The sequence below is a fragment of the Saccharopolyspora montiporae genome (assembly GCF_015209505.1).
In the GTDB taxonomy this organism is placed as follows: domain Bacteria; phylum Actinomycetota; class Actinomycetes; order Mycobacteriales; family Pseudonocardiaceae; genus Saccharopolyspora; species Saccharopolyspora montiporae.
This window is the reverse complement of the sequence record NZ_JADEYC010000001.1, coordinates 1-57439: the sequence shown is the minus strand read 5'-3', so window position 1 is coordinate 57439 and position 57439 is coordinate 1. Positions and strand designations below refer to the sequence as shown.

Genomic DNA, 57439 nt, shown 5'->3' with positions numbered 1-57439 from the left:
ACGGCGTGCTCCAGGAATCCCTGCGGGGCGAGCACGGGCACGCCGGCTTCGAGATCGTCGTCGGTGAGCACGCCGCGCACCCCTCCGAAGTGGTCGGCGTGACTGTGTGTGTAGAGGACGCCGGTGATGGGACGGTCCCCGCGGTGGCTGCGGTAGAGCTGCACCGCTGCGGCAGCGGGTTCGGCCGACAGCAGCGGATCGATGATCAAGATTCCCCGGTCGCCCTCGATGATCGTCATGTTGGACAGGTCGAAGCCGCGGACTTGATAGATCCCCTCGACAACCTCGAACAGCCCGTGTTCGGAGCACAGCCTGCTCTGTCGCCACAGGCTAGGGTTGGCCGTATCGGGGCAGTCGTGGGACAGGAAGCCATAGGCCTGCAAGTCCCAGACGACCGCTCCGTCCTCGTCGCGGATCAACGTCTGCTGAGCCGTGCCCATGAACCCGCGGCGCGCGTCGTCGAGATCGCGAGTGTCGTCGAAGGGGAATCGGTCGCGCACTGCCGCGTTGCCCGCCGCGATTCCGGGTTCGGCGGGGCGGGGTCCGGAACTCTGAGACATCGCGCTCTCCCTCGCGGCACGGCTGGCCGGGCCACTGCTTCGCGCAGTGCGTTCGGTCTCATCCTCGCCGCCTGCGCAGATGCGCACCACCTGAGCTGCGGGAGATCGCCGAGGGAAACGAACGATGCGACGTCGCTTGGTAGTAGCAACGCCTCGGGACCGGCGACCGGTATTGAATTCCCCTAACCTGGGCGCGTTCGCCAGGGTCCGCATTGGGCCTGGGCGCTCGGAAGGGGAGGACGCCCATGGGAGCACGCCGCGACCGCCCGCGGATCAGCTTCGAGCCCACGGGGCCGGCATCCGGAGCGCGCAAGGCGGTCGCCTTCCTCCTCGGCTCGCTGCTGTGGGTGGCGGCTTTCTGGCTGGGTATTGTGCTGTTGGGACATACCCACATCCTGCGCACCCTGTTGGTCGTCACCGTGTTGTCCTGGTTCTTCTTCGGGATCGCCCTGGTGTGCGGCATCGTGATGCGTCGCGGGCAGGAGCGCCATGTACCTCGTTGACCTGCTATTGGTGTTCCTCGCGTTCTACCCCGTCGTGACCGGTGCGGCATGGATGGTTGGGGGAACCCTGTTCCGTGTGCTCGAAGAGCGGACGCGCATCGTCGCACCGCCGGGCGGCTGGCCCGGGGTGACCATCCTGGTCCCGGCCTACAACGAAGAGGCGGTGGTCTCCCGCTGTATCGCAGCGCTGCGCGAGCTCGACTACCCGGGGCTCGAGGTACTGATCCTCAACGACGGATCCCGGGATCAGACCGTGGCGCGGGCCCGAGCAGCTGCGGACGGTGATCCGCGGATTCGCGTGCTCGACGACGGGGTCAACCTCGGCAAAGCCGATCGGCTCAACGACGGCATGCGCCGTGCCCGCCACGATCTGGTGCTGGTCACGGACTCGGACACGCACCTGCATCCACGTGCCGTGCACTACTTGGTGGCCCGGATGCTGCGCTCGCCGCGATACGCGGCTGTCGCCGGCAGTCCGCATGTGACCAATCGAGGTGGACTGATCACCACGATGCAGATCTTGGAGACAGCATCGCTGATCGGGCTGATGCGTCGTACCCACGCGTTGGCCGGGCGAGTCGGCACTGTGGCTGGGGTGCTCGGACTTTTCCGTCGGGACGCGGTTCTGGCCGTCGGTGGGTATGACTCGCGGATGGCGACCGAGGACATCGAGCTCACCTGGCGGCTGCTGGAAGCCGGTTACCTCACCGCCTTCGCGCCCAATGCCCTGGTCGGCATGCAGGTACCGCAGACCGTGCGCGGGATCTGGGCGCAACGCACTCGGTGGGCACGCGGGCAAGGTGAAGTTCTCCGCACCCATGCTCGAACGGTGGTGTCGCCCGGCCGGGCAACCATGTGGCCGGTCGCTTTGGAAGCGTTTCTGTCCTACCTCTGGGTTCTCACTATGCTGATCGCGACGACCTACGGGGTCATCCGCTGGATCTTGTTTCCCGGCGATACGAAGTTCCGGTGGATGTTGGCCTGGGGGATGGGCATCGCGGTGATCGCGATCATCCAGAACATCGTTGCTGCGGCCATCGACCTGCGACTGGATCCGAAGCTTCCGTACGCTTGCCTGCTGCTTCCGCTGTACCCCTTGGCGTATTGGACCATCAACGCGGTGGCAGCGATCCGCTCGCAAACTCCGGGACTCGTGCGTGGGCCGCGTTCCAAGCGGGTGGTCTGGGACCTGCCGCGTAGCTCGTGACCTCCTCGTCGGGATGGCCGAGGCAGTAGCGGTTCCCCGTGTTGATGCCACGACTGGGTGATGTGCAGGCGGGAGATTCGCTGTTCACGAGGGGACGAGTGGTTCTCGTTGGAAATGCGAATGCCGTGCGAAGCCTTACCGTACTTCGTGTCCGGTGCAGGCCCCATCGAGATCGGAGATGTGTGATGGCCACGTTGACGGCTTGGAAGTTCGACAGCGCAACCGGTGCCGAGGAGGCATCCAGCACCGTGCAGGAGCTGGCGAAGGAAGAGCTCATCAAGATCTATGATGCAGCTACCGTGTCCTGGCCGGAATCATCCTCCAAACCGAAAACCCGTCAGCTGCACCATCTTGCCGCTGGCGGTGCGCTGGGTGGGAGTTTCTGGGGTCTGCTGTTCGGTTTGATCTTCTTCGTTCCGCTGCTGGGCGCGGCGATCGGCGCAGCGACCGGCGCACTCGCCGGATCGCTCACCGATGTGGGGATCGACGACGACTTCATCCGCAAGACCCAGGACAAAGTTGTTCCGGGAACCTCGGCGCTGTTCTTGCTGACCTCGGACGCTGTGCTGGACAAGGTGCGTGAACGTGTCGACGGCACCCATTTCGAGCTGATCCACACCAACCTCTCGAATGATCAGGAGGCGGCGCTGCGCAAGGCGTTCGAGGGCAGCGAGGCCGCATGAGGTGAAGTCGAGCGACCGTCGTACCAGGCTCACAGCTGTGCGGCAGGCATCGCGCGGCGCAGAGAACCCGGGGCGGATGCGGGCCCGCTCTTCGATGCTGTTGCAGGGCGGTGGCGCAACGGGACCCCCGGGCGACGTGCCGTGCCATGCTTGTCGTTCGGGGAGCGGTCAGAAGTCGTAGGCGGCTTCGGTGGGCTGTTGTCCGCGCGTCCGGAAGCTCCGCAGATGCAGGCGGCGGGTGAGCCGGATGAGCGGGCGGATCAACATCTCGATGCTGCCCAGGACGAACAGCCATGTTCCAGCGTAGGTCAGGGCCTCGGAGAAGAAGAAAAAGCTGCCGATGACGAACCAGGTGCCGATCAGCAGATCGTTGGCGATGCTGATGACCTCGTAGCGTTGCCGGATCAGCAGTTCGTGGTGCCCGATGTGCAGCACGGCCGTGTTGCTATCGGAGTCCGCCCCGCCACCCGAGTGGGAGCCGGATTTCCTGCTTTTCGCACCCATCGGAGCAGACTCCTCTCGTTGCGGGGTGGGCGGGACGGTCGCCTGTGGTCTCGGCGGTGGGAAAGTGGGTGGTCGCCGAGCGCGTTTCGGTCACGGTGTACCTCCGAGCCCGTACCGGCAAACCGGGGCAGGGCCCGGGTCATCGGGGAAGTCGGGTGTCGTCGCAGCCGGGCAACGGCTCGGGTGCGTGTCCAGCGGCCGTTCGTGGTGCGGATCGCTGGCGCGGGGATGGTGAGCGCGCATGCTGGGCCGCGTGCCCGTCATAGTGGCGAGCGGCCCGCAGCACGGCGCCGACCGGCTCAGTCGTCGCTGGCCGGGGCGGTGGCGTATTCCTCGTCGGTGACGTGCCGGCCCCAGGTGACGGGATTGCCGGATTCATCGTTCTGCTGCATGGCGATGTGGATCATGAACCGGTCCGGAGCCGCGCCGTGCCAATGGTTCTCGTCGGGTTCGAAGAACACGCGGTCGCCGGGGTAGAGGGTCTGGACCGGGCCGCCTGCGCGTTGGCACCGGCCTACGCCTTCGGTGACGAAGATCGTCTGCCCGTGCGGGTGGGTGTGCCAGGCGGTTCGGGCTCCCGGGGTGAAGTGCACCGCGGCGGCGCCGAACGTGGAGCTGCCCGCGGGGACCGCGGCGGTGTCGAGGTAGACGTCGCCGGTGAACCAGTCGGCAGGCCCCTTCTGGGTGGCCGTGCTGGTGCTTCGGGTGATCTGCATGCAGCGCTCGCTTTCATTCGACGAGGGCACTGTGGTCCGGGCGGTGTGGACGGCGATCCTGCATCAGGCGCGGCCGCTACGCTCCCCCGAACACGTTGTACACGGGAAAGCGGTTGTGCTCGCCGTAGTCCTTCTGCTCCAGGGCGCGCAGCGCGGCCATATCCGCTTCCGAGATCGCGAAGTCGAGCTGGGCGTTGCTGCGCATGTGCTCGGGGTTGGCCGTTTTGGGCAGCGGCTGGGTGCCCAGCTGCAGCGCGTACCGGATGCACAGTTGCGGAACGGTCGCGCCATAGCGGGCGGCCATCGCCGCGACGTCCGGGTTTTTCAGGATCTCGCCGTGGGCGATCGGCGAATATGCCTGCACCAGAACGTTCTTGCCCGCGCAGTAGGCCAGCAGCTCGGCCGGGGTGTTGCCCACGTGCACCAGCAGTTGGTTCACGTGTGGCGGGACCGTGCACGTGGCGAGGATGTTGTCCAGGTCCTTCCGCTCGAAGTTGGACACGCCGATGGAGCGGAGTTTTCCCGTCTCGTAGGCGTTCTCCAGGGCACGCCACGCTTCGCGGTTGCCGTCGGCGTAGTCGCCGCCGCGGAAGTCGTTCCACGGCTGCGGGCTGTGGATCAGCATCAGATCAACGGAATCGAGTCCCATAGTCTCCAGCGAGGTGTCGATCGCGGCGGCCGCGGAGTCGTAGTCCTTGATCTCAGCCGCCAGTTTCGTGGAGACGAACAGCTCGTCGCGCACGAGACCACAGGTGCGGATGCCCTCGCCGATGCCGCGTTCGTTGCCGTAGGCCTGTGCGGTGTCGATGTTGCGGTATCCGGTGTCGACGGCATCGTGCACGGCCTGGGCGGCCTTGTCGTCGTCGATGAACCAGGTCCCCAGGCCGAGCCGGGGAATGGTCACGCCGTTGCCCAGTGTGTAGGTCTGCGCAGTCATCCTCGTCTCCCTCGCGCATCGGGTCGCCTCGGCGCTGCCCCGAGTTGGAGATCGTCCGGTGCAGGCTCGGCCACCCGACATCATCGCTCTGGCCCCAGCGGTGAGCAGTTCGGAGACGCCTGCGGGCGTCCGCGCTCCGTCCGCGGATATTCAACGGTCCGCACCAGGCCGGCGCTGCGCGGCTGGACACCGGCGCATGGGGTGGGCTTGACAGGTGGCGGCCAGCGCCGCCAGATGGGCTCTACCATTGAGCCAATCTCGGGGTGCGCGCCGGTGGCGCGGGATTCAGTTCCGCGGGGGGTGCGGATCGCCCGACTCGGCGCCGGTCAGCCACAGCTGGTGCAGGCGGCGCAGGTGGGACTCCATCTCGGCGACCGCGCCGTCCGGGTCCCGCGCGTGCAACCGGTCCATCAACCGGAAGCGCGCCTCGATCAGCCCGAGGTCGCGCAGCGGTCCGACGGCGGCCACGACCTGGCGGATGAGATCCAGGATCGACTGCATGAGGATGCTCAAGATCGGGTTGTCCGTGGCGCGCGCGAGCAACTCGTGGAAGGCCATCAGCGCGTCCGGACACTCCTCCCACAGCCCGTCCTCGGACAGCCGGACCGACTCGTCGACGTTGGCCTGCAGCGCTTCGAGATCTTCGTCGCTCATCCGCTCGCAGGCGACCCGCACCACGAGCGCCTCGATCCACAGCCGGGCCTCGGTGAGGTCGGAGAGCGAGAACTCGGTGAGCGTCATGGCGTCCGAGAGCCGCTGGGCGATGGAGGCGGCATCCGGGCGCGCGATGAAAGCGCCGCCCGTGGCCCCCTTCTTGATCGTGACCAGACCGGAAATCTCGAGCATCCGCACCGCCTCGCGCACGGTGTTGCGGCTGACGTCGAACTGCTCGGCCAGGGCCCGCTCGGACGGCAGTCGATCACCGGTGCTGAGCTCTCCGCTGTGGATCATGGCCCGGATCTGGGCGATGATCTCGTCGAACGCACGGCGCGGCCGAGCAGGCTGGAACCGCACCTCGCTGGTCATTCGGGTCCCCTTTCCCCCGGTGCCGGGCGGGACCCGACCCCACTTCACGCGCCCACCCACCTTACAAGTCGGACACCGGGCGGCCGGCATCCGACGCCGCATGAGGCGCTCGGTGCGCGGCGCGGGCCGCGATGCGGACTGACTCCGCTGCCCACTGGGCGCCGCGCCGCGAGCATCACCTTCTCATTCAATAAAAACCCCGGTTCCGCCTGCTCGGCCCGGACGCCACCGTGCGATGACCGCTACCGGCCCGAGCCGGAGCCGTCCACCACCGCACCTGCCGAGCACGAGGGGCTGCCATGAATCCCGACCGCTTCCGCACCGGACCGACGGGGTAGTGCGATGATCCGACACGTCGTCCTGTTCCGGTGGAAACCGGACTTCGACCCCACCGAGTGGTTCGCCGCGGTCCGGGGGCTGCAGCACAAGATCCCCGAGGTCAAGGAACTCTCCCTGGGGGCGGACGTGCTGCACGCGGATCGATCCTGGGACGCGGCGATCGTCGCCGACTTCGATCGGATCGAGGACGTCGCCGTCTACACCGCGCACCCCGAGCACCAACCCGCTGTCGAGCTGTCCCGAGCGGGGGCCGAGCAGATCATCTCGGTGGACTTCGAGCTGCCCGAGGATGCCCGGTGATCGGCAGCTGGCCGGAAAGATCGCCCTGGTCACCGCTACGAGCGTGCGCACGGCCGAACCGGTGGGGCCTCGCGCAGGTGATCGCCGCGGGGCCCGCGAAGCGCGCTGCCACCAGCCCGGCTCGGCACCAAGCCCGATGCCGCGACGCACGGCGAGCGCGGGAGCCGGGCCAGTTCGGTCCGCACCGCTGCTGCAAGAACAGCAGGACGACCCGTTCGGCAGCCGCCCCACCCCCGGGCGCCCGAGGCGGTCCGCCCACGTCGCGTGCCACTTCGCCTGCGAGCGGGCCAGGTGCACGACGGTCCGAACACGTCGACGGCAGCGGCTCGACGACTGAACCGAGACAAGGAGAACCATGAAGACCATCAACACCGACGTCCTCGTCATCGGCTCCGGTGCCGGCGGCATAGCGACCGCGCTCAAGGCGGCGCTGGACGGCCACAGCGTGCTCGTCATCGACAAGGACCGCCACTTGGGCGGTACGAGCGCGATCTCCGGCGGTTGGGCCTGGGTTCCGGGCAACAAGCAGGGCGTGCAGCAGGGCGACACCCGCGAGGAGATCGAAACCTACATCAAGGCGCTCGCCGGTGACACCTACGACGCCGCCGCGGTCGCCGGATTCCTCGACACCGTCCCGGAGGCGATGCAGTTCTTCGAAGACGACGCCGAGATCGAGTTCTCCTACCCGGAGAAGGCCCCGGACTACCAGATGGACGTCCCGGGCGCGAAGGTCTCCGGTCGGGCGGTCACCGTTCCCGCCACCGACGGCCGGATCCTCGGCCACAACCGACTGCGGGTGCAGCCCTATCTGATGTCCTACACGGTCTTCGGCTACATGCCCGAGATCGGACCGGACATCGCGACGTTCCTCAAGGCCAACCAGAACCTCAAGGCGTTCCGCTACGCGGCGCGCAAGCTGTCCAAGACCTGGATCGAGACGATCCTGCACAAGCGGGCCTACACGCGCACCAACGGCAACGCTCTGATGACCCGGCTGATCACCGCCGCGGATGCGGCCGGAATCCGGATGTGGACCTCGACCCGCGCGGACGAACTGATCCGGGACGCCTCAGGCGTGGTCACCGGCGCCCGCATTTCCGGTGAGCACGCCGGTGTGGTCCACGCGCGCTACGGCGTGGTGATCGCAGCGGGCGGGTTCTCCGGCGACACCGAGCTGCGCAAGAAGCACTTCCCGCACGACCCGCACGGCACCAACCACACCACACCGACCATCGGGCATCACGGCGACTCGGTCGCCTTGGCCGAGCCGTTCGGCGGACACATCGACGCCCGCCCGCACCAGCCCGCCTCGTGGGGGCCGGTCACGGTGTTCCGCGGGCTGCGTGGGCAGAAGCGCTGGTTCCCGCACCTGCGCGCGTTCGGGCTGCCGGGTTTGATCGCCGTCGACCGGGACGGTGTCCGCTTCGCCAACGAGTCGCTGTCCTACCACGACTACGGCGTGGAGATGATCAAGAACGATGAGGGGCGCGAGGGCACCTTCGGCTGGATCATCGCCGACCAGAAGGCCATGCGGCGCTACGGGATCGGCTACGCCAAGCCGTGGCCCTTCCCGCAGACGTATTTCCTGCGCAGCGGATTCCTGCACAAGGCGCGCACCGTTGCCGAGCTCGCCGCGAAGATCGGTGTCCCGGGCGGACGGCTGCAGGCCACCCTCGACGAGTTCAACGCCGGCGCCGCCCGCGGCGAAGACCCGAAGTTCGGCCGCGGATCCAACTGGTTCCACCACTTCAAGGGGGACATGGAGCACAAGCCGAACCCGAACCTCGAAACCCTCGACAAGGGCCCCTTCTACGCCGTCAAGATCGAGATGGGCGATCTCGGCACCTACGCGGGTCTCGCGGTCAACGACCGCAGCGAGGTCCTCGACGCCGACGACCGACCCGTTCCGGGTCTCTACGCCGTGGGCACGGCCGCGGTGAGCGTCTTCGGTGGTGGCTACCCCGGCTACGGCGCGAACATCGGCCCCGCCATGGTCTTCGGCTACCGCACCGGCCGCGATATCGCGGCCATCGCCGCCGAGCGGGAGACCGGCGCATCCACCTGCGGCGCGCAGTCGACCCTCGCGTAGGAGGCCACGGCCGGTCCGGTCCGGGCGCAGGGGTGTCCGGGCAGGGCCGGCGTCGCGGAGTCGCGAACAACCCCCAGCCCGGTCCGGAACCAGCTGCTACCCGCGCAGTCTCGGGAACAGCGCCTCGGAGTTGCCACGGTCGATGGCCGAGCGCAGATCGTCATCGAGCGGGTACTTCTCATACGTGCGGTCGAGGAAGGTGACCGCGGCGGCGGGCGCGGAAGGGTAGTCGCTGCCGTAGGTGATGTGGGCGGGATCGGCGCCCCCCGAGCAGGCTGGGAAGTGCGGCGGGGGAAGAGGACAGGGCGATGTCGTCGTAGAACTGCCGCAGCACGGCGAGTTCCTCGTGCACCTGCCGTTCCTGATTGAGCTGGGCCCATGCCTGCTGTGCCTTGTTCTTCGTGTTGAGGATGGTCAGCAGGATTCGATAGGAGATGTAGGGGACGAATCCGCCCGCATGGGCCACGATGAACTTGATGCTCGGGTACTTCTCCATCGATCCGGACAGGATCAGGCTGATCGCGGTCCGGGGCGTGTCGAGCAGGAAGTCCGCGGTGAAGGTCGGGATGTCCGGGACTCCGGCCGCGGGCAGCCCGCCGGGGTGGATGAACACAACGGCTTCGCGGTGGTGCAGGAATTCCAGCAGCGGGGCGAACTCGGGATCACCGAGGTAGCGGCCACCGCTGTTGGCCAGCACAACGACGCCGTCCGCACCGAGGATATCGAGGGCGTGCTCGGCTTCGGTGAGCGCACCGTCCACATCGGGCAGCGTGAACGTTGATCGCCATCTTGCGACGAAGGAAGTCATGGCCTCGCACCATTCGTAGAGGTGGGCTGCTCGTCCAGCACCGGAGGATGCTTCCGACCGGGCGGAAGTGGTGCAAGAGCGCCGGGGTGTGCTCGACGACCCACTGCACAGGTCGGTTGCCGTCCCGGTCAGTTCGACGGATGTTCAACGCAACATTCCGCGCTGCCGAGCCAGCTTTCGGTGTTCTTGGCGCTCATCACCGAATCGACGACCATCACCTCTGGCCGGCGCGGTCGCCTCCGAGGACCGGGCATCGGTGGAACGGCGTCGAGGAGCGCCCGCGCGGTAGCGCCGCACGATGAGGTCGAGAACGCGCGAATGCGCACCGATGGGTTCAGCCACGGCACGTGCCGGGAGTTCGGTGAGCCGGCGGTGGAACAGCCCGGGCGCCAGCAGGTTGGGCGCGATGAAAGCCACGTTCCCGTTCGCGCACACATCCTCGGTCAGCGGTTGCGCGGTCGTGACGAAACTCGGGAGCACCCGCTGCCCGCACAACCGGCCAAGTTGACGCGCCGCGGTGCGCACGTCGCCGAGCGCGCGTTCGTCGGAGGAACCGGCGGCGGACACCAGCACGTTCTGGCCCGGCCGCCAACCGGATTCGGTGAGCCGGTCGAGCATCGCCCTGGCCAGTTCCGGGTCCGGCCCGAGCGGTGGCGACACCACGACGTCTCGGGTGCGCCCGGCCGCGGCGATCTGCGCGGGCAGGTCGGTGCGCACGTGATAGCCGGACGCGAGGAACGCCGGTAGCGCCACGACGGGACCGTCCAACGCACGCAGCGCGTCAGCCACGGTGGGGCCGATGACGTCGACGTAGGCGACGTGCACCGAGATGTTCGCGCGTTCGGCGACCGCCGCGGCGATGCTCTCGACGACGACAGGCCCTGCGGGGTCGCGAGTGCCGTGCGCGACGAGCAGCAGCGGGGGATCCGGCGTGGTGGTCACGGCAGTGCGCATCGCGGTGCGTCCTTCATCGGTCCGAGCGGGAGCCGGTAGCCGCGTTTGATCACCGTTTGCACGAGGTCCGGAGCACCGAGCGCGGCACGCAACCGCGCCACGGCCTGCTCGACCGCGTGCTCGTCCGCGCCGCGGCCGTTCGAGGCCGCATCGGGGCTGTTGAGCGCGGTCGCCAACTCCGCGCGAGGGATGACCCTGCCCGGCCGGTCCAGCAGGACCCGCAGTAACGCTTTCCCGTTCGGTGACAGCGGTTTGATGTCGCCGTCCACCACGGCCGCGTGCCCGCGCAGTTGCAAGGCGTGCCCGGCGACCGGCAACGTCGGGTGGCGGTCGGGGAGCTGTTGGCACAGCGCCCGGACCATGGCGCCGAGCCGGAAACGGTCGGGTACGACCGCGGGTACGTCGTGCTCGGCCAGCGGCGCGCTGGTGACGGGCCCGACGCAGGCGGCGAGCACCGGCCCGCGCAGCGCGTCCAGCAGCGATTCGCGAATGCCCTGCTCGGCGGCGCGGGCCAGCAGTCCCGCCGCGGCGGGGGCGCTGGTGAACGTCACGGCGTCGACCTCGTGCGCGCACACCGCGTCGACGAGGTTGTCCAGTGGTGTGCTGTCCAGCGGTGTGCTCCACCGGTACACCGGGATCTCGATGACCTCAGCGCCCGCGCAGCGCAACGCCTCCACGAAATCCGGCAACGGCCGTCCGTGCAGTTGCACCGCCACCCGCACGCCGTCCAAGGGGCCGGTGAGCAGGTGGTCCAGCAGTTCCGCGGCCGACTCCGAGTCCGGCGACCACGCGTCCGCCAGCCCGGCCTCGCTCACCGCCCCGCGCGCCTTCGGCCCCCGCGCGAGCAGCCGCGCGTGCCCGAGCGCGCTGAGCAGTTCTCCGCCACGACCCCACCCGTCGGCGGCGGCCACCCAGCCGCGGAACCCGATCCCGGTCGTGGCGATCACCACCGAGGGCGGGTCGGTGATGCACCGTTCGGTAGCAGCGTGCAGCTGCGCGTCGTCGGAGACCGGGACGATGCGCAACGCCGGGCCGTGTTGCACGCGAGCACCGTGGCGCTGTAGCAGCGACCCGAGTTCGTCGGCGCGGCGCGCAGCGGTGATACCGACGGTGAACCCGCCCAGTGAGGCCGGTGCATCGTGGTGCGTGCTGGTGGCGTCCGCGTCCGTCAGCACGGGTGCGCGATCTCCACCATGTCGGCGTGCAGCCGTACCGGGTAGGTGGGCAGCCTCGCCGCCGGATCGTCCAGGCATTCGCCGGTGCGCAGCGAGAAGACCTGCTTGAGCATCGGGGAGGCGACGGTCGGTTCTCCGCCGCGGTCACCGACGATGCCGCGGCTGATCACCCCGGCACCGCAGAACGGGTCGATGTTGCCGACCGCGAACAGCTCGTCCTCGGACGTGCGGAACACCGCGACCGGATCGTCGTCCACCAGCGCCGGCACGCCGCACGCGGGCGGCACCGCGGTCAGCGGGCAGACCGGTTGCCAGGTCGTCATGCGGGGACCTCCTCGGACTCGCCGCGCACGGACGGCATGGGCAGGGTCACCGGCTGGGGCCGGATCTGACCGCGTTCCTCGGTGAAGCTGATCGTCGGGTCCGGCGCGTCGGGAGCGTTGACGAAGGAGACGAAGCGGGACAGCTTCGCCGGGTCGTGCAGCACCCCGGCCCACTCGTCGGTGTAGCCGGCGACGTGCTCGGCCATCGCGGCCTCCAGGTCCTCGGTGATGCCGAGGGAGTCGTCGATCACGACCGCGCGCAGATGCTCGATGCCGCCGTCCATCGCTTCGATCCACGCCGCGGTGCGTTGCAACCTGTCGGCGGTGCGCACGTAGAACATCAAGAACCGGTCGATGAGTCGCACCAGCAGCTCGTCGTCGAGATCGGCGGCGAGCGGTTCGGCGTGCCGCGGGGAGAACCCGCCGTTGCCGCCGACGTAGAGGTTCCAGCCCTTCTCGGTGGCGATGACGCCGAAGTCCTTCGAGCGGGCCTCCGCGCACTCGCGTGCGCAGCCGGACACCCCGGCCTTGACCTTGTGCGGTGAGCGCAGCCCGCGGTAGCGCAGTTCCAGCCGGATCGCCATCGCCACCGAGTCCTGCACGCCGTAGCGGCACCAGTCGTTGCCGACGCAGGACTTCACCGTGCGCAACGCCTTGCCGTAGGCGTGCCCGGACTCGAACCCGGCGTCGACCAGCCGCCGCCAGATCGCCGGGAGCTGTTCGACGTGGGCGCCGAACAGGTCGATCCGCTGTCCACCGGTGATCTTGGTGTAGAGCCCGAACTCGCGGGCCACCTCGCCGAGCACGATGAGCTTGTCCGGGGTGATCTCCCCGCCCGGCACCCGGGGCACCACCGAGTAGGTGCCGTTGCGCTGCATGTTGGCCAGGAACCGGTCGTTGGTGTCCTGCAGCCCGGCCTGCTCGCCGTCGAGGATGTGCCCGTTGCCGAGAGTGGCCAGGATCGAGGCCACCGCGGGTTTGCAGATGTCGCAGCCGTGGCCGCTGCCGTGCTTGCGGATGAGGTCGGTGAAGGTGCCGATGCCGGTAGCGCGCACGATCTCGAACAGCTCCGAGCGGGACTGCCCGAAGTGCTCGCACAGCGCGTTGGAGGTCTCCACGCCGCACTCGCCGAGCAGGTTCTTGAGCATGGGCACGCAGGAACCGCAGCTCGTGCCGGCCTTGGTGCAGCCCTTGACGCCGGCGACGTCGGTCAGCGATTCACCGGTGATGGCGGTGGTGATGTCAGTCTTGGACACGTTGTTGCACGAGCAGATGATCGCGTCACCGGGCAGGGCTGCGGCGTCCACACCGGAGCCCGCGGGCAGCAGCAGGTGCTCCGGCGGCGCGGGCAGTTCCCTGCCCACCAGCGGGCGCAGGGTCGCGTATGCACCGGCGTCGCCGACGAGCACGCCGCCCAGCAGCACCGAGGCATCGTCGCTGAGCACGAGTTTCGCGTAGGTGCCATTCGCGGTGTTGGCGTAGACGACCTCCAGCGCGCCCTCGCTGCTGCCGTGCGCGTCGCCGAAGCTGGCGACGTCCACGCCCAGCAGTTTGAGCTTCGTGGACATGTCGGCGCCGGGGAACGGCTCGTCGCCGATTTCCAGCAGTTGCCGCACGACGACCTCGGCCATGCTGTAGCCCGGGGCGACCAGGCCGTAGCAGCGACCGTCCACCGCAGCGCACTCGCCGACCGCCCAGATCCGCGGATCGCTGGTGCGGCAGCGGTCGTCGACGAGGAACCCGCCGCGTTCGCCGCGGGCCAGCCCGGTCGGCTCGGCGAGTTCGTCGCACGGGCGGACCCCGGCGGAAAACACCACCACGTCGGTTTCCACGGTGGTCCCGTCGCCCAAGGTCACCCCGGCGACCCCGCCGTGCGGCCCGGCATCGATGGACTGGGTGGCCACGCCGCAGTGCACCTGGAGCCCGAGCTCTTCGACGAGCTTGGCCAGCACCTGCCCGCCGCCTTCGTCGACCTGGATCGGCATCAGCCGCGGCGCCATCTCCACCACGTGCGGGCGCATCCCCAGCAGCCGCAGCGCATTCGCCGCTTCCAGGCCGAGCAGCCCGCCGCCGACAACCACCCCGGGTTGGTCCTCGACGGCCTCGCGGCGGATCGCGTCGAGGTCTTCCAGCGTGCGGTAGACGTAGCAGCCCGGCAGGTCATGACCGGGCACCGGAGGCACGAACGGACGGGAACCGGTCGCCAGCACCAGCGCGTCGTACCGGAGCTCGTCACCGTCGGTGGTGGTCACCGCGCGCGCGGTGCGGTCGATGCTCGCCGCGGAGCAGCCCAGTCGCAGCTCCACGGCCGGATCGGTCAGGAACCCCTGCCCGGCCAGGCTCAGGTCCGCGGCGCTCTTGCCGTCCAAATAGGATGAAAGTGCCACGCGGTCGTAGGCGGCGTGCGGCTCCTCGGACAGCACCACCACCCGCCAGGTGCCGGCCGCGTCCCGCTCGCGCAGGTCTTCCACGAGGCGATGACCGACCATTCCGTGGCCGATCACGACGAGGGTCCGGGTCATGCGACTCCCTCCTGTTCGTTCGAGGCGTCGTGCAACGCGCCGCACAGGCGGCGCACGTCGTCACCGCAGCCCCCGCAACCGGTGGTGGCCTTGGTGGCCCGCGCGAGCGCACCCACGTCGCGGGCCCCGTCGCGGAAAGCACGCGTCAGCCGTTGTTTGGTGACGTTGTTGCAGCGGCACATCACCGCGTCATCCGGCAGGTCGTCGGGCGCGGACCACTCGACCGCCGAATGCCCCAGAAGCAGCCCGAGCCGGTCGGACGGCACGGGCAGGCCCCGGTCGTGCAACTGACTGATCGCCGCCGCGGCCTGCGGGAACCCGATCAGCACCGCCCCGGCAACCCGCTCGTGGCGCAGCGCGAGCTTCGCGTACCGCCCGCGGGCTGGATCGGCCATCGTCACCAGCTCCACACCGGGCTCCGAATCGTGCAGGCACGCCGCCGAACCCATCGCCGAGAGGTCGATACCGCGGGCCTTGAGCCGGGTGACATCGCCGACCGGCGCGTAGGAGGCGTGCCCGCCGGTGAGCACCCGTGCCAGCACGTCCGCCTGCTCCCACGCGGGTGCGATCAGCCCCGGTACCCGCTCGTCGTGCTCGGCGCAGTCACCGAGCGCGTGCACGCGCGGGTCGGAGGTGCGCATCCGGTCGTCGACGAGCACTCCCCGCCCGACCGCGAGCCCGGCGGCGCGTGCCAGCTCGGTCTCCGGCTGCACGCCCGCGCACAGAACAAGCGCATCCAGATCCAGCACCCGGCCGTCGTCGAGCACCAGCGCACCCGGCCGGTACTCGGCCGCGCGCCGGCCCAGCTCGGTGGTCACTCCCATGCCCCGCAGGTGCTCGGCCAGCAGGTCACCACCGGCGGGGTCGAGCTGACGGTCCATCGGATACGGCTGCGGGTGCACCAGGGTGACTTCGATGCCACGGCCTTGAAGCCCGCGCGCGGTTTCCACTCCGAGCACACCCCCGCCGAGCACCACCGCGCGCCGCGCCCCGCTCGCTATCCGGTCGCAGTCGGCCAGCGTCCGCAGCGTGGTGACCCCGTCGGCCAGTTCTCCCTCGCCCGTGCGCACACCCGGGATCGGCGGCACGGTCGCCCGCGCTCCGGTGGCCAGCACCAGCTCGTCGTAGCGGTGCACCACACCGTTTCCGGTGCGCACCAGCCGCCGGGCAGGGTCGATGGCGGTCGCGGTCACCCCGAGTCGCACTACGGCGTCGGACTCCGGCAACGTGACCGATCGCGAGCTCAGCGTCCCGTCCATCACCGAGGCCAGCAGCACCCGGTTGTAGGCCGGGTGCTCTTCCTGACCGAGCACCGTGATCGGACCGTCGTGCCCGTGGTGGCGAAGCCGCTCAACCAGCCGGTGGGCGGCGGGACCGTTTCCGATGACCAGCACGTGGCTCACGCCAGCACCTCCTCGGCAGTGCTCGTCCCCGCCGTCGCCCGCGGCGCGTGCGGGGCGATCCGCACGGCGGCGACCTTGAACTCCGGCATCCGGCTGCGCGGGTCCAGCTCCGGGTTGGTGAGCAGGTTGGCCCGGCCGTCGCCGGGGAAGTGGAACGGCAGGAACACGGTGTCGGTGCGCATCGTCTCGGCCAGCCGCACCCGCGCGACCGTGCTGCCGCGCTGCGAAGTCACCACCGCCAGTTCGCCTTCGGCGAGCCCGGCGCGTTCGGCCGTGTCCGGGTGGATCTCGACGAACACTTCCCAAGCGGCCGCGTTGAGGTCGTGGACCCTGCGGGTCTGCGCACCGGATTGGTACTGGGCCAGCACCCGGCCGGTGGTGGCCCGCAGCGGGAACTCCGCGCACACGTCCTCGGCCGGGTCGCGGTAGTCGACCTCGGCGAACCGCGCCTTCCCGTCCTGGTGGGCGAAGCCGTCCAGGAAAAGCCGTGGAGTTCCGGGGTGTTCGTCCCCGCCGGGACCTGCGGCCGGGCACGGCCAGTGCAGAGCGGCACCGGTGTCGAGGCGTTCGTAGCTGATGCCCGAGTAGTCGGCCTTCCCGCCGGCCGAAGCGCGGCGCAACTCGTCGAACACCTCACGCGGCGCAGTGGGGTAGCGGTGGCCCGGTTCGCCCAACCGCCGCGCCAGCCCGTGCAGCACTTCCAAGTCCGACCGCGCGTGCCCGGGCGGGTCCTGCAACCGGCGGCGGCGCAGCACGCGGCCTTCCAAGCTGGTCATGGTGCCGTCTTCTTCGGCCCATTGCGTCACCGGCAGCACCACGTCGGCCATCCGCGCGGTCTCCGACGGCACGAAATCCGCCACCACCAGCAGATCCAAACTGGACAGTCGAGCGGTGATGTGCCCGGCGTGCGGAGCCGACACCGCGGGATTCGAACCGAACACCAGCAGTGCACGAGGCCCGTCCGGCGTGCCGAGGGAATCCAGCAGCTCGTAGGCGCTGCGGCCCGGTCCCGGCAACGTGCCCGGCAGCACACCCCAAACCTCGGAGACGTGGTCGCGCGCGGACTCGTCGGTGATCGACCGGTAGCCGGGTAGCTGGTCGGCCTTCTGCCCGTGCTCGCGGCCACCCTGGCCGTTGCCCTGCCCGGTCAGGCAGCCGTAGCCGCTGCCGTCCCGGCCGGGCCGACCCAGCGCCAGCGCCAGGTTGATGAACCCGGCGACGGTGTCGGTGCCCTTGCTGTGCTGTTCGGCGCCGCGGCCGGTGAGCACGTAAGCCCGCTCGGCCCGCGCCAGCATCCGCACGGCGGCGCGTTGCGCGGTCACCGGAACGCCGGTGACGCGTTCGACCCGCTCCGGCCACCACATCATCGCCCGCTGCCACGTCGCGTCGAACCCGGCGGTGCGATGGCGGATGTAGTCGTCGTCGGCCCAGCCGTCCACCACGGCGATGTGCAGCAAACCCAGCGCCAGCGCCAGATCCGTTCCCGGCGCGGGGCGCAGGTGCAGTGCCGCGCGCTCGGCTGTGGCGGTGCGCCGCGGGTCGATCACGATCAGGTCGGGCCGGGTGAAGTGCTGCATCAGCGGCGGCATCGTTTCCGCCGGGTTCGCCCCGGCGAGCAGCACCACGTTCGCTCCACCGAGGTCGGTCACGGGGAACGGCAGGCCCCGGTCGAGCCCGAATGCGGCAGTTCCGGCCGCGGCGGCCGAGGACATGCAGAACCTGCCGTTGTAGTCGATCTGGCTGGTGCCGAGCGCGACCCGGGCGAACTTGCCGAGCAGGTAGGCCTTCTCGTTGGTCAGCCCGCCACCGCCGAACACACCGACCGCGTCCGCGCCGTGCTCGGTGCGCAGCCGTTGCAGACCGGAAGCGACGGTTTCCAGCGCGGTGTCCCAGTCGGTGGCCACCAGTTTCCCGTCGCGGCGGACCATCGGGTGCCGCAGCCGGTCGGACGTGTCCAACAGGGACGCCGCGGTCCACCCCTTCTGGCACAGTCCGCCCCGGTTCACCGGGAAGTCGGTGGGCGTCACCGTCACACCCGCGCGTTCGCGGGTGAGGCGGGTTCCGCACTGCAACGCGCAGTACGGGCAGTGCGTGGCGACCGTGCGCGGTTCAGGCACTGGTGGCCCCTTGTGCGATCGGTTTCTCCCGAGCCGTGGCCGGGGCGGGAGTCCGGCGCAGGTAAACCGCCCACGTCACGGCCACGCACACCAGGTAGAACACCAGGAACGTCAGCAACGCCGCGTCGCCGTTGGCTTCGGCCCCGTCGAACGAAGCGCGGAAGGTCAGGTTGATGAACACGCCGCCGAGACCGCCGACCGCCCCGGCTACCCCCATCAGCGCGCCGGAAAGCCGGCGGGCGTGGGCGAACGCGGGCGTCGGGTCCGCACCGGAGGCCACCGAGTGATCGGCCCGCCGGGCGAAGATCCCCGGGATCATCTTGAACACGGATCCGTTGCCGATGCCGGCCAGCACGAACAGCACGATGAACGCGGCCAGGTACAGCGGGAACGAACGAAGCCCGGAAGCCACCAGCAGCAGCCCGGTTGCCGCCGCCATCGCCAGGAAGTTCCAGAACGTCACCCGCGCGCCGCTCCAGTGATCCGACATCCGCCCGCCGATCGGACGCGCCAGCGATCCGAGCAGCGGCCCCAGGAACGTCCAGGTCGCTGCTTGCAGCGGGGTGAAGCCGAATTCGTTCTGCAGGACGAGGCCGAACGCGAAGCCGTAGCCGATGAACGAGCCGAATGTGCCGATGTAGAGCAGCGAGATCCACCAGGCGTTCCGGTCGCGCACCACTTCCAGCTGCGCACCCGGTTCGGCCACGACCGCGTCGATGTTGTCCATGCGCAGCGCGGCCAGCAGCGTCGCCAGCACGATCAGCGGCAGGTACACCCCGGCTACCAGCGCGGGGGAGGTGCTACCCGCCAGTGCGATCACCAGCAGCCCGACCACCTGGATCACCGCCACGCCGATGTTGCCGCCGCCCGCGTTCAACCCCAGCGCCCAGCCTTGGCTGCGCTGCGGGAAGAACGCGGTGATGTTGGTCATCGACGAGGCGAAGTTGCCGCCACCCACCCCGGTCAGCGCACCCAGCACCAGGAACACCCACAGCTCGGTGCCCGGCTGTTGGACGAAGTAAGCGGTGAGTGCGGTGGGCACCAGCAAGACCGAAGTCGAGATGATCGTCCAGTTGCGGCCGCCGAACCGGGTGACGGCGTAGCTGTAGGGCAGTCGCAGCAGTGAGCCCACCAGCGCCGGGGTCGTGGTCAGCAGGAACTTCTCCGGTGCGGTGAATCCCAGGCCGATGGCCGGGGACATGAACAGCACCATGACTGACCAGATGCTCCACACCGAGAATCCGATGTGCTCGGACAGGATCGACAGCCACAGGTTCCGGCGGGCGACGTGCTTGCCGGTGCGTTCCCAGAACTCCTCGTCCTCGGGGTCCCAGCCGTCGATCCACCGGCCGGGCCTGGTGTGTGGGGTGGCGGTCAACTCGGTTCCTCTCGTCGGGCTGCGCCGACCATATGGAGCCGGTGTTTCACGGTTGCTTGAGGCGCGTTACCAGCAGGCAAAGCTGCCTTCACAGTGCCGATAGGCCCGCCTGTGAGCTGTGGATGTGCTCGACACTTGGAGCCGTCCCGTCGAGGTGAAGGCAGTGCTGATCTCGGGTGGGTCCGCTGCGGAGACGAGAAGGGACTCCAGGTAGATCGAGTGGTGTCTCAGAGACCGACTGGTCGCGGGACTCGACGCCGACAGAGCGATCCGCGGGACGATGCTGCGGGTCACGCAGCCATGTGCGCAGGTGTTCGTAGCCCTTGCCGGCATGCACTTTGGCCGGCCTGCGCCGTCCGAGGGCCGCGGCATGAGCGCACGGCCGGGATGGCGCGCACGAGGGGTTTCACCGCGTTCATGTCATGGGTGTTGGCCCCGGAGACCGCCACGGCCAGCGGGAGCCCGCCCGCCTCGGTCAGGATGTGCAGCTTCGACCCGTTCTTGCCGCGGTCGAGGAGGTTGGGTCCGGTTGCGGTACCCCGTTTTTCGCGCGAACGCTGGCCCCGTCGACGATCGCTCGTTCCCAGTCGAGCTCCCCGACCGAACCGAGTTCATCGAGCACGGCCCGGTGCAGATACCGCCACACCCCGGCCTGGGTCCGCTCCGGAAACCGCCGGTGCGCGGTGGGCACACTGACCCGGAAAGACGGCGGAAGCTGCCGCCAGGAACACCCGCTGGTCAGCACGAACACGATCGCCGTGCGGAGCTGTCGGCGAGAGTCCCATCGGTGACGGTTGAGCACGTTGTTCTGCACGAGGCTGAAAAAGTTCTCCACTGTGACGTCGTTCGCCGACGTGGTGTCACCTGCCCCATCGGTCCGTGCATCCCCATGCCGTGGCAATGCCAAAAGACCCGCGCGGGAAGAGCTCGTGGCGGTCACCAGGGGCACCGCCACGTCGGGCACGGGCACGAGCGTGCGGGTTCAGGTCGTGACGCGGTGCGGTGGGCTGGTCGGGGTGCGGTCGAGGACGGCAAAGCGCATTCCGGCTCCGACGAGCCGCTCCGTCAGCGCGGAACCCATCGCGGTCGCCGGTGTCACCTGACCGCTGACCTCGGGCAAGTCGTCGAAGGCCAGGCTCAGCGCTGACTCGGCGAGCATCGTCGCCGTCTCGTCGTAGCCCGGGTCGCCGCCGCTGACTTCGGTGATGACCGTGCGGTCGCCTTCGCGACCGATGAAGCGGACGGTGAACCAGCTTTGCGCGCGCCGTTCTGCACTGGGCCCCGACCCCGGTTCCAGCCGATTCTGCAGCCATTTTCGAACTGGGGTGATCTGGGCGGCCAGCGCGAGCACGCCCAACCCCGCGACACCCGCGATGGCCACCGGCAGCCGTTTCACCGCCGCGTAGTGCCCGTAGGTGAACTCCGGTCCGTACGCGGTGCTCGCCGCGGCCGATCGGGTCACCACCTGCGGGTCGATCGTCGGCAGCGGCAGGGACCACGCGTGCACCGGGCTGGATAGCTTCGCCCGGCCGGTGTGGGTGCGCACCTTCCTGCCTTGCGGTTTCGGCTCGGCACGGCGCCTTTCCTTGGCGGTCCGGGCCATCGTGGACGCGCGGGAGAAGGCGGTCAGCGCGCTGGCGTAGGTGCCGCCGGAGAACCGGCCGCCCACGCGCACGAAGCCCTCGACCCGCACCGGCTCACGTGCGGGCAGTCGCGAAACCGTGTGCAGGACGCCGAGGTCGTGCGGGATGGAGTCGAAGCCGCAGGCGTGCACGATCCGGGCTCCGGAGGTCGCCGCGCGTTCGTGGTGGCGCAGGTACATCCGGTCCACGAACTCGGGCTCGCCGGCGAGATCCACGTAGTCGGTGCCGTTGTCGGCGCACGCGGCCACCAGCGGATCGCCGTATTGCGTGTAGGGCCCGACGGTGGTGATGACCACCCTGGCGCCCGCCGCGAGCTCCTGCATCGATGCCGGGTCGGTCGTGTCGGCGTGCACCAGCGGCAGGTCGGCGCAGGCCGGGTTGATCTCGGCCAGGGCCGTCCGCACCGCGCGCAGCTTGTCCGCGTTGCGCCCGGCGAGGGCCCAGCGGCACTCCGCGGGGGCGTGCCGTGCGAGGTATTCGGCGGTGAGCTTGCCCGTGAACCCGGTCGCTCCGAACACGACCAGGTCGTGCGCGCGTTCGCCTGCCATGCGCGAGCTCCTGTTCGGCTCGATCGCGGTCATCGTACTGCCGGACATCACTATTACCCGCCAGTAGCCCACGGGGCAAGGAGCATTTACCGGGCCGGCACCACCAGGGCACGTCGCCTGGTCCAGTTCTGCCGTGCTTGGCGTGATGTGCCCCCGGGTCGTCGGAGCGGCAGTACAGGCCGTGGGCGAGCATCCGGGAGGCGGCGGGAAGCAGCCGCCGGTGTTCTGCAGCGGTTCCAGGAAGACCGCGACCACCGTCTCTGGCCCCTCCCGCTCGATGGCGCGGCCGATCTCATCGGCGGCCCAGCGGCCCAGCGGCCCAGCGGCCCAGCGGCCGAGCGGTTTCGACGCGGGGCGGTGGGCCGGGCACCGGCAGTGACAGCGCACGTGGACAGCGCACGTCCGGTTGCGTTCCTAGCGCTGACGGAGGTGTCGGACTCTGGCCGTCACCCCTCGTAGGAACTTCCGGATGCCATGTCGTCGAGCAGCATCGGGGTGAGTCGCTCCTCGTAGACCGCTACCCGGTGCTCGCCCAGGTGTTGGGCGAGCTCGGCATCCCACGAAGCCGGTGAGATGCGCCCGGGATCCGGGCCATCCGGCTTGTCCCCGACTTCGCGCAGATAGTCCGCCGTGGACATCCGCCACGGGTGTGCACCCGTCTTGTCCATCACGTAGGACGCGATGCGGATACCTTCCCCATCGAGATCACCGTGGTAGTGCAGCTCAGCCCCCGAGTCGGCGAGCATGCGAAGTAGGAGAATCCCCGCGCTGTTGGGCCAACCGGACGTGCACACGACCGGTGGGCAAGCCCTACCGAACCGTCGCAACGCCGAAGACAGAACGCTCGAGTTTTCCACGACCCAGACGATCGGGTGGAAAACGGGGAGATCCGTGGAGTCCCGCAACTGTCCGAGGGTCAACGCAGCGGCATGCCCGGAACCGGCGCACGCGCGCAAGATGACTGCGGGCAGGCTGTCACCGTCCGGGTGGATTCCCGCGGCGAGGACCACGCTTGACAGTGCGTCATCCGCTACTCCGACGGACTCCCACACCGCACGGCGGTGTGCGTTGTCCCGACTGCGCCGCGCCTGCTCGCTGGACGACCGGGTGACCTGCTGGGCATGCGCATGGTCCCGGTGCCGATCCAGCCAGGGTTCGGCGAGGTCGCGGAACTGATCCAGAGCACTGCTCAGCCCCTCCAAGGACTCACCTTCGGTGGGCAGCCCGTTGCAGGCGGCACGCTCATTCACCGCGTGCAGCGCGGACCGCACCGCGGCTTCGCGCTGCACGACCATGCGCAGCCAGTCTCGTACGGCGGAATCGTAGGCGGCTTCGGCCGATTCGGCCTGACCGAGCCGATTCCGGCAACCGTCGAGTTCCGCGTGTCCCGGGCGGCCTTCCAGGTCGCGGTTGAGTCGTCGGTCTCGTTTCTGGACGTGTGCCAGCCGCTCATCGAGCGCGCGCAGCGTGCTGTCCAGTTCCTCGACGCGGCGGGCGAGTTCGTCGAAACGCCGTTGCCGAGCTCGTTCCCGGGCTGCAGAGGTTCAATCCAGGCCGTCTCGGCCACGGTACGGGCATCGCCGAGGACCGTGAACGGCCCGCGCACGGATGCCGCGACGGTCGTCGCGATCGTGTCCCGACCGCCCTACTGACCCACGAAGCTCCACATCCGGAAAAGAGACGGGAATGTGACTCACCGCACCGTGCCGCGCACCGGCCGGATCCTCGGATGTGATCGAGATCGTGATCAGACCGCGGCACGTCGAACCGGCCCACTACCCGATGGGTACCGTGATGCCTCGTGACGCGGGGTGTTCGGAAGTCTGCAGCGCGGTTGATCGGCCGGTGGCGCATCGCCGAGATGCGCCACCGGGATCGCGACGCGATCGACCTGGTGAAGGCGGGTTTCATCGAGTTCGCAGCCGGCGGAACCGGTCAGGTCGGTTTCATCGCCGTCCAGGCTGAGCTGGACTACCGCCCGGGTGAACGCGACGGCATGCCCGGTGCGGAGTTCACGTGGGCGGTGTCGACGACGGCGATCTCCCACGTCGAGTGAGTGGATCGGGTCGTGAGCGAGTACCAGTACTACGAGTTCCTGGCCCTCGACCGGCCGTTGGACGATGACGAGCAGGCCGAGGTCCGTTCGCTGTCCACCCGGGCGACGATCACGGCCACCAGTTTCGTCAACGAATACCACTGGGGCGATTTCCAGGGTGCCCCGAGCCGGTTGATGGAGCTCTACTACGACGCGCACTTGTATGTGACCAATTGGGGAACCCACCGGGTGATGTTCCGCCTACCCTGTGCTCTCCTCGATCCCGATGTCGTCGAGGACTACTGCGTCGGCGACCAGGTGATTTCCTGGGTCGTGGACGAGTGCGTCGTGCTCGACTTCACCAGCGAGGATCATCACGGTGAGTTCGATTTCGACTACGACGCCGAGACGTTGCTCTCGGCGATCGTCGGAACTCGCGCCGAACTCATGACCGGCGATCTCCGACCGCTCTACCTCGCCTGGCTGGCCGCCTACGGCGCGTGGGAACGCGACGAAGACGTCTTCGACCGCGACGCCGACAACGATCTCGAACCACCGGTTCCGCCCGGATTGGGCACGCTCACCGCGGCGCAGCAGGCGTTGGCCAGCTTCCTGCGCCTCGACGACGACCTGATCGCGACCGCGGTCGGGGCGTCGACACCGATCGACGAATACGCCGACGATCCCGACGAGCTCGCCGCATGGATAAACCGCATGCCGGTGATCGACAAGGACCGGCTCCTGGTGCGGGTCGCGCAGGGAGAGGCTGTGCGGGTGCAGATGGAACTGCTGCGCCATTCCCGCGGCGACGCCTCCCGGACCATCCCCGGCCCGGACCGCCGGACCGTGGCCGACCTGCTCGACGAGGCAGCGAGACGACGAGCCGAGCGCGAGCGTCGCCGAGCCGAACAACGCGCCGACGAGCAGGCGCGCCGGGAACAGGAGCGTCTGGACGCCCGTGAACGACGACTCGACAAGCTGGCCGACGAAGAACACGCCGCTTGGTCGCGCGTCGGGGCGATGATCGCCACCAGGAAATCGACCGAGTACGACGCGGCCGTCACCCTGCTCACCGATCTCCGAACGCTGGCCGAACGCGAGGACCGTGACGACACGTTCGCGGCGCGGGCCCTTGCGTTGCGAGAAGCACACGCACGCAAACCCGCCCTCATCGAGCGCCTCGACCGAGCGGGAATCTGACCGCCTCAACGGAGTGTGAGACTGGTGCAGTGATGGGTGCACAGCACTCGCGCCCGAGTTCACCGCGTAACGGGTCCGGTTTGGGAACGGGTCCGTCGTGCCAGCACTACCATCCGACGAAGCCCTCGTCGGCTCGGGGACAGGCTGTTGGACAACACTTCCGGAGCGCTGTCGCCGAATTCGGCTAGCAGGGAAGCCATTCTGGCGCGGGTGGGTGGACTTGTCGGCGTCGGTCCACGTGATGCGGGCTTCCTCCGCGTGCCCGGAGGCTTTGCTGTGTCCCGGCTTGGTGAAGTCGGATTCTTGGACTTCATAACACCGTGAGGCTGCTCCGGTCCCAGTCGATCGGCGTGCGCATGTCGAGCTGATTGCGCCGGCGGTCGTACCAGATCTCCGAGGTATTCAAAGAGGGCGCCGGCCGGCTCGGAGACGGGTGCGCCAGCGGTGCCGGTCGAGCTGCTCGGCCGTTCCGCGGGGCAGGCCGGAGCGGCTCGGCGTTGTGGATGGCACGACGGTGCCGTTTCGGCGACCACGTCGTCAACTCTTGGGTATCACGGGCTCGGCGGCTCGGCGGAGTTCTGCGATTCCTGCGCGTGCGCGGTCCGTTTCGGCGAGCGAGTGACACGCCCGAAGCGGCCAGCAGGCGCGGCAGCAACCAGTTCTCGATGCCGGGAACCGGTCCGGCACCAGTGCTAGCTCGCGGCCGGGAGGTGGCGTCGGAACCAGGCGGTCAGGCCGGCGTCCACGTCGCGGGCCAGCGGTTGTTGCGGTGCGGGTTCGATGCCGGGCTCGTCGGCGAGCGGGTGCGCCAAGCCGGGGATCGGCAGCAGCTCGGCGCCGGGTCCGACGGCGTCGACGAGATCGACCGCGTCGGCGCGCAGTGCCGGGTGGTCCAGCTCGCCGCTGACGACCAGCAGTGGTGCGCGCTCGGCGATGCTGCCGGCCTTGGTGACGAAATCCCAGCTGTCGACGACGTTGTCGGACTCGGTGTCGTAGGGGTAGTCACCGTCGAACAGGTCGACGACCGACCGCAGCCGGATGGCGGCGTTCACGACAGCGCCGGCGAAGAGCGGAGTCGCGGTGTCGGCGAGGATCCGCAGCGCCACGGCTGCGCCCAGCGAGCCGCCGAGCACCCCGATCGGGCCGTCGGCGACCGGCAGCTGCGCGCGGATGGAGTCCAGCGCGGCTGGGAACTCCTCGGTGGCTTGCTGGACGAACGGGTGCAGCGCAGACATGAGCACATCGGTGCGGAGCAGTTCCAGACCGGCGTCCATGGTGCCGTTGACCATGCGTGCCCCGCACATGGGCATGCCGAGGTGCACCCGCCACGCGGGTAGGTCGTGCATCGGTAGTGCGGCGGCGAACGCGGGGTCGGACCTGGGTGCGTCCAGCATGTGCCAGGTGACGATCAGCGGTGCGGGGCCGTCGTCGGGAGGTGGCAGAGCGGTGAACGGTACTCCGGCGGCGGTGCCGGTGATCGGTGAGCGCATGCGGCCACGGTAGGCCCGACGGCCGGGGCTCGCGGGGAATCGGGTGCGCGTCCGGTGAGTCGGCGCGGTGAGCCGAGGATGGTGCGGTTGTCCGGTTCGTCGGGTCGATGGGCGGTGTCGCGCCCGCGCGGGCGGGGTCGTCAGCGTGCTCCGCGGGCCGGGTGAGTGCCGAAACGCTCGGCAGCACAAGGATGAAGACTGTCGCTCGTGGCTCGGACGGGAAGGCCGCGACGGCGGCCAGGCGAGAGGACCCTCGCCTGGCCGCGTCTGAGCGGGCTGAGCGCGAGCCCGATCCGCTGCGATGGTTCAGAAGATGCAGTAGATCGAGGTGTAGCCGATCTTGCCGTCGGGCAGCAGGACCGGGCGCCAGTCGGTTCCGGGATTGTCCGTGCCGCAGTAGTGCGGTGGGATGGCTTGGCCCTGCACCACCTCGAAGGTCTGGTAGCTGTTGCCCTCGTGGATCGTGCCGATGAGTGGAGCGCTCAGGTTCGGGGATTCGAACAGCTGGACGGTGAACCTGGCTTGCCCCATCTGCTGGGCCTGCCCGACGCCGGTCAGGCCGACCGCCAGTGCCGCTGCGCAGGTCGCCACGGTCGTTGCACGCGTGAGAGCGCGGACGGTGGAAGGCATGTGTGACCGACTCCTTCGGTGCTCGTCGTTGTCGGGGAACATCGCGCCGCCGGATCTCCGGGGAAGCGCCGCATCCCGTTTCGGAAACTAGCAGAACTGATCAGCCGTGGTGGCGTGTTCGTCGTTGGCGGACAACCACTTCCGAGTCGCGCATCGGATTTTCCGGACTTCCATGGCGGCGGTCCGGGCGGGAGAGGTTGCGGGGAAGACACTGTCAACCTCAAGGCCGGGTATCGCCGAGGCGTGGTCGGGTCAGCCTCGCCCGTCGGTCCGATTCGTCGCGTCGGTGGCGCCTGCGGCGATGCGCCGTACCGCGTCGAGGGTCAGCGCGCGATCGTAGCCGTGGCCGCTGAGCGCGCGGTGCATGGTGAGCCCCTCGATGAGGGCGTCGATCTGGCGGGCGGTGACCGGGTCGAAGTGCCGCTGCAGTTCGTTGCGGCTGTTGTGCATCCACTCGTCGAGCACGTCGCGGAAATCCGGCCGCCGGGCGGTCAGCGCGTAGAACTCCTGGGTCAGCACCAGATCTTCTCGGGTGGCGAACACGTCGACGTGGATGATGTCGACGACGGCCTCGACCGCCTCGGTGAACCCGTGCGCGGCGGCCAGCCTGCGTTCGAACCGCGCCGCGACGGACCGGGTGAACCGCTCGAACGCCTCGCGCAGCAGTTCGTCCATGTTGGCGAAGTGGTAGGTCATGGACCCCAGCGGCACGTCGGCGTGCGCGGCGACCTTGCGGTGGGACACGCCCGCGACCCCGTCGGCGGCGATGAGCCCCAGGGTCGCGTCGATGATCCGGGAGCGCCGCTCGGGATCGAACCGACGAGACCGCCCCATCGCGCGGGCACCTGCCTTTCCGAGGTTGGATCGCGAACCGCGTGCCTGCGTACAGGATCGCATCCGGGTTGTGGCGGTGCGCGTGGCCGGCAGCGGAGGGATGCGTACGGTCGTACATAACGAGTGTACGATCGTCCGCGTGCGTCCGCGCCGAGGTGACGCACGCGCCTTTCCGCACCCGCGTGCGAACGGAGAACCATGACCGACCGCCTCGGTCGCACCGCGCCGCCCACCGAACGCTCGACGCCCACCGCGCGGTGGCGCGCGCTGCTCGTCCTGTTCGCCCTGCCCGGGGTGGCCCTGGCCTCGTGGGTGAGCCGCACCCCGGCCATTCGCGACGCGCTGGAAGCCTCGACCGCCCAGATGGGTCTCGTGCTGTTCGGCCTGTCGATCGGCTCGATGAGCGGCATCCTCTCGTCCACACCCCTGGTGCGGCGGTGGGGCACGCGCACCGTCATCGCGATCAGCATCACGCTCATGGTGACCGGACTGGCGGTGCTCGGCACCGCCTCCACGCTCGGCATCCAGGCCGGCGCGTTCACCGGCCTGCTGCTGTTCGGGCTCGGCATGGGCAGCTCGGAGATCGCGATCAACATCGAGGGCGCCGACGTCGAACGGCTCGCCGGCCGACCGCTCATGCCGCTGCTGCACGGCACCTTCAGCGCCGGCACCGTCGTCGGCTCGCTGCTCGGGCTCGCCTTCGCCCACGCCGAGGTGGCCGTGCTCTGGCACCTGCTCGGGGTCGCCGCGGCCGGTGCCGGCACGGTCGCCCTGGCGATACCGGCGATCCCCGGCGGGTTCGGCCGCGAGCGATCCAGCCGCCGCGGCGGGATCGGCCCCGCCGCGCGCCGCCAGCTGCAGCTGTGGGCGCAACCGCGCATCGCGCTGCTGGGCTGCGTGGTGCTGGGCATGGCCCTGGCCGAGGGGGCGGCCAACGACTGGCTGCCGCTGCTGATGGTCGACGGGCACGGTGTCGACCCGGCCACCGGGTCCCTGCTGTTCGCCCTGTTCGCCGCATCGATGACCACCGGGCGCTTCACCGGATCCTGGTTGGTGACCCGGTTCGGCCGCGCGCAGGTCGTGCGCGCGAGCGCGGTGTGCGCGGGGATCGGGCTCGTGCTGGTCATCGTCGCCGAACACCACGCGCTCGCGGTCGCCGGTGTCGTGCTGTGGGGCTTGGGTGCGGCACTGGGATTCCCGCTGGCGATCTCGGCCGCCGGGGACGGCGACGGCGACACTACGGCCCGGGTCAGCGCGGTGGCCACGGCCGGCTACATCGCCTTCCTCGTCGGCCCGCCGCTGCTGGGCTTCCTCGGAGAGCGCTTCGGGCTGCAGCACGCGATGCTCGCCGTGCTGGCCCTCGTGGCTTGCGCCGCGGTCACCGCCCCGGCCGTCCGCGCACCCGGCGATAGCCGACGATGAGCATGCGGTCCACGAACGCGCCCGATCGACCGCTGGGGTCGCTGCGCCGCACCGCGGTCGTGTGCGGGATCATCGGTGCTCTGGCGGCCGTCCTGGTGCCGTTCCTGCCGGTGGCCCAGGAGATGACCACGCTGCGGTGGCCGACGGCAGAAGGCACCCGCTCGGTGTCGGCTCCGCTGGCGGCCTACCAGCCGACCCGGCTGGACGTCGCCGTGCCGTGCGAAACCGCGCACGACCTCGACGCGCGCAGCCCGCAGCCGGCGGTGCTGGCGAGCACAAACCCGCCGGAGGCGCCCTACGGCGACCTCACCGGCCTACGCCTCGACATCGACGACGGGCAGCTGCGGTTGCTCACCCAGGGCAGGCAGCTGGGCACCGCGGCACTGCCCGCCGGTGACTGCGCCATCAACGTGCACGCCGACGGGCACGGCACCCGTGCCGACGTCGGCGGGGAATCGTTCGCGCACACCGGCGGCGACGCTCGCCCACAGCTGACCGGCATCTACTCCGATGTGGACGGCGCGGTCGACGCGACACGGGGCCTGTCGGTCACCGCCGAGGTCGACGACCGCTACAACAGCCACCCGACACCGCTGAAGCTCGCCGTCATGGCGGTGGCCGTGGTGGCCTGCGCGGCAGCGCTGCTGGCGCTGCACCGCATCGACGCGTACCGGGGCCGCCGCCCGGTGCGCGCGACACGGCGACGGTGGCGACCCACCGGACGTGACGCGGCGGTGACCGCAGTGCTGCTGGCGTGGTGGCTGATCGGGGCGATGACCGCCGACGACGGCTACTTCCTGACGATGGCGCGCGCCCGCGACGACCTGGGCTACGTCAGCGACTTCTACCGCTGGTTCTCCGGCACCGTGGCCCCGATGGGCTGGTTCGTGGAACTGTAGGCCCGATGGGTGGCGTTCTCCACCGCCACGCCCTGGATCCGGCTACCCGCCCTCGGCATGGGACTGGCCGGCTGGCTGCTCATCAGCAGATTCGTGCTGCCCCGGCTCGGCCAGCGGGTGCGCCGCAGCCGCGCGGCCGGATGGGCCGCGGCAGCGGTGTTCCTGGCCTGCTGGCTGCCCTACAACAACGGGCTGCGCCCGGAACCGGTCGTGGTCGTGCTGGCCCTGCTGGCGCTGTGCCTGGTGGAGTACGCGGTGGCCACCCAGCGCCTCGCGCCGGCCGCGTCCGGCCTGATCGTCGCCGCGTTCTCGGTGGCGGTCAACCCGCACGGCATGGTGGCGGTGCTGCCGTTCGTCGCGGCGGCCAAACCGCTCTGGCAGCTGATGCGCCGCCGCGTCGACCAGGTCGGCTCGTCGGCGGTGCTGGCCCCGATCGCCGCGTCCGGGCTGGTGGTGCTGGTCGCGGCGTTCTCCGATCAGACCTGGGCCAGCGTGTCCGACGCGACGTCCGTGCGTTCGCAGATCGGGCCGTCGCAGGGCTGGTACGAGGAGCTGAGCCGCTACACGCTGCTGTTCTCCTCCTCGCCCGACGGGTCGCTGTCGCGCCGGTTCCCGGTGCTGCTCATGCTGCTGTGCTTGGCCGTGTGCGCGGCCGTGCTGCTGCGGCGGGGCCGCATCCGCGGGGCCGCGCTCGGCCCGAGCCGACGGCTGCTGGCCGTGGCGGGGCTGTACTTCGTGGCGCTGGCGCTGACCCCGACCAAGCACACCCACCACTTCGGCGTGTTCGCCGCGGTGGGCGGCGCGGTGGCCGCGCTGACCGCGCTGGCGGCCAGCAGCACCGTGCTGCGGTCCCGCCGCAACCGGGCGGTGTTCGTCGCCGGGCTCATGCTCGTGCTGGCGCTGTCGGCCACCGGCCCCAACGCCTGGTGGTACGTCTCCGGCTGGGGCGTGCCCTGGCACGATAAACCCCCATCCCTCGGTGGGTTCGCGCTCAGCACGGGCCTGCTGCTGGCAGCCGTGATCGCCCTGCTCGTCGCGCTCGTCGAACACCTCAAGGTCGACGAGCGCCAGCCACCCGTGGCCATCGAGGAGAACCGGTCGCGAGCACTGCGGCTGGGGACCGCTCCGCTGTCGATCGCCTGCGCGCTGCTGGTGCTGGCCGAACTCGCCGCGCTGGCCAAGGTCATCCCCGAACGCTGGGACACCTACACCCTCGCCACCGATAACGTCGGGCAACTCGCGGGGCGAAGCTGCGGGTTGTCGGACTCGGTCTACGTCGAGGACGACCCGGCCTCCGGGGTGCTGCCCGCGTCCGACCACCAGCCCGAGCACCCGGTCCCCGATGCGCGGGGCGGCCAGGACGAGTCCCCCCGGCAATACCTCGCGCACACCTCCCGCGGGTTCGCGCGCGGCGGCCTGCCCGACACCCGCGACCCCGCCGAGGGGCAGCCGACCTGGACACCGCCGAACCGCATCGGCCCGGTTTCGGGCAGCTACGGCGCACCCACCCGCACCGGCGAGATCCGCACCCCGTGGAGCGGGTTGCCCGAACGCGCCCGCACCGGCGAGGTTCCCGTCGTCGTCAGCGCGGCCGGCACCACCTCGGGGGCCAACGCGGTGACCGTCGAGTTCGGCCGGGACACCGCCGCCGGTTTCGAGATCCTCGACCGCGTCGCGGTCGGACGCGGCGGCGACCGCAGCTGGAGCGACGAGCGGGTGCCCACACCCGAGGCGGCCACGAAGGTGCGCCTGGTCGCGGAAGACCGGGCGCTGGACGAGAACGGCTGGCTGGCGGTCAGCCCACCGCGCGCCCCGCAGCTGACCCCGATGACCGACGTGGTCGGCGACGACCCGGCGTTCGTCGAGTGGACCGCGGCGATGGTGCACGCCTGCGCGAACATGACCCGCATCCGCAACGGCATCGCCGAACTCCCGCGCTACCGCATCTCCGGCGGGCAGGAGCTGCGCGACATGGGGCAGGGCTGGTCGGCGCCGAACGCGGGCGGACCGTTCGGCTACCTCAACGTGGCCACCAGCATGGCCGAGGTACCCACCTACCTGCGCAACGACGGCGGGACCGACTGGGGATCCCTGTACGAGGTGCACCCCTACGAACCCGATGCGCTGCCCGCCACGGCAGCCGCCGACACCCGGATCGAGCAGCACTGGGGCTGGTGGCGACCGGGCCCGCCATCGACCCCGATCACCCTGCCCGGCGACGCCCCGGCCTCCAACGACCGCAGCGACATCCAGCCCGGCCCACGATGACCCGCGCGGGCTCACATCCGAATCAACCGGGAGGGTTGCGAGGTCACGCCGGCATGTACTCGCCGCCGTTGGTGTCCAGGGTCGCGCCGGTGATCTCGGAGGCGTAGCGCGACAGCAGGAACAGCACCGACCCGGCGCACGCCTCGTCGGTGGGGATCCGGTCCAGCGGGATGCGCCCGGCGATCTCGTCGTAGACCTGCTGTTCGTCGACGCCGCGCTCCTCGGCGGTCATCTGCAGGTAGTACCGCACACCGGGCCCGTCCATCCAGCCCAGTGCGGCCTGGTTGACCCGGATGCCGGATTCGCCGAGCTCCAGGGCCAGCGAGCGGGTCGCCGCCGACATCGCTGCCTTGGCGATCGCGTAACCGGCCTCACCGCGCACGGGCTTGCGCGTGGCCATGGTGCCGACGTTGACGATCGAGCCGCGTCCGGCTTCGCGCATGTGCGGCACGACTTCCCGGGCGAGGTTCAGCGCGCCGAACAGGATGATGTCCATCGACCGCTGCAGCTGCTTGTCCGGTGTGTCCAGCAGGTCCGCGAAACCGGGGTGCCCGTAGGCGGAGTTGACCAGGCCGGTGATCGTGCCGAAGCGCTCGACGGCGGTGCCGACCAGCCTGCTGACGTCCTCGGCGCGGCGGACGTCGCAGGGCACGCCGATGGCTTCGCCGCCGGCCTGCGCGACGTCGCGCTCGACCTGGTCCAGCACGTCGCCGGATCGCGCCGCGGCAACGACTTTCGCTCCTTCGGCCGCCGCCCGCGTGGCCAGCTTGGCGCCGAGACCCGGCCCGACGCCGGAGATGAGCACGACTTCGCCGTCGAGCATCACAGGTATTCCTCCTGGTAGAACGCGAAGTCCGCGTCGAGCTGGTCGGCGGAGAGACCGAATTCCTCCGGTGTGTAGCGGTGCGCGGCGCTGCGCTGCTCGCGGTCGCGCTCCACGTAGGACTCGAACGCGCTGCGATCGTCGGCACCCGGTGTCCGGCCCAGCGACCGCAGCACCCGCAGCGCTTCGGCGACCGGGGTGTCGAGCATCGCGTCGAAGCGGACGTCGACGAAGCGTTCCGGCCGCGCCTCGCGGACCCGGGTGAACGCGCGCAGCGATGCGGCGAACCGCTCGCTCCAATACCGCCCGATCGCCGCGTCGTCGACGGTGTCGCTGTACTGCTTGGTCAGGTTGCTGACCATCGAGGCGTAGGAGGGCACCGCCCGCGCAGGCGAGCGGTGGGTCATGACGATCGAGCAGTCCTCGAACGTGTCCAGCACGGTGTTGACGGCCGTGAGGTGGTGCGGGGACTTGAGGATCCAACGCAGGTCCGAACGCTGCGGCTGTTGCCACTGCAGCACCTGCAGCCACTGGTGCAGCTCCGCGTAAGCCTTGCTCTGGTCGGCGCTGCGCAGCCAATCACCGTAGCTGGGCACCCAGTGGAAGGACTCGAAGCTCATCGAGGTGAACGACCGGTCGACGAGGATCACGTCCTCCTCCGGGGCGTCCCAGGCCACGGTGTGCAGGTCGCCGAAGTCGGGGGAGAGCTCCAGGAACGCCTGCTGGCGCTGCTGCGCCCGGTGCTTGCGCTCGGCGGCGTCGGCGCCTTCGCCGGGGAAGGGCAGCGGATAGGTGGTTTCCCAGGACATCGTCGAGGTCAACTGCGGTGAGCTGGACAGGAGCCGGTGCAGCAGCGTGGACCCGGTCCGGGGCAGGCCGCAGATCTCGGCGGCCACCACGGGCCGCACCTCCTGGATCTCCGGGTGGGCGCGTTGCAGTGCCCGCAGCCGCAACCGGTCGGCCAACAGCGCCGTGAGCCGGCGGTGCATCATCGCGCGGCCCTGCTCGGACAGCTGCGCCTCGTCGTCGAGCGCTGCCACCAGGACTCCGAGCGGTTCGAGGAACCAGTCGTCGCCGAACTCGTCGAGCCCGGTCTTGTCCCGCGCGGCCGAGAGCAGGTCGTCGACGCGCAGTTCGCTGCCTGTGGCCGTCACCGGTCCTCCTCGTCGTGCAGGTCATCCAGGGAATCCAGCGGCACCACTCGGCACGTCGGGATCGGGTGTTGTTCGGCGCCGAGCCAACGCAGCAGCGCGGTCCCGCGGTCGTGCCCGCAGGTGTCGATCCAGTTGCCCACGCCGGGATCGCGGTCGGCCACGACGATCCGCAGCCGCCCGTCCGCGTCCAGGCGCGCGGTGTGCTTGTTGACGGTGATGCGGCGGCGCTGGTCCAGCGATTCCATCCACCAGTTGTCCAGCTGGAAGTTCCAGTAGGGGCATGGCGGCACGTCGGTGTCGATCACCCATGCCTGACCCGGTTCGAGTTGCCAGTAGCCGTGCAGGTAGCAGATTTCCGGGTCGCCGCCGGCGCGCTGGAACATCTCCTGGCCGAAGTCGACGAGTTCGTTGGGGCGTTCGGCGAACATGTCGGTCCAGCCCGCGAACGTCGCCGCGGTGCCGTGCACGGCCAGCGCTGCCCGGCGCAGCGCGCCGAGCAGGAACGTCGGGTCCAGCGGTTCTGCTCGGTCCGGCTCGCCGATCCGCTGGATCTGCCATTTCCCGGGGGTTTCGGTGGTGCGGTCGAGGTAGGTCTGGCGCACCACCAGGCCCGTCGAGTCCGGTGCCAGCGGCAGCCAGTTGCGTCCTTGCCGGGTGGCGCTGGCGATGATCTCGATGCTGCCGTCGGGTTCGGGCACCAGGTCGGCGTCGCTGAGCTCGCCGGTGGAGGCCATGGTGCCGTCCTTGGCGTAGCGGTTGGCCTTGGAGCCGATGCTGAAGTAGCTGATCGTGCCGCGCTCGCCGGTGATCCGGTATTCCCGGTCGCCGCGGATGTTGGCCGAGAGGTAGACGTTGTCCGGGTTGTCGGCGCCGATCTTGACCAGGTCGAGCTCGTGCAGCCGGGGTTGGTCGGGGTCGGCGTTGTCGACGCAGGAGTACAACATTTCCCGCGTCAGGCGGGTGAGGTAGCGGAACCCCTCGGCGCGGTCGAAGGCGGTGTTCGGGGTGTTGTCGGACAGCACCACGTCGCCGGCTTTTTCCAGGGCCCGGCAGAACTCCGACCACGCCTGGCCGGTCCGCACCGCTTCGGCCGCCTCGTCGGAACCGGTCACCGGACCTCCTCGGAAAGAACGTGTTCTAGTTGAGCACTCTAGGTTCATTCCGGACAACGTTCAATATGTTCGGTCGCCCGGGAACACGCCCTGCGCGCGCAGCGCATCGACGACCGCCCCGGCAGCGTGCTCGGGGCTCATCGACGTCGTGTCGATGCGCAGCTCGGGGTGGTTCGGCGGCTCGTAGGGGGAGTCGATGCCGGTGAAGTTCGCCAGCTCGCCGCGCCGCGCCCGCGCGTACAAGCCCTTGGGGTCGCGCTGCTCGGCGACCTCCAGCGGCGCGTCGACGTGCACCTCGCAGAACTCATCCGCGGCCATGCGCGCGCGGATGTCCGCGCGCTCGGCCCGGAACGGGGAGATGAACGAGACGAGCACGATCAACCCGGCATCGGCCATCAGGGCGGCGACTTCGGCGACCCGCCGCACGTTCTCCACCCGGTCGGCGTCGGTGAACCCGAGGTCCTTGTTCAGCCCGTGCCGGACGTTGTCGCCGTCGAGCAGGAACGTGTGCCGGCCCTCGGCGTGCAACGCCCGTTCGGCGAGGTCCGCGATCGTCGACTTGCCCGCGCCGGACAGCCCGGTCAACCACACCACGCACGGGCGGTGCCCGTTGCGCGCCGCGCGCGCCTCGCGGTCCACGGTCAGGTGCTGCCAGGCGAGATCCCTGCCCCGCGGGAGCGACCGTTCGATCATGCCGGCCCCGACGGTGCCGTTGGTGAACCGGTTGAGGAGGAACGATCCGCGCGGTCGAGGAGGTCTGCTGTGCCCGTCACGCGACTCCCTCCGGTTCGCCGAGCACGGCGCCTGCCAGCTCGGGCCGGCAGATCAGCAGGTCCGGCAGCCAAGGATCGGGCTGGTTGTAGACCAGGGGCGCGCCGTCCAGCCGCGAGGTGTGCATGCCCGCCGCGCGGGCGATGGCCACGGGGGCCGCGGAGTCCCACTCGTACTGCCCGCCGGCGTGGGCGTAGGCGTGCACGTCGCCGCGGACCACGGCCATCGCTTTGGCCCCGGCGCTGCCCATCGGGACGAGATCGGCGTCCAGCGCGGTGGCGATCCGGTCGATGTCCTGTGGCGGGCGGGTGCGGCTGACGGCCAGGCGCACCCGCCCGGCCGGCGCGGAGGCCGGGGGAGGGCAACCGGTGGTCTCGGTGCGGCCCAGGGCCGGGAGGGCGACCGCCGCTGCGGTCACCTCGCCGCGTTCGCACAGGGCGACGTGCACGGCCCAGTCGGTGCGGTCGGGTTCGCTGAACTCCCGGGTGCCGTCCAGCGGGTCCACGATCCAGACGCGTTCGGAGGTCAGCCGCCCCGGATCGTCGGTGGCTTCTTCGGACAGCACGGGATCGCGGGGCCGGTGCCGGGCGAGTTGCCGCGCGAGGAAGTCCTGGGCCAGGCGATCGCCCTGCTCGCGCCTGCGGGCGGGGTCGGGCGTGGTTCGCCGGATCCCGAGCAGCAGGTGGCCGGTCTCGGTGGCGAGGTGGTGTGCCAGGGCGGTGTCCGCGGTCATCACGAGCACGCTAGCCAGGGATCGAACAACGTTCAATACTCTTTTTGAACAACGTTCACCCCCGTTGCGGGCGGCATTCGGCCACACCCCGGACGCCGCTCACCGCGCGGTAGGCTCGCGCTGTGGACGCGACGACCGAACCCGGCCGCACCGCCTGGGGTGACGCGGAAGGGCGGCGCCGGGACATCCTGGCCTCGGCCGAGCACCTGCTGCAGGAATCCGGCTACGCGGCGTTGACCATGCGCGGCATCGCCGCCGGCGCGGGCGTCTCGGCAGGCACCGTCTACCAGTACTTCGGCGGCAAGGAAGAAGTCTTCGTCGCGCTCACCGCCCAGCGCCTCGACCACATCGAGCGGGTTCTGGCCGATGTGGACCGCACCATCGGTATCGCCGCGGTGCTTCGCGAGATCCTGCCGCTGATCACCGAGCTGTGGCGCCGACTCGGCCGCTCGGCCTCGCAATGGGAGGCCAAGGTCCTCGCCGAGGGGCGGCGCAGCAAGGACGCGATCGCGTCGATCACCGACTACCGCCGGGTGTTGCACCAGCTCGACCAGACGTTGCGCGAGGCCGCCGCGGAGCGCGGGCAGACCGTGATCGACGATCCCGTGTTGCCGCACTGGGTGTGGGACGCGCTCATCGGCACCGCCGACGATCTGCTGCTCGGCGGCTCCCAGCAAGGACGCATCAAACCCGAGCGCGTGGTGGAATTCGCCACCGAGGCCATCGAGCGCAGCATCCTCGTGCGGTAGCGCACCGACCGTGCCCTCCACTGTGGAGGGTAGCGGGGTGATTACCTCCGCGGGACGCGAGTGATCACCCGCGCTGGAAGGCCAGGCCGGGGTTCCGGTGCCGATGGGACGACGCGGCGGACGGGAATGCTCACGAACCCGGGTCCGCGTCCCGTTCCCTGAGGCGGCGCTCCAGGTGGGTGATGCGCTCGGTGTTCTCGAAGAAGTCGGTGTGCTCGACGACCCGGCCCCACTGGGCACGAATCAGCAACACCGCGCGATTGGCGTAGAGCTGTTCGCCCTGCGGGCCCAGAGCGTGGTCATCGAAGCGGACGATCATCGTCATCCGCCAGGGCGGGCCCGATACGACCAGGTCGTGGACCTCGCCCTGCAGTCCCGCGGCGACGAACTCCTGCAGGAACCGCTCGATGGACTGCTTTCCCCGGTGGTCACCGGCGAAGCGGTGCTCGCCGTCCGGGAAGTGCAGGACCGCGTCATCGGCGTAGTTGGCCAGCAGGGGGTGGTAGTCACCGGCGTTGAGTGCCTGAACGTCTCGCTGCAACCGCAGTCGCAACACACTTCTGATCAGGCGATGAATCCGTCCGGCGAGAAACTGATCGTTTCTCCATGAGGACGTGCGAGAGGCTGTCCATCGGGATACGGCCTGTGAGACAACTGTGGCGGCGGAGATCAACGTGGTTCGGTGGAGTCCTTGAGGCGTTCTGCTATGCCGGTGACGTCGTCCAGCTCGCCTGCAGCTACCGCCATAATCAGCTCGTACGCCTGGTCGTTGGACAGGGTCAGTCGCCGTCCGTTGACACCAAGGAACGCGATCGTCGCGGCCAAGGACAGCCGCTTGTTGCCGTCCACCAGGGCGTGGTTACGGGCCAGCGAATGCAGCAGGGTCGCGGCCTTTTTGTCCAGGCTCACGTAGGCGGCAGCCTCGAACGCCGTGGGTTGCGGCCACCTCAACGCTGACTGGAGCAGCCCGTGCTCGTGGACGGATGGCTCGCCGCCCAGGGTCCGTTCGGCGATGTGCAGCAGCTCTGGCAGTGTCAGGTAGAGCACTGGCCGAGGCGCTCCAGGGCCTCGGCGTAGCGAGGCAGCTCCTCGTCGAGTACCTGGTCGAGCAGTTCGGCGCGGCTGTGGTTCTCGACGTACTCCCGCACCGCCTGCCTGGCGACGTCCTGCATCGAGCGGGACTCGCGGTCGGCACGGTGGCGCAGCGCGTCGGCCTCCTCATCGGAGAGCCGAAGGGTCATAAGCATGCCAAGGTAGTATCACGAATGATACCGAGAATCAGTGTTTGGGGAGTATTGCTGAGCGAAACACACAGGTGAGTCGACCGGACACCGTGGCCGGATCGGCGGTCTCCCACAGTGGTGTGCTCGGCGCCGGAGGAGACCCCGCGGAGATCCCTGCACGATGATCGAACCGGTGTTGCTGTGCACGACCACCGCGGGCTTGCCGGAACCGGGTAGTGCGCCCAGATCTCGGCAACGGCGTCCGCTGGAGCGGTGGTGCGATCGCGGTGGCGGCGGTGAGTTCGGCACTTCCGAGCCGGGAGGCGTCGTCGGCACGCGAGGTGAAATCTCACCCGCGGTTTCGCACCCGCGCCGCCGGCGGAACCGCGTGCTGGGCGGAACCGCGGCGGGGCGGTGCGGGCGCCTCAGGTGCGGAATCGCTGTGCCACGTCCCGCAGGGCGCGACCGAAGCGGTCCACGTCCTCGCGCAAGGTGTACAGCCCCGGGGTGACCCGGACGCACGCGCCCCTGTCGGGCCCGTCCTTGGGCACCACGAAGATCCCGTGCCGGTCGAGCAGGTCGTTCGCGATCGCCTCGTTGGCCTCCTCGGTCGTGTGCCCGGTGATGCGGAAACCCGTGATCCCGCCGTGCATCGCCGGATCGGGCGGCGTCAGGACCTCGACGTTGCCGACATCGGTGACCGCATCGACCCAGCAGTTGCGCAAGTACCGCAGCCGGGCCTCCTTGATCGCGGACCCGCCGAGTTCGTCGTGGTAGTCGAACGCGGCCGGGACCGACAGCATCGACGCCACGTCCCGAGTTCCGGACACCACGCGGGACTTGATGTCGTCCGGAGGGTAGGACTCGTCGTCGAACACGACCTCGATCGAGTCCAGACGTTCCCGGCGAATGTAGAGGAATCCCGTGCCGAGCGGCGCGCCGATCCACTTGTGCAGCGAGCATCCGACGAAGTCCGCCCCGAGGTCCTCGATGCGGAAATCGAGCTGGCCCAACGAGTGAGCGGCGTCGACGATCACGTCGACACCGCGCTCGCGCGCCATGTCGACGATCTCGCGAACCGGTGTCGCCAACCCCGTGATGTTGTTGATGTGGCTCAGCAGCAGCAGTTTCGTCCGCGGGTGGCGGTCGAGCGCCGACTCGTAGGTGTCGAGCACGGCCTGCTTCGTGGCTGGTTCGGGCAGCGTCGTGGTCACGACGTCGACACCGCGGCGACGCCGGAGCCAATCCATGGTGTCCTGCATGTCCGGGTAATCGAGATCGGCGTACATCACGGCGTCACCGGGCCGCAGTTCCCGGTAGCCGCTGATGAGGTTCTGCAGGGCTTCGGTGCCGCCGAGGGTCAACGCGAGTTCGTCCTCGTCGCCGCCCACCGCGGTCGCCACCCGCGCCCGAACTCGATCCGCGTCCGGCTTGTAGGTGGTGCGGAGCAGGTAGGAGTTGAGCTCGTTCAGCCGGTCCACGTTGTCGTGGTAGGTGCGGCGAACCGGATCGGACATGATCCCGTAGTAGCCGTTCTCCAGGTTCACGAAGTCATCGCTGACCCGGTACTGCCGCGAAACGCGTTGCCAGAAGGACTCGTCGCGGGCTACCGCTTCGGGAGCACCGGCCGGTGGACGCGGGGTCGCCTCAGACGAGAACGCGGAGGTGCTTCCCGCGACGGCGGCGGGAGCCAAGGCGCCGAGGCCGGCGACGAGACTGCGGCGGGACAGGGGCATGGAACACCACTCCTCGGGTGGTCGTGGACATCGTCAGATCAGCTCGGGGCGCGACTTCTGCTGCGGTGGTGCCCGGCTCGGGCCCATCGGTGGGAAAGTCACTGCCGAGCAACGGGTTTCGGAGTCAGGGGCTGCGGCGGCCAACTTCGCCTGCCCAGCGCCCACCGTGCTGGTCGACGCGGGCGGACGAGGGCAGGGGGATGGGCATGGTTCGTTCGCGTGGTGGGTCCAGGTCGCCGCTGAAGTGCGGGGCGGCGTGCCCGGGGACCTCCGGCGCGCGGACGGCGCGGGTTTCCCCGCGGGCCGCGTGCAGGGAGCACAGGAACGCGAGCGCGCACGCGACTCCCAGGAGCACGATGGAGCCCTGCGTGGGCAGCACCAGGGCCATGGGGCCGGCCAGCAGGGGACCGGCGGACTGACCGATGAGCAGGAAGCTGTTGGCCGCGCCGACGTACCCGCTCCGCCTTTCCGGCGGTGCGTGCCGGCTGAAGTGGAAGAACAGCGACTGGGCCAAGGCCGCGAAACCGGCCCCCTGCAGGACCCGCAGCACGATCAGGCCCACCACGCCCAGCGGGAGCGCCTGTGCGGCGATGCTGAGCGCGCAGACCCCGCCGGCGATGGCCAACGCCCGCGCGGGGCGCTGGTACCGGTCGTTGTGCCGACCCCACCAGAAGGACGCGATCAGGGTGGCTCCCCAGGTGAGGGACTGGAAGATCCCGACCCAGAGCCCGGCCCGGTCCGGCGGGAAGCCCTGCTGCACGTGATCGGCGAACACGGGGATCAAGCCGTAGACGCCGAGGTAGGCGCCCACCGCGGCCACGGCCAGCGGTACCGCCCCGGGAACCTGCCAGAAACCCGGCCGCCCCTCGGCAACGGCCCCGGCGCGGTCCGGCGCCGATGCGCGGGTGCTCGGGCTCGGATCGCGCAGCCCGAGCGCGCACGCACCGGCGAGCACGACCGCGACCGCGGCGATCACGACCATCAGGCTGCCGAGGTGACCGGCGCCGATCAACGCCCCACCGGCCAGCGGGCCGATCAACGAACCGGCTGCGGTGGCGCTGAACGATTTTCCCAGCGCAGACCCGCGTTTCCCGTCGGAACCGGCGGCACCGGCGAAGGCTTGAGCGGCCTCGACGACCCCGCCGAGACCGCCTTGCAGCAGCCGACCGAGCACGAGTGCGATCGGGTTGCCGGCCACAGCCATGACCAGCATGGAAGCGGCGAGTCCGAGCAGGGCGCGCACCACCATCCAGTGACGCCCCACGCGGTCGCCGAGGCGGCCCCAGAGCGGGGTCGCCACGGTCAGCGCCAGGGCGGGGGCGGCGATGGCCACCCCCGCCCACGTCTGGACCTCGGCCGTGCTGGTCAGTCCCATGCCGCGCACGTAGAACGGCATGATCGGGACCAGCATCATCAACCCGGCGGTGTTGATGAACTGGCTGGCCCACAGCAGTACGAGGTTGCGTCGTTGGCCGCTGTCGGCGGTGCTCACGGGATGTCGGCCAAGTCGGCTCGGGGCACATCCCGCTTGAGCTCCGCGGCCCAAGCGTCGTCGTAGATCGTGTCCAGGTACCGCTCGCCGCGATCGGGAAACCACGTCACCACGCGTGCCGGGCCGCGAAGCCGGCCGAGCAGCTGGTGCAACGCGGTGATCACGGCACCGGACGAACCGCCGGCCAGCAGCCCCTCCGTCTCGACCAGCCGCCGGCAGCCGGCCGTGGAATCGGGGTCGGCGACGTGGATGACCTCGTCGACGTCGTCCTGGTCGAAGATCTCCGGCACACGGCTGGCGCCGAAGCCGGGAATGCGCCGCTCAGCCGGCGGCGCCCCGAAGATCACCGACCCGACCGCGTCGACGGCCACCACGGTCAACCCCGGGTACACCTCACGCAGCCGGCGGGCCGTCCCCTGCAGCGACCCGGTGGTGGAGACCGGAGCGACCAGGTAGTCGATGGGCCCGTCGACCTGCTGCAGGATCTCGGCACCCAGCGTGTCGTAGTAGGCGCGCCAGTTGCGCTCATTCGCGTACTGGTTGACCCACACCACGTTGGGATCACCCGCGGCGTGGGCTTGCGCGCGACGGACGCGGGCCTGCAGGTAGCCACCGGCTTCGTCCTGGTCGGTGACCATGTCGACGTCCGCTCCGAACAGGTCGAGCAGCCGCAGGTTCGCCGGTGAGGTGTTCGGGTCCACGACAGCGGTGAACGACAGCCCGCGGGTCCGTGCCGCCACGGCCAACGCCACGCCGAGGTTGCCGGAGGTGCTTTCCACGATCCGCATCCCGGGCGCCAACGTCCCGTCGTGCAAGCCCTGCTCGACGATGTGGCGGGCGGGGCGGTCCTTCATGCTCCCGCACGGGTTGAGCATCTCCAACTTGGCCAGGACCTCCCACTCGGAGTGGGGGAAGCACCGGCGCAACCGGACGAGTGGGGTTGCGCCGACGCAGTCCAGCACAGATTCGTGTGTCACGAGAAACCTTCCCGGCCGCGTCACCAGGACATGCGAAGGACGCAGCCGTGCTCAGGGAACGGATACCGCCGGTCAGCGCCAGCGGCTCGAAAACGAGAACCATTTCGGCGGGGAGCGCACATGTCCGATGGCGGTGCGCTATCGATAGCCGAAAAGGAGCTGAGAAAAGGAAGGGGTTGCTCTCAGGAATGATTCAGCTGGAATTCAGCTGGATTTCAGCAGAGCACTGCCCGCGCACGTGAATCAGGTTCGTGACACACCGAGCTTGATGAGGAGGGAAAAGCCCGCGACGCGAAGCGGAGGACGTGTCCAACACCGCTGCGCACGAGTGCGTCCGAGGAGTAGCGCGCCACCGGCGAGGACGACCACCACAACGCCGAGCAGCGCTGGCCAGTCGTCGGGATCGGATGCGGACCAACGCTTGGACAGGTCCATGACCTGCGCTTCTGCGTTGTGGCATGCGGGTTCCGGGTGCGAGTCCTGCTCGCAGTCGCCCCCCAGGAAAGAGGTGTCCGGATCGGCTTCCGGAGCGCTCGGTGTTGCAGTGCTGTGCTCGGAGCTGGCCGCAGCCGGCGCTGCTTCACCGCCGCTCGGAGCGGCCGTGGCCACGTGTGAATGATGTGGCAGCGCGAAACAGGCCAGAAGTGCTGAAAGCGCGAACATCACGAAGGCCCTAGCGCCTCCGCGTGTCCGCACGAATGCCTTCAGCATGCGGCCACTCTAACCAATCTCATCGCGATGTTCAGGTGGGGGTGAAACTCATGACCCGGCCGAGTACTTCGCGTTGCCGCTCCTTTCTTCCGTTCGCCAGGCCCGTGCGGGTGAACGCTCCGGACGGTCCTGACACGTCGACGGCTGCACGCCGCGAAAGCATCGGACACCGCGCCGATGCGACGGTCCGCGCCGACGGGCGGCGCGGACTCGCGTGCTGGCGGGATTGATCAGAAGGCGACGACGCCCCGCGGTGTTTCCTGCAGGGCGCCGACCTGAAGGGAACTGATCGCGACCTCCATCGGGATGTCGCCGCCGTTGGTGTCCTGGACCTGGGCGTTGACCTCGCCATGCATGTCCGAGGGGGTCGCTACGGAGCCGGAGGCGACCTGCGCGTCCGGGTCGGCCGGTGAGCTGGTCTCGTACTTCACGCTGGCGAAGGGCGAGGCGCCGGGAGCGACGCCAGGTCCTGGCCCGGCCTGGCCGCCGTCTCGATCGGCTGGCCGGCCATGTCGGTCGGGTGAGGTTCACCCATCCCCGAGGTCGCACTCCTGGTCCGAGGTGTTGGCCACCTCCAGCACGAATGTGCCGCCGCCCGGCCGGGCTTGCAGGGTGCTCTCGAAGTCCTCGGCCGAGCAGTTCGAAGCGGAGATATCACCGGGGCCTGACTGGGCACCGCCCGCGACGTCGGCCCCGTGATCCTGAACCCCTGCTCGCTCATGCCCACCGCGGAGTTGGCCGCGGGGGTGTGCCCGGAGCGAAGAGAATTCACGAACGGCTGCTGAACTGCGGCGGATTCCGGCGCAAGATGCGGTCGCGGTCGGATGGGTGCCGGCGGTGCGGGAACCGCCGGCACCGACCTCATTTCGGATCGAGCACGAACACCGGGATGTGCCGGTCGGTTTTCGCCTGGTAGTCCGCATAGGACGGGTAGGCGGCGACTGCCCGTTCCCACCACTCCGCCCGTTCGGCGCCCTCGACCTCGCGGGCGACGTAATCCTTGGTCTCGGTCCCGTCTTGCAGCCGAAACTCGGGGTACGCCTTGATGTTGTGGTACCAGTTCGGGTGCTGCGGGGCGCCGCCCAGGGACGCGATGACCGCGTACCGGCCGTCGTGCTCGACCCGCATCACGGGTGTGTAGCGCAACTTCCCGGTCTTCGCGCCGCGCAGCGTCAGCAGTACGACCGGCGACCCGAAGATGTCGACGCTGTCGGTAGTCCCGGTCTCCAGGATCTTCTTCGTCTGGTCACGCACCCAACCAGTGGGATTGAACTCCACGCTCTCGTCAGCCATGTCCCGACCAACATTCCTCCCGCGCTGTGCATTCCCGCTCGGCGGGTGTCCGCCCCGCGGAAGCGAACTGCGGCGCACCCGGCCCCGAGTGCCCGCCGTCCGCGTCAGGGGCGGGTGGTGGTGCCACGTGCCAGGACGAGGCGCTGGGCCTGGAGGGCGGTGATGTCGGTGAGCGGCGCGCCGTCGCAGACGAGGATGTCCGCGTCGTAGCCCGCTGCGAGCCGGCCTGCCCGGTCACCGATCCCGAGCGCGGTGGCGCTGTCGGTCGTGGCCATGTCCAGGATCTCGTGCGGCGCCATGCCCAGGTGTCGGTAGAGCTCCAACCCGGCGGGCAGCCCGCCGTGCTCGGACCGGACGACACCGGCATCGGTGCCGGCGATCAGCGGCACCCCGATATCGCGCATCCGCACCATCTTCTCGATGGCCCGCTTGCCCACGTCGGCCCCGAGCGCGTCGAGGAGGGACCGCCAATCCGATGGCCAGGCCGGGCATGCGCAGATGCCGCGCTCGGCCATGCGCTCGGCAACGTCGAGGCGTTCCTCGATCTCCGGGTTGTCACCGATCCGCATCCAGGTGCAGTGCTCGACCGTGCTCACTCCCGCCTCGGCGCAGGCCGCGATCGCTGTGGTGCCGTGCGCGTGGGCCGCTACCGGCAGCTGCAGCTCGGAGCTGATGTCCACGATGCGGCGCAGTTCCTCCGCGGTGAACTGCATTTCCCACGGCTTCCGCGAATCGGGAGTGATGTGTCCTCCGGACACCATGACCTTGATGACGTCGACACCCAGTTCGGTCAGCGAGGTGATCCGGCGGCGGATCTCCTCGGACCCGGCGACCTCGCCGCCGAGGAACCAGCAGTGCCCGCCCGGCGGCGTGAGCGGAGTGCCGGCGGCGAGCACGCGCGGGCCGGACCGATCGCCGCGGGCGATCTCGTCGCGCAGCCGGACCGCCAGACCGCCGCGGTCGCCGAGGTCGCGCATCGTGGTGATCCCCGCCCGCAGCGCCGCGCCGGCACGGTCGGCCATCTCGCGCAGCAGCGTCTCGTCATCGAGGTGCCGGAGGGCCTCGGGCGGATCTTGGGTCGGATCGAACGCCAGGTGGACGTGGCCATCGATCAGGCCGGGCAGGATGGTTCCTCCCGGGAAGTCGAAGCGGGCCACGTTCGCGGTGGCGCGGGCTTCGATGTCCGGACGGGCGCCGACGGCGCTGATGAGGGGCCCGTCGACGAGGACAGCGCCGTCGGTGATCGGCGTCGTTCCTCGACCGGGGTAGACCTCGCCGGCGGTGACGAGCAGTTGCTGCGGCATGCGGTCCTTCCTGCGCACGCGCGCTGCCCCACCTGGCGGGGGAGTGGCCAGGGCAGCAGCACTTCGGTGGAGATCGTCGACGGGAACTGTCCCATCGCGCACGCGCGCTGGTCATGCGGTTGCCCGAGTTTGCTGGGCGGTGGGGCCGGAGCTGGCCGCACAACGGCGCACCCCACGGCAGGCCGGTGACGATGTGACGCGTCACCTGCGTCCCTCGGTGCGGGCAGCAGCGCACCTCAGAGAGCATTGCACGCCTCCAGGGCTCCACCCGGGGCGCGCTCGTGCGATGGGGCGCTGCCCGTCGCGGGCAAGTTATTGACATAGCGACAACAGCACGGTCACTCTGATCGGGCAGCCGCCGACCCGGAGGATCCGCCCCATGCCACGAGTGCTCACCGACGAACGACGCGATCTCGTCGCCGCGATCGAAGACTTCTGCCGCCGGGAGTGCGGCAGCAAGGAAGTCCGCGACAAGCTGACGAGCTCGGGCCAGCACCCGCACAGCCAGGAGATCTACGCGAAGATGGCGGATCTGGGTTGGCTCGGCATCGCCATCGGCGAGGAGTACGGCGGCGCCGGTCTCGGCATGACGGATTTGTGCCTGTTCCTCGAAGAAACCGCCTACTGGCAGGCTCCCATCGGCGGTTTCGCCACGACGATCATCAGCGCGGCTGCGTACGAGAAGTTCGCGACCGAGGAACAGAAGCGGACCGTGCTCGAAGGTGTCGTGGCGGGCAGGGTCGAGGCCATCTCGATGTCGGAACCCGAGGCCGGGTCGGACGTCGGCGGACTCACCTGCCGTGCGGAGCGCCGGGACGGCGGTTACGTCATCAACGGGCAGAAGACGTGGTGCTCCAACGCGCACATCGCCGACCACATCCTGCTCGTCGCCCGCACCTCCAGCGGAGGTTCGAAGCACCACGGCCTCACGCAGTTCATGGTTCCCACGACCACGGACGGCCTCGAAATCCGGGGCATCGACACCATGGGTGGACGCGAGGTGAACGACCTCTACTTCACGGACTGCTTCGTCCCGGAATCCGCCGTGGTGGGCACGGAGGGCGAGGGGTGGAAACAGCTGATGTCCGGGCTGAACCTGGAACGGATGATCCTCGCCGCGCTCATGCTCGGCACCGCGCGCCGCGCGTTCGACGACACGGTCGGTTACGTCCAGCAGCGCGAACAGTTCGGTCAACCGATCGGCTCGTTCCAGGCGATCAAGCACCGCATCGCGGATATGGCCACCGAGCTGGAGTGCGCGCGACTCCTGCTGGATGACGTGGCCGCGGCCATCGACGCCAAGCCGGATGCGATCTTCGCGCGGGAAGCCTCCATGGCCAAGCTCAAGTGCACGGAGCTGGCCAAGCACGTGACCCTGGAAGGGATGCAGATGCTCGGTGGTTACGGCTACGCGACCGAGTACGGCATGGAAGCCCTCCTCCGATCGACGGTGGTGTCCACCGTGTACGGCGGGACGAGCGAGATCCAACGGGACATCATCGGCAAGACCTACGGTCTGTGAGCGAACATTCCATGGTGACGACGCGCTTTTGCGACCTGTTCGGGGTGGAGCACCCCATTGCGCAGGGAGGAATGCAGTGGGTGGGCCGAGCCGAACTCGTAGCGGCAGTGGCCGATGCGGGTGCCCTCGGGTTCCTCACGGCGCTCACGCAGCCCACGCCGGAAGACCTGGCCAAGGAGATCGAACGGTGCCGTGAGCTCACGGATCGCCCGTTCGGCGTCAACTTGACGATCCTCCCGTCGATCAACCCGCCTCCGTACGACGAGTACCGGAGGGTGATCGTGGAATCCGGGATCCCCGTGGTGGAGACCGCGGGATTCAACCCGGAGGAACACCTACCGGAGTTCCGCGAGGCCGGCGTCAAGGTGCTGCACAAGTGCACGAGTGTCCGGCACGCGATCAAGGCGGAGGAGATCGGTGTCGATGCCGTGAGCGTGGATGGTTTCGAGTGTGCCGGCCATCCCGGTGAGGACGACATTCCAGGGCTGGTCCTGATCCCGGCAGCGGCCAGGCGGATCACGATCCCGATGCTGGCGTCGGGCGGTATCGCCGACGCGCGAGGACTCGTGGCGGCATTGGCTCTCGGCGCCGACGGGGTGAACATGGGCACGCGTTTCCTGTGCACCCAGGAGGCACCCGTGCACTCCCGGGTCAAGGAACAGATCGTCGCCGCAACGGAGCGCGACACCGAACTGATCTTCCGCCCGCTGCGCAACACAGCGCGCGTGGCGAGCAATTCGGTGAGTCGAGAGGTCGTGGAGATCCTCGACGGGGGTGGCGTGTTCGACGATGTGCGCGATCTGGTCGCGGGCTCACGCGGCCGGAAGGTGTTCGAACAAGGCGACCCGGAGCTCGGAATCTGGAGTTCCGGGATGGTCCAGGGCCTCATTGACGACATACCGACGGTGGCCGAGGTGATCGAGCGCATGGTCGTCGAGGCCGACGACCTGATCGCGAACCGGTTACCCGGACGGGGAGCGCAGTAGCGAATTCCGCGGCAGCGCGGCGGGTCGCGGAGGAACCTGCCGACGCTGCCCTTCCCTGTCGTTTGTGGAACTCCCTTCACCGGCGCGAACATCGCGGCGAGTGGAGTTCCTCATCGCGAGGTCATGCCGGCTCTTCGTGCTCGCTGAGGGCCGGGTAGACGGTGTGCAGCAGGTGCAGCACAGCTTGGGTGAGCAGGAGGTGCAGATCGACCCTGGTGAGGGTGTCGCGCACGAGCCACTCGCGGGATGCTGCCTTGAGCATGCTGCCGTACGCGCGGATCGCGGCGCGCAGCTTCTCACGCCCTCCCGTGGTGTCGAGCAGGCCCGCTGCCTCCAGCAGCCGGTCCGCCGCGATCTCATCGGATTCGAGCATGATCTGTTCGATGTCGGGATCCTTGCCGACCGGATCCGATCCGATCGCGGCCAGCCACATCTCGCGGTTGCGATCAACGACATCCAGCCATCGGTCGACGTAGATCGCGATGCGTTCGTCGACGGTGGTCTGCGGAAGGTTTTCGGAAACCGAGGCGGGTACGACCATCATCTGGCGCACCACTTCGAGGTAGAGTTCCCGTTTGCTCCCAAAGTAGTGGTTGATCAACGCCCGGGTGACGCCGGTCTCCGCTGCGATGTCTGCCAGGTGCACCGACGAGTAGCTGCGCGAGCCGAAGAGCTTGCGCGCGGACTGCAGGATCTGGGATCTCCGCTGGTCCGGATTCATCCGGTGCCGGCGACCCGGCTGAGACATGCTCATGGGCTCACTGTTCCGTCTTATTGCCATTGTGTCAACAACGTGAGCGCGGAGTACCTGCCGGCCTCGGCCACGCTGTCCTGCGATGGTTCGCCGAACGGATGCGGTACTTCGAAAGCGGCGTGGTCACGGGCAGTGTCACGCGTACATGGCTTCGATCTCGCTGGCGTAGCGCTCGGCGATGACCTTTCGGCGCAAGCTCAACTTGGGGGTGAGTTCGCCCGAATCCGCCGTCCACGCGACACCCAGCACCGTGTGGTTCTTGACCTGCGCGACGCGGGACAACGACTCGTTCGCCGCGGCGACGGCGCGATCGAGCTCATCCACGACGTCGGGGTGTCGCGCGAGCTCGGCGAGGCTCGTGGTCTCGATGCCTCGCCTGCGTGCCCATTCCGGGGCTGCCTCCTCGTCCAGGACCAGTAGCGCGGTGACGTACTTGCGCTGGTCGCCGATCGCCACCGCCTGCCCGAGCAACGGATGTGCGCGCAGCAGGGACTCGATGTGGGTCGGTGCGATGTTCTTGCCGCCCGCGGTGATGAGGATTTCCTTCTTGCGGTCGGTGATGGAGATGACCCCCCGCTCATCGGCGACACCGATATCGCCGGTGGCGAACCAGCCCTGGCCGTCGGTGGCAGGAGCGATGCCGCCGTCAGCTTGGAGGTAACCGAGGAACACGACTTCTCCGCGCACGAAGACTTCGCCGTCGTCGGCGAAAGCGACCTGCACACCGGGCGCGGGCGGCCCGACGCTGCCGATCGCGAACACGTCCGGAGTGCTCACCGTGGCGCACCCGGTCGTCTCGGTCAGGCCCCACACCTCATAGACCGGCAGGCCGAGGCTCGCGAGGAATTCGAGCACCGACACCGGTATCGGCGCGGCACCGCTGAAATTGCGGGCCGACGCGTCGAGACCGATCGAGGCGCGGATCGGGCGGAGGACCTGCTCGTCCAGCTCCCGGTGCTTTTCGGCGAGTTCAGGGGGGAGCTCGCAACGCTGCGCGCGGAGCCGGTATACCTGCAGCGCGACGTCACGGGCCTGCTCGACGGCAGCGGCTTCGCCTGCGGATGCCGTCGCCAGTCTGGCCTGCAGGCCTGCGGCCATCTTCTCCCAGACGCGGGGTACGCCGAAGAATCCGTGCGGCCGCACGGAGGCCAGCGTGGGCAGGAGCTGTGCCTGGTCGGGGCAGATGGTGACGTGCCCGGCGTTGCAGATCGGCATGTAGATGCCGAGCACCCGCTCGGCGATGTGCGCCAGCGGGAGGTAGGAGACCGAACGTGGGTGGTCGGGGACCGGAACGAGGTGGTCCTGCATCAACGATTCGTGGATCACGTTGCGATGGGACAGCACGACGCCTTTCGGATCGCCGGTGGTCCCGGAGGTGTACACCACGGTCAACGGCTGGTCCGGTGTGGTGGCAGCCGCGAGCCGCTCGAAGGTGCCCGCGTACTGCGCGTGCGGTCCGGTACCGCGCAGGTCGGTGTAGCTGACGAAGCGCGGATCGCTGGACGGCATCGCTGCCGGGTCGAGCACGACGACCGCGCGGAGCTCGGGGAGGTCGTCGAGGACGGGACGCCACCGGGACAGCTGGTCGGCGTCTTCGAGAACGACGACCGGCGCTGCGCTGTGCTGCGCGACGTAGCGGATCTCCTCCGTCGACAGGGTGTCGTAGGTCGTGCAGGGGATAGCGCCGAGGTGGATGGCCGCCAGGTCGATGATCCAGTGCTCCGGCCGCTTCGACATCGAGATGAGCATCCGGTCGCCGACGTCGAGTCCCAATGCGGAGAGCCCGTGGGTGAGCGCGGTGACCTCGGTGCGCAGTTGTGACCAGCTCAGCGTGACCGCTTCCGGGCCGATCCCGCTGGTGAGCGCCGACTCGTCCGGGAATTCTCGCGCGTTGCGGGCCAGCAGACCGGTGATCGTCTTGCCCTCGACAGCCTCGTATACCTGATCAGCAGTGGTCACGACCCTCGTTCCCTCCATCGCGAATGACGAGTCATCCCTGAGCTGGCTATACGCTGACCCACTGTTGTCCATACGTCAACAGTCGGTTCGGGCTCGCCCCTCATCGCGCGCATCCGATTCCTCCGGGTGGCGCTGCGGGTCGGACGTACGCTCGCACCTAGCGCTATTAACGCGACGTCAGTAAAGTCCCGGCGAGTTCGGAGCGCCGACGGTCGCGGCACGCGCCGCGAGCGGACGTTCCGCAGGAAGGAAGGCAGGTTGAGCGTGACAGCAGAGGCATTCATCTACGACGCGATCCGCACCCCGCGCGGGAAGGGGAAGAAGACCGGATCGCTGCACCAGATCAAACCGGTATCCCTGGTCGTCGGGCTCCTCGGGGAGTTACGCGCCCGGCATCCCGCACTCGACGTCGAACGGATCGACGACGTGGTGCTCGGGGTCGTATCGCCGGTCGGCGACCAGGGCATGGACATCGCCAAGACCGCGGCGCTGGCCGCCGAACTCCCCGACCACGTGGCCGGGGTGCAGCTCAACCGGTTCTGCGCGTCCGGCCTGGAAGCGGTGAACACCGCGGCGCAGAAGGTCCGCTCAGGATGGGACCGGCTGGTCGTCGCGGGCGGTGTGGAGTCGATGTCGCGAGTTCCCATGGGCAGCGATGGGGGTCCCATGGGGTCTGACCCGGAGACGAACTTCAACACCTCGTTCGTCCCGCAGGGCATCGGCGCGGACCTGATCGCGACCATCGAGCAGTTCTCCCGGCACGACGTGGACAGCTACGCCGTGCGGTCGCAAGAGCTCGCGGCCCGGGCGTGGTCGTCGGGCCACTTCGCCAAGTCGGTCGTGCCGGTTCGCGACCGCAACGGCATCCTGGTCCTGTCGCAGGACGAGCACCTGCGCCCCGACTCGACGGTGGACGGGCTGGGCGAGTTGCCGCCGTCGTTCGCCGAGATCGGTGAAGCGGGCGGATTCGACGCTGTGGCGCTGCAGAAGTACCACCGGGTGGAGCGGATCGAGCACGTGCACACCCCGGGCAATTCGTCCGGGATCGTCGACGGGGCATCACTGGTGCTGGTCGGCGGTGAGCAGATGGGTGCGGAGCTCGGCCTGGCTCCCCGCGCCCGGATCTTGGCGACGGCCGTCAGCGGTGCCGATCCGACGATCATGCTGACCGGACCAGCCCCGGCGACGCGGAAGGCCCTGGACTTCGCGGGGCTTTCCGTCGAGGACATCGACCTGTTCGAGATCAACGAAGCGTTCGCCTCCGTGGTCTTGAAGTACGTCCGAGACCTCGCACTCCCCTGGGAGAAGGTCAATGTCAACGGTGGTGCCATCGCCATGGGCCATCCGCTGGGCGCGACCGGTGCGATGCTGGTCGGCACCGTGGTCGACGAATTGGAACGCCGCGATGCCCGTCGTGCGGTGGTGAGCCTCTGCGTCGGCGGCGGCATGGGTATCGCAACGGTCATCGAGCGGGTTTGAGCGGGTGGCCGCTCTCCGCTTCCGCGAACCGCCCCGGGCCGTCCCCCGCAGATCGGTGAACTCGTCGCGCGGTGGAGCCCCAGTTTTCGTGAGAGGGATGAGGTAACGATGCCCCAGAACACCATGATCCGGTGGGATCGCGACGACGAAGGCATCGTCGTGCTCACCATGGCTGACCCGGACCAGTCGGCCAACACCATGAACCAGGCATACACCGCGTCGATGGGGGAGACGGTCGACCGGTTGGAACGAGAACGGGAGACGATCACCGGCGTCGTCCTCACATCGGGCAAGAAGAGCTTCTTCGCCGGCGGCGATGTGCATTTCATGATTCGGGCCCAGCCGGAGGACGCCGTCGCGCTGGCGGAGCTGTGCGCGACGATGAAGTCCCAGCTGCGCAGGCTGGAGACCTTGGGCAAACCGGTCGTCGCCGCGATGAACGGCACCACCCTGGGAGGCGGTTTCGAGATCGCGCTGGCCTGCCACCACAGGGTCGCGCTGGACCACCCCGGCAGCAGGATCGGCCTGCCGGAGGCGACGCTCGGATTGCTGCCCGGAATCGGAGGCGTCACCCGCACCGTGCGGCTCCTCGGCCTGCAGGACGCATTGCTGCGGGTCCTGCTGCGAGGGCAACGCAACACGCCCCGCCAAGCGCTGGAGAACGGCCTCGTCGACGACCTGGCGGCCACGCCGGAGGACATGCTCGCGCAGGCCAAGACGTGGATCCGCGCCCACCCGGGGTCCACGCAGCCGTGGGACGCCGATGGCTACCGCATGCCCGGAGGAACACCTGCGCATCCCCGGATCGCGGCGACGCTGCCCGCGCTGCCGGCGAACCTGCGCAAGGAGACCAAAGGCGCCAACCTGCCCGCCCAGCGCAACATTCTCGCCGCGGCGGTCGAGGGAGCCCAGGTCGACATCGAGACCTCGTTCAAGATCGAGACGAGCTACCTGGTCGAGCTCATGACCGGTCAGGTCGCGAAGAACATGATGCAGGCGTTCTTCTTCGACATGCAGCACATCAGCTCCGGCGGCAACCGGCCCCAGGGCTACGACGCGCACCGCGCGCGGAAGGTGGGTGTGCTCGGTGCGGGGATGATGGGTGCCGGTATCGCCTACGTGTGCGCCCGGGGCGGGATGGATGTCGTGCTCAAGGACGTCTCCGTCGAAGCGGCCGACAAGGGCAAGAGCTATTCCGTCGGGCTGTACGAGAAGGCGGTGGCGCGCGGCAAGGTCAGTCGGGAAAGCGCCGACGAGGTCCTCGCCAGGATCACGCCGACCGCAGATCCGGATGCGCTGGCGGACTGCGACCTGATCATCGAGGCGGTCTTCGAAGATCCCGCGGTGAAGCGGAAAGCCTTCGACGAGGTGGAGGAGGTCGTCGAACCGGGTGCCGTACTCGGGTCGAACACCTCGACGCTACCGATCAGCCTGTTGGCGGAAGGTGTGCGGCGCCCGGAGGACTTCATCGGTCTGCACTTCTTCTCGCCGGTCGACAAGATGCCGCTGCTGGAGATCATCGTCGGCGAGCGGACGAGTCGGCAGACGCTGGCCAAAGCCATCGACATCGCACACCAGATCAACAAGACGCCGATCGTCGTCAACGACAGCCGCGGTTTTTTCACCAGCAGGGTGATCAGCAAGTTCGTCGATGAAGCGGTCGCCATGGTCGGTGAAGGGATCGACCCGGTGTCGGTCGAGCAGGCGGGTGCACAGGCGGGGTATCCGACGCCGCCGCTTCGCCTGCTGGATGAACTGACGCTCACGCTGCCCCGCAAGATCAGGGAGGAAACGAAGAGCTCCGCGCTCGCCGCCGGGGCCGAGTGGACGCCGCACGGGTCCGAGCCGGTGATCGACCGCATGATCGACGAGTTCGACCGCTGCGGGCGTTCCTCGGGAGCCGGTTTCTACGCGTACGCGGAGGGCGAGCGGATCGGTATCTGGGGCGGCATCGCCGAGCATTTCACGGTCGCCGGCAAGGAGATCCCGTTCGAGGACATGAAAGAACGGATGCTGTTCGCCGAAGCCATCGACACCGTGCGGTGCTTTGACGAGGGGGTGCTCTCCTCGGTGCCCGATGCGAACATCGGATCGATCCTCGGTATCGGGTTCCCCGCCTGGACCGGTGGCGTGATCCAGTACATCAACGGTTATCCGGGCGGCGTGGCCGGTTTCGTCGAACGAGCGCGGGAACTGGCAGGTCGTTACGGCGAGCGGTTCGACCCACCGTCGTCGTTGTGCCTGCGGGCGCGCAACGGAGAATCCATCGAATAGGTCGTGCGCCCGGACACCCGCACTGTGGCCGGGGTGTCGGACCGGTGGTGCGTGCGGCCGTTCGGTCGCATCCCACCGGTTTTTCGGTGGGTGGTGCCGAACGGGTCGTCGTGGCGGCATTCGAGCCGCACTCCGCTGGTCACCGCCATGCCGAATCGCCCGCACTGCTGAGCGCCGCGTTCGGCGTGGTGCGGGTGTTCCGCGGGCGTTGCGGCATTTGGTGGCAAGTTGGTACGAGTTCCCTTTTCGGGCTGGCGAGGAATACGTGACGTGTGCTCTCCTGTAGGTGCAGTGATACGCAATATGTTACACCGTATCACCTCGCGCTTTCGCGAGCTCAAGGAGGAGTTCAGACATGAGCGGATTCAGCAGACGTCGGCTGTTGGCTTCTGGAGGGGCGCTCGGGGCACTGGGCGCGTTGAGCATGGCTGCGCCCCCGGCGGCCTGGACCTGGCCCCCGAGCGGTTCGGTCGTCGGTACCGGGGCGGGCCTCGATCCCAGATGGGTCTGGGACGAGGTGGCCGACCCCCTCGTGGCCTCGTTGTCCGAGCGCGGCGATGTTCCCAGGGTGAACGAGCTGTTGCGCGAATGGACCAAGAACGGTCAGGAGTTGCCGAAGGGGCTTCCCTCGGAACTGCGCACCTTCATCGAGGACGCCCGACAGCTGCCCGAGTGGGCCGACCGCGAGAAGCTCGACCTCGCCTACGAGTTCAACGAGAAGCGCGGGCTGTACCTCGGTGTGTTGTACGGGATGGCCAGCGGAATGATGAGCACGGTCATTCCGAAGGAGGCGCGCGCGGTCTACCACTCCTACGGCGGGGCCAACATGAAGGACCGCATCACCAAGACCGCCAAGCTCGGCTACGACATCGGTACTGCCAATGCCTACGCCGATGACGGGGAAATGATCGTCACCTGCGTGAAGACCCGGCTCACGCATGCCGGTGTGCGCCACCTGTTGCCGCAGTCCCCGCACTGGGATTCGGCAGCGCCGGAGGACATCCCGATCAGCCAAGCCGACCTGATGGTCACCTGGCACAGCTTGGCGACAACGGTCAACCGGAAGATGGTCGAGTGGGAAGTGCCCATCCCGCGCGAGGAGTCCGAGGCGTACCTGCATTCCTGGCAGATGTGCGCGCACATGCTCGGCATCCAGGACGAGTACATCCCCGCGTCGTGGGACGAGGCCAACGCGCAGGCGGATCAGGTCCTCACACCGATCTTGGCTCCCACTCCGGAAGGCGTGAACCTCGCCGACATCCTGATGGACTTCGGTAAGGAGATCGACGGAACGATCCTCAGCAGGCCGGTCATCGGCGCGCTGACGCGGTTCATGCTCGGCGATGAGATCGCCGAGTGGCTGATGATTCCCGAGGAGCCGGTCTGGGACCCGTTGTTGAACACGTTCTGGGGTCCGTTCGTCGCCTTCCGCGAAGGAGTGCTCGACACGTTCCCGGGCACGGACAAGGCGTACTGGATGTTCGACGAAGTCCTGCGCCAAGCCGTCCTGCTGTTCCTGTCCGAAGGCGATTACCCCATCAGCATCGAGATCCCCACCACGAACCGTCCGCAGTGAGCGGCAACGATCTCGGCGGCTGGAGTCGTTTCCGAAGCACGCCGGTTCGGTCGCCGTCCTCGCCGTCGGCGGGCGGACCGGCGAAACGCCCGGAGAGCCGGAGCGAACGTCGCATTGGGGCGGGTGCCGCGAAACCGGTCGGAGATGGCCTGGAGGCGCAGCACTTCGCGCGGCAGCGCGAGCTGTCGAGACCCGCGACGTCCCGGGCAACTCGCCGGCGTGCCGAGGCGGTCGAATGTCGCGGCACCACGATATGAACGGAGTGTGCACGGATGATCCCAAGCGGTTGGCAGCTCGT

The 57439-nt window shown here is 69.2% G+C and carries 51 protein-coding genes and 2 pseudogenes (1 of these 53 cut by a window edge); 17 read left to right on the top strand and 36 right to left on the bottom strand.

What is annotated here, in order from left to right; all coding sequences use genetic code 11:
* Window positions 1-560 carry the 5' end (the start) of an alkyl/aryl-sulfatase gene (locus IQ251_RS00265; RefSeq protein WP_193926331.1) on the bottom strand. Its footprint begins 1342 nt before the window's first position, so 560 of the gene's 1902 nt are visible here — the first part of the coding sequence; its start codon is at window positions 558-560; its stop codon lies beyond the left edge, outside the window.
* Window positions 561-805: 245 nt separating this feature from the next.
* On the opposite strand from IQ251_RS00265, the gene IQ251_RS00260 reads away from it, so the two are divergent.
* The 3 genes from IQ251_RS00260 to IQ251_RS00250 all read left to right on the top strand — a co-directional run bounded on the left by IQ251_RS00260 (window position 806) and on the right by IQ251_RS00250 (window position 2953).
* Complete coding sequence (locus tag IQ251_RS00260; protein WP_193926330.1) at window positions 806-1063, top strand: hypothetical protein; 258 nt, start codon at window positions 806-808, stop codon at window positions 1061-1063.
* Complete coding sequence (locus IQ251_RS00255; RefSeq protein ID WP_193926329.1) at window positions 1050-2270, top strand: glycosyltransferase; 1221 nt, start codon at window positions 1050-1052, stop codon at window positions 2268-2270. The genes IQ251_RS00260 and IQ251_RS00255 overlap by 14 nt, the downstream gene beginning before the upstream one ends.
* A 185-nt stretch (window positions 2271-2455) precedes the next feature.
* Window positions 2456-2953 (top strand): DUF1269 domain-containing protein, encoded by a 498-nt coding sequence (locus IQ251_RS00250; RefSeq protein WP_193926328.1) that lies wholly within the window; start codon window positions 2456-2458, stop codon window positions 2951-2953.
* Between the two features lie 168 nt (window positions 2954-3121).
* On the opposite strand, the gene IQ251_RS00245 is transcribed toward IQ251_RS00250, so the two are convergent.
* From IQ251_RS00245 to IQ251_RS00230, 4 genes are all read right to left on the bottom strand, one after another.
* A complete protein-coding gene (locus IQ251_RS00245) occupies window positions 3122-3388 on the bottom strand; it encodes a YrhK family protein (RefSeq protein WP_370591111.1) in 267 nt (88 codons plus the stop codon).
* Between the two features lie 368 nt (window positions 3389-3756).
* Window positions 3757-4173: a (R)-mandelonitrile lyase gene (locus tag IQ251_RS00240; RefSeq protein ID WP_193926326.1), complete on the bottom strand. Its 417-nt coding sequence runs from the start codon at window positions 4171-4173 to the stop codon at window positions 3757-3759.
* A gap of 76 nt (window positions 4174-4249) precedes the next feature.
* Window positions 4250-5110 (bottom strand): aldo/keto reductase, encoded by an 861-nt coding sequence (locus tag IQ251_RS00235; protein ID WP_193926325.1) that lies wholly within the window; start codon window positions 5108-5110, stop codon window positions 4250-4252.
* A gap of 285 nt (window positions 5111-5395) precedes the next feature.
* A complete protein-coding gene (locus IQ251_RS00230) occupies window positions 5396-6136 on the bottom strand; it encodes a FadR/GntR family transcriptional regulator (protein WP_193926324.1) in 741 nt (246 codons plus the stop codon).
* 342 nt (window positions 6137-6478) lie between these two features.
* On the opposite strand from IQ251_RS00230, the gene IQ251_RS00225 reads away from it, so the two are divergent.
* Window positions 6479-6775: a Dabb family protein gene (locus IQ251_RS00225; RefSeq protein ID WP_193926323.1), complete on the top strand. Its 297-nt coding sequence runs from the start codon at window positions 6479-6481 to the stop codon at window positions 6773-6775.
* 355 nt (window positions 6776-7130) lie between these two features.
* Window positions 7131-8864: a 4-oxocyclohex-2-ene-1-carboxylate 5-dehydrogenase gene (gene chcC2, locus IQ251_RS00220; protein WP_193926322.1), complete on the top strand. Its 1734-nt coding sequence runs from the start codon at window positions 7131-7133 to the stop codon at window positions 8862-8864.
* Window positions 8865-9042: 178 nt separating this feature from the next.
* On the opposite strand, the gene IQ251_RS00215 is transcribed toward chcC2, so the two are convergent.
* The 11 genes and pseudogenes from IQ251_RS00215 to IQ251_RS00160 form a co-directional block, all read right to left on the bottom strand.
* Window positions 9043-9672: an amidohydrolase family protein gene (locus IQ251_RS00215; RefSeq protein WP_228045850.1), complete on the bottom strand. Its 630-nt coding sequence runs from the start codon at window positions 9670-9672 to the stop codon at window positions 9043-9045.
* A 144-nt stretch (window positions 9673-9816) separates the two neighbouring features.
* Entirely contained in the window at window positions 9817-10626 is an 810-nt protein-coding gene (locus IQ251_RS00210; protein WP_193926321.1) for a sirohydrochlorin chelatase, read from the bottom strand.
* Window positions 10611-11801, bottom strand: coding sequence for a uroporphyrinogen-III synthase (locus IQ251_RS00205; protein ID WP_370591110.1), 1191 nt, complete (start codon window positions 11799-11801; stop codon window positions 10611-10613). The genes IQ251_RS00210 and IQ251_RS00205 overlap by 16 nt, the downstream gene beginning before the upstream one ends.
* Window positions 11795-12124, bottom strand: coding sequence for a nitrite reductase small subunit NirD (nirD, locus tag IQ251_RS00200; RefSeq protein ID WP_193926319.1), 330 nt, complete (start codon window positions 12122-12124; stop codon window positions 11795-11797). Before nirD ends, IQ251_RS00205 begins: the two co-directional genes overlap by 7 nt.
* Entirely contained in the window at window positions 12121-14646 is a 2526-nt protein-coding gene (gene nirB, locus IQ251_RS00195) for a nitrite reductase large subunit NirB (RefSeq protein ID WP_193926318.1), read from the bottom strand. The genes nirD and nirB overlap by 4 nt, the downstream gene beginning before the upstream one ends.
* On the bottom strand, window positions 14643-16049 hold the full coding sequence (locus tag IQ251_RS00190; RefSeq protein ID WP_193926317.1) for an FAD-dependent oxidoreductase: 1407 nt from the start codon (window positions 16047-16049) through the stop codon (window positions 14643-14645). Before IQ251_RS00190 ends, nirB begins: the two co-directional genes overlap by 4 nt.
* The gene (locus IQ251_RS00185) at window positions 16046-18166 is read right to left on the bottom strand and encodes a molybdopterin oxidoreductase family protein (RefSeq protein ID WP_193926316.1); all 2121 of its coding nucleotides are present in this window, start codon (window positions 18164-18166) and stop codon (window positions 16046-16048) included. Before IQ251_RS00185 ends, IQ251_RS00190 begins: the two co-directional genes overlap by 4 nt.
* The gene (locus IQ251_RS00180) at window positions 18159-19544 is read right to left on the bottom strand and encodes an MFS transporter (RefSeq protein ID WP_193926315.1); all 1386 of its coding nucleotides are present in this window, start codon (window positions 19542-19544) and stop codon (window positions 18159-18161) included. Before IQ251_RS00180 ends, IQ251_RS00185 begins: the two co-directional genes overlap by 8 nt.
* A gap of 292 nt (window positions 19545-19836) precedes the next feature.
* Window positions 19837-20316: pseudogene (locus tag IQ251_RS19535) on the bottom strand (IS5 family transposase); the annotation flags it as partial.
* 210 nt (window positions 20317-20526) lie between these two features.
* The gene (locus IQ251_RS00165; protein ID WP_193926313.1) at window positions 20527-21735 is read right to left on the bottom strand and encodes a saccharopine dehydrogenase family protein; all 1209 of its coding nucleotides are present in this window, start codon (window positions 21733-21735) and stop codon (window positions 20527-20529) included.
* 446 nt (window positions 21736-22181) lie between these two features.
* Entirely contained in the window at window positions 22182-23030 is an 849-nt protein-coding gene (locus IQ251_RS00160) for a TIGR02679 family protein (RefSeq protein ID WP_193926312.1), read from the bottom strand.
* Between IQ251_RS00160 and IQ251_RS19930 the strand changes: the two genes are divergently transcribed.
* From IQ251_RS19930 to IQ251_RS00145, 3 genes are all read left to right on the top strand, one after another.
* Window positions 22989-23387 carry a hypothetical protein gene (locus tag IQ251_RS19930; RefSeq protein ID WP_193926311.1) on the top strand — a complete coding sequence of 133 codons (399 nt, stop codon included), beginning with the start codon at window positions 22989-22991 and terminating at the stop codon, window positions 23385-23387. The genes IQ251_RS00160 and IQ251_RS19930 overlap by 42 nt on opposite strands.
* Before the next feature lie 149 nt (window positions 23388-23536).
* Window positions 23537-23791: a hypothetical protein gene (locus IQ251_RS00150; protein WP_193926310.1), complete on the top strand. Its 255-nt coding sequence runs from the start codon at window positions 23537-23539 to the stop codon at window positions 23789-23791.
* Between the two features lie 12 nt (window positions 23792-23803).
* On the top strand, window positions 23804-24970 hold the full coding sequence (locus tag IQ251_RS00145; RefSeq protein ID WP_193926309.1) for a hypothetical protein: 1167 nt from the start codon (window positions 23804-23806) through the stop codon (window positions 24968-24970).
* Window positions 24971-25662: 692 nt separating this feature from the next.
* Here the strand turns inward: IQ251_RS00145 and IQ251_RS00140 are convergent.
* From IQ251_RS00140 to IQ251_RS00130, 3 genes are all read right to left on the bottom strand, one after another.
* A complete protein-coding gene (locus IQ251_RS00140; RefSeq protein ID WP_193926308.1) occupies window positions 25663-26460 on the bottom strand; it encodes an alpha/beta hydrolase family protein in 798 nt (265 codons plus the stop codon).
* A gap of 306 nt (window positions 26461-26766) precedes the next feature.
* Complete coding sequence (locus IQ251_RS00135; RefSeq protein WP_193926307.1) at window positions 26767-27090, bottom strand: hypothetical protein; 324 nt, start codon at window positions 27088-27090, stop codon at window positions 26767-26769.
* Between the two features lie 252 nt (window positions 27091-27342).
* Window positions 27343-27924 carry a TetR/AcrR family transcriptional regulator gene (locus IQ251_RS00130; protein WP_228045849.1) on the bottom strand — a complete coding sequence of 194 codons (582 nt, stop codon included), beginning with the start codon at window positions 27922-27924 and terminating at the stop codon, window positions 27343-27345.
* 198 nt (window positions 27925-28122) lie between these two features.
* On the opposite strand from IQ251_RS00130, the gene IQ251_RS00125 reads away from it, so the two are divergent.
* From IQ251_RS00125 to IQ251_RS19525, 3 genes and pseudogenes are all read left to right on the top strand, one after another.
* Entirely contained in the window at window positions 28123-29346 is a 1224-nt protein-coding gene (locus tag IQ251_RS00125) for an MFS transporter (RefSeq protein WP_193926305.1), read from the top strand.
* Window positions 29343-31286: pseudogene (locus tag IQ251_RS19530) on the top strand (arabinosyltransferase domain-containing protein); the annotation flags it as partial. The gene IQ251_RS00125 and the pseudogene IQ251_RS19530, both read left to right, overlap by 4 nt.
* Window positions 31263-32513, top strand: coding sequence for an arabinosyltransferase C-terminal domain-containing protein (locus tag IQ251_RS19525; protein ID WP_370591123.1), 1251 nt, complete (start codon window positions 31263-31265; stop codon window positions 32511-32513). The pseudogene IQ251_RS19530 and the gene IQ251_RS19525, both read left to right, overlap by 24 nt.
* Before the next feature lie 43 nt (window positions 32514-32556).
* On the opposite strand, the gene IQ251_RS00115 is transcribed toward IQ251_RS19525, so the two are convergent.
* The 5 genes from IQ251_RS00115 to IQ251_RS00095 all read right to left on the bottom strand — a co-directional run bounded on the left by IQ251_RS00115 (window position 32557) and on the right by IQ251_RS00095 (window position 37106).
* A complete protein-coding gene (locus tag IQ251_RS00115; protein WP_193926304.1) occupies window positions 32557-33336 on the bottom strand; it encodes an SDR family oxidoreductase in 780 nt (259 codons plus the stop codon).
* Entirely contained in the window at window positions 33336-34490 is a 1155-nt protein-coding gene (locus IQ251_RS00110) for a sulfotransferase family protein (RefSeq protein ID WP_193926303.1), read from the bottom strand. Before IQ251_RS00110 ends, IQ251_RS00115 begins: the two co-directional genes overlap by 1 nt.
* On the bottom strand, window positions 34487-35602 hold the full coding sequence (locus IQ251_RS00105) for a DUF1214 domain-containing protein (RefSeq protein WP_370591109.1): 1116 nt from the start codon (window positions 35600-35602) through the stop codon (window positions 34487-34489). The genes IQ251_RS00110 and IQ251_RS00105 overlap by 4 nt, the downstream gene beginning before the upstream one ends.
* Window positions 35603-35662: 60 nt before the next feature.
* Complete coding sequence (gene cysC / locus IQ251_RS00100) at window positions 35663-36295, bottom strand: adenylyl-sulfate kinase (RefSeq protein WP_193926301.1); 633 nt, start codon at window positions 36293-36295, stop codon at window positions 35663-35665.
* A 76-nt stretch (window positions 36296-36371) separates the two neighbouring features.
* Entirely contained in the window at window positions 36372-37106 is a 735-nt protein-coding gene (locus IQ251_RS00095; protein ID WP_193926300.1) for a 3'(2'),5'-bisphosphate nucleotidase CysQ, read from the bottom strand.
* Window positions 37107-37228: 122 nt separating this feature from the next.
* Between IQ251_RS00095 and IQ251_RS00090 the strand changes: the two genes are divergently transcribed.
* A complete protein-coding gene (locus tag IQ251_RS00090; protein WP_193926299.1) occupies window positions 37229-37855 on the top strand; it encodes a TetR/AcrR family transcriptional regulator in 627 nt (208 codons plus the stop codon).
* Between the two features lie 130 nt (window positions 37856-37985).
* Here the strand turns inward: IQ251_RS00090 and IQ251_RS00085 are convergent, their stop codons facing one another.
* From IQ251_RS00085 to IQ251_RS00040, 10 genes are all read right to left on the bottom strand, one after another.
* Window positions 37986-38396, bottom strand: coding sequence for a nuclear transport factor 2 family protein (locus IQ251_RS00085; protein WP_228045848.1), 411 nt, complete (start codon window positions 38394-38396; stop codon window positions 37986-37988).
* 128 nt (window positions 38397-38524) lie between these two features.
* Window positions 38525-38902, bottom strand: a complete 378-nt coding sequence (locus IQ251_RS00080) for a type II toxin-antitoxin system death-on-curing family toxin (RefSeq protein WP_193926298.1) — start codon at window positions 38900-38902, stop codon at window positions 38525-38527.
* Window positions 38890-39102: a ribbon-helix-helix protein, CopG family gene (locus IQ251_RS00075; protein WP_193926297.1), complete on the bottom strand. Its 213-nt coding sequence runs from the start codon at window positions 39100-39102 to the stop codon at window positions 38890-38892. The genes IQ251_RS00080 and IQ251_RS00075 overlap by 13 nt, the downstream gene beginning before the upstream one ends.
* Before the next feature lie 401 nt (window positions 39103-39503).
* Complete coding sequence (locus IQ251_RS00070; RefSeq protein ID WP_193926296.1) at window positions 39504-40814, bottom strand: aminotransferase class V-fold PLP-dependent enzyme; 1311 nt, start codon at window positions 40812-40814, stop codon at window positions 39504-39506.
* 124 nt (window positions 40815-40938) lie between these two features.
* Window positions 40939-42306 carry an MFS transporter gene (locus IQ251_RS00065; RefSeq protein ID WP_193926295.1) on the bottom strand — a complete coding sequence of 456 codons (1368 nt, stop codon included), beginning with the start codon at window positions 42304-42306 and terminating at the stop codon, window positions 40939-40941.
* A complete protein-coding gene (gene sbnA, locus IQ251_RS00060; RefSeq protein WP_193926294.1) occupies window positions 42303-43283 on the bottom strand; it encodes a 2,3-diaminopropionate biosynthesis protein SbnA in 981 nt (326 codons plus the stop codon). Before sbnA ends, IQ251_RS00065 begins: the two co-directional genes overlap by 4 nt.
* 243 nt (window positions 43284-43526) lie before the next feature.
* On the bottom strand, window positions 43527-43994 hold the full coding sequence (locus tag IQ251_RS00055; protein WP_193926293.1) for a hypothetical protein: 468 nt from the start codon (window positions 43992-43994) through the stop codon (window positions 43527-43529).
* Between the two features lie 230 nt (window positions 43995-44224).
* A complete protein-coding gene (locus tag IQ251_RS00050) occupies window positions 44225-44425 on the bottom strand; it encodes a hypothetical protein (protein WP_193926292.1) in 201 nt (66 codons plus the stop codon).
* Between the two features lie 430 nt (window positions 44426-44855).
* Window positions 44856-45287, bottom strand: coding sequence for a nitroreductase family deazaflavin-dependent oxidoreductase (locus tag IQ251_RS00045; RefSeq protein ID WP_193926291.1), 432 nt, complete (start codon window positions 45285-45287; stop codon window positions 44856-44858).
* Between the two features lie 104 nt (window positions 45288-45391).
* A complete protein-coding gene (locus IQ251_RS00040; RefSeq protein WP_193926290.1) occupies window positions 45392-46591 on the bottom strand; it encodes an amidohydrolase family protein in 1200 nt (399 codons plus the stop codon).
* A 379-nt stretch (window positions 46592-46970) separates the two neighbouring features.
* Here IQ251_RS00040 and IQ251_RS00035 point away from each other — a divergent pair, with 379 nt between their 5' ends.
* Together IQ251_RS00035 and IQ251_RS00030 are read left to right on the top strand one after the other, a co-directional pair.
* Window positions 46971-48113: an acyl-CoA dehydrogenase family protein gene (locus tag IQ251_RS00035; RefSeq protein ID WP_193926289.1), complete on the top strand. Its 1143-nt coding sequence runs from the start codon at window positions 46971-46973 to the stop codon at window positions 48111-48113.
* Window positions 48114-48124: 11 nt separating this feature from the next.
* Entirely contained in the window at window positions 48125-49099 is a 975-nt protein-coding gene (locus IQ251_RS00030; protein WP_193926288.1) for an NAD(P)H-dependent flavin oxidoreductase, read from the top strand.
* 121 nt (window positions 49100-49220) lie between these two features.
* Here the strand turns inward: IQ251_RS00030 and IQ251_RS00025 are convergent, their stop codons facing one another.
* On the bottom strand, window positions 49221-49820 hold the full coding sequence (locus IQ251_RS00025) for a TetR/AcrR family transcriptional regulator (protein WP_228045846.1): 600 nt from the start codon (window positions 49818-49820) through the stop codon (window positions 49221-49223).
* Between the two features lie 168 nt (window positions 49821-49988).
* Entirely contained in the window at window positions 49989-51812 is a 1824-nt protein-coding gene (locus IQ251_RS00020) for an AMP-dependent synthetase/ligase (protein WP_193926287.1), read from the bottom strand.
* 264 nt (window positions 51813-52076) lie between these two features.
* Between IQ251_RS00020 and IQ251_RS00015 the strand changes: the two genes are divergently transcribed.
* The 3 genes from IQ251_RS00015 (at window position 52077) to IQ251_RS00005 (ending at window position 57141) form a co-directional block, all read left to right on the top strand.
* Complete coding sequence (locus IQ251_RS00015; protein WP_193926410.1) at window positions 52077-53291, top strand: acetyl-CoA C-acetyltransferase; 1215 nt, start codon at window positions 52077-52079, stop codon at window positions 53289-53291.
* 108 nt (window positions 53292-53399) lie between these two features.
* Window positions 53400-55565, top strand: coding sequence for a 3-hydroxyacyl-CoA dehydrogenase NAD-binding domain-containing protein (locus IQ251_RS00010; RefSeq protein ID WP_193926286.1), 2166 nt, complete (start codon window positions 53400-53402; stop codon window positions 55563-55565).
* 355 nt (window positions 55566-55920) lie between these two features.
* Window positions 55921-57141 carry an oxygenase MpaB family protein gene (locus tag IQ251_RS00005; RefSeq protein WP_193926285.1) on the top strand — a complete coding sequence of 407 codons (1221 nt, stop codon included), beginning with the start codon at window positions 55921-55923 and terminating at the stop codon, window positions 57139-57141.
* The last annotated feature ends 298 nt before the right edge of the window (window positions 57142-57439 follow it).

Coding starts and splice junctions, on each gene's coding strand:
- IQ251_RS00260 (WP_193926330.1), top strand. CDS start 806: ATGGGAGCACGCCGCGACCGCCCGCGGATCAGCTTCGAGCCCACGGGG.
- IQ251_RS00255 (WP_193926329.1), top strand. CDS start 1,050: ATGTACCTCGTTGACCTGCTATTGGTGTTCCTCGCGTTCTACCCCGTC.
- IQ251_RS00250 (WP_193926328.1), top strand. CDS start 2,456: ATGGCCACGTTGACGGCTTGGAAGTTCGACAGCGCAACCGGTGCCGAG.
- IQ251_RS00240 (WP_193926326.1), bottom strand. CDS start 4,173: ATGCAGATCACCCGAAGCACCAGCACGGCCACCCAGAAGGGGCCTGCC.
- IQ251_RS00235 (WP_193926325.1), bottom strand. CDS start 5,110: ATGACTGCGCAGACCTACACACTGGGCAACGGCGTGACCATTCCCCGG.
- IQ251_RS00230 (WP_193926324.1), bottom strand. CDS start 6,136: ATGACCAGCGAGGTGCGGTTCCAGCCTGCTCGGCCGCGCCGTGCGTTC.
- IQ251_RS00225 (WP_193926323.1), top strand. CDS start 6,479: ATGATCCGACACGTCGTCCTGTTCCGGTGGAAACCGGACTTCGACCCC.
- chcC2 (WP_193926322.1), top strand. CDS start 7,131: ATGAAGACCATCAACACCGACGTCCTCGTCATCGGCTCCGGTGCCGGC.
- IQ251_RS00215 (WP_228045850.1), bottom strand. CDS start 9,672: ATGACTTCCTTCGTCGCAAGATGGCGATCAACGTTCACGCTGCCCGAT.
- IQ251_RS00210 (WP_193926321.1), bottom strand. CDS start 10,626: ATGCGCACTGCCGTGACCACCACGCCGGATCCCCCGCTGCTGCTCGTC.
- nirD (WP_193926319.1), bottom strand. CDS start 12,124: ATGACGACCTGGCAACCGGTCTGCCCGCTGACCGCGGTGCCGCCCGCG.
- nirB (WP_193926318.1), bottom strand. CDS start 14,646: ATGACCCGGACCCTCGTCGTGATCGGCCACGGAATGGTCGGTCATCGC.
- IQ251_RS00165 (WP_193926313.1), bottom strand. CDS start 21,735: ATGGCAGGCGAACGCGCGCACGACCTGGTCGTGTTCGGAGCGACCGGG.
- IQ251_RS00160 (WP_193926312.1), bottom strand. CDS start 23,030: ATGGTCGTGCAGCGCGAAGCCGCGGTGCGGTCCGCGCTGCACGCGGTG.
- IQ251_RS00140 (WP_193926308.1), bottom strand. CDS start 26,460: ATGCGCTCACCGATCACCGGCACCGCCGCCGGAGTACCGTTCACCGCT.
- IQ251_RS00135 (WP_193926307.1), bottom strand. CDS start 27,090: ATGCCTTCCACCGTCCGCGCTCTCACGCGTGCAACGACCGTGGCGACC.
- IQ251_RS00130 (WP_228045849.1), bottom strand. CDS start 27,924: ATGGGGCGGTCTCGTCGGTTCGATCCCGAGCGGCGCTCCCGGATCATC.
- IQ251_RS00125 (WP_193926305.1), top strand. CDS start 28,123: ATGACCGACCGCCTCGGTCGCACCGCGCCGCCCACCGAACGCTCGACG.
- IQ251_RS00115 (WP_193926304.1), bottom strand. CDS start 33,336: ATGCTCGACGGCGAAGTCGTGCTCATCTCCGGCGTCGGGCCGGGTCTC.
- cysC (WP_193926301.1), bottom strand. CDS start 36,295: ATGATCGAACGGTCGCTCCCGCGGGGCAGGGATCTCGCCTGGCAGCAC.
- IQ251_RS00095 (WP_193926300.1), bottom strand. CDS start 37,106: ATGACCGCGGACACCGCCCTGGCACACCACCTCGCCACCGAGACCGGC.
- IQ251_RS00075 (WP_193926297.1), bottom strand. CDS start 39,102: ATGCTTATGACCCTTCGGCTCTCCGATGAGGAGGCCGACGCGCTGCGC.
- IQ251_RS00070 (WP_193926296.1), bottom strand. CDS start 40,814: ATGCCCCTGTCCCGCCGCAGTCTCGTCGCCGGCCTCGGCGCCTTGGCT.
- IQ251_RS00055 (WP_193926293.1), bottom strand. CDS start 43,994: ATGCTGAAGGCATTCGTGCGGACACGCGGAGGCGCTAGGGCCTTCGTG.
- IQ251_RS00045 (WP_193926291.1), bottom strand. CDS start 45,287: ATGGCTGACGAGAGCGTGGAGTTCAATCCCACTGGTTGGGTGCGTGAC.
- IQ251_RS00040 (WP_193926290.1), bottom strand. CDS start 46,591: ATGCCGCAGCAACTGCTCGTCACCGCCGGCGAGGTCTACCCCGGTCGA.
- IQ251_RS00035 (WP_193926289.1), top strand. CDS start 46,971: ATGCCACGAGTGCTCACCGACGAACGACGCGATCTCGTCGCCGCGATC.
- IQ251_RS00030 (WP_193926288.1), top strand. CDS start 48,125: ATGGTGACGACGCGCTTTTGCGACCTGTTCGGGGTGGAGCACCCCATT.
- IQ251_RS00025 (WP_228045846.1), bottom strand. CDS start 49,820: ATGAATCCGGACCAGCGGAGATCCCAGATCCTGCAGTCCGCGCGCAAG.
- IQ251_RS00010 (WP_193926286.1), top strand. CDS start 53,400: ATGCCCCAGAACACCATGATCCGGTGGGATCGCGACGACGAAGGCATC.
- IQ251_RS00005 (WP_193926285.1), top strand. CDS start 55,921: ATGAGCGGATTCAGCAGACGTCGGCTGTTGGCTTCTGGAGGGGCGCTC.